The 57671-nt window shown below is 68.3% G+C and carries 49 protein-coding genes (2 of these 49 only partly in view); 17 read left to right on the top strand and 32 right to left on the bottom strand.

The window, feature by feature from the left end; translation table 11 throughout:
* From AB0B64_RS06880 to AB0B64_RS06860, 5 genes are all read right to left on the bottom strand, one after another.
* Window positions 1–503, bottom strand: partial view of a PEP/pyruvate-binding domain-containing protein gene (locus tag AB0B64_RS06880; protein ID WP_358175284.1) — the 5' end (the start) only. It extends 2170 nt beyond the left edge of the window; only the first 503 of its 2673 coding nucleotides appear in the window; its start codon is at window positions 501–503; its stop codon lies beyond the left edge, outside the window.
* Between the two features lie 86 nt (window positions 504–589).
* A complete protein-coding gene (locus tag AB0B64_RS06875) occupies window positions 590–1567 on the bottom strand; it encodes an alkaline phosphatase family protein (protein ID WP_358175281.1) in 978 nt (325 codons plus the stop codon).
* Window positions 1568–1609: 42 nt separating this feature from the next.
* Window positions 1610–2386, bottom strand: a complete 777-nt coding sequence (locus AB0B64_RS06870; protein ID WP_358175278.1) for a sugar phosphate isomerase/epimerase family protein — start codon at window positions 2384–2386, stop codon at window positions 1610–1612.
* Window positions 2387–2470: 84 nt separating this feature from the next.
* Entirely contained in the window at window positions 2471–3463 is a 993-nt protein-coding gene (locus AB0B64_RS06865; protein ID WP_357940964.1) for a LacI family DNA-binding transcriptional regulator, read from the bottom strand.
* A 104-nt stretch (window positions 3464–3567) separates the two neighbouring features.
* Window positions 3568–4743: a hypothetical protein gene (locus AB0B64_RS06860; protein WP_358175275.1), complete on the bottom strand. Its 1176-nt coding sequence runs from the start codon at window positions 4741–4743 to the stop codon at window positions 3568–3570.
* 349 nt (window positions 4744–5092) lie between these two features.
* Here AB0B64_RS06860 and AB0B64_RS06855 point away from each other — a divergent pair, with 349 nt between their 5' ends.
* The 4 genes from AB0B64_RS06855 (at window position 5093) to AB0B64_RS06840 (ending at window position 9143) form a co-directional block, all read left to right on the top strand.
* On the top strand, window positions 5093–5254 hold the full coding sequence (locus AB0B64_RS06855; protein WP_358175272.1) for a hypothetical protein: 162 nt from the start codon (window positions 5093–5095) through the stop codon (window positions 5252–5254).
* A gap of 116 nt (window positions 5255–5370) precedes the next feature.
* On the top strand, window positions 5371–6555 hold the full coding sequence (locus tag AB0B64_RS06850) for a thiolase family protein (protein WP_358175269.1): 1185 nt from the start codon (window positions 5371–5373) through the stop codon (window positions 6553–6555).
* Window positions 6552–8645: a 3-hydroxyacyl-CoA dehydrogenase NAD-binding domain-containing protein gene (locus AB0B64_RS06845; protein WP_358175266.1), complete on the top strand. Its 2094-nt coding sequence runs from the start codon at window positions 6552–6554 to the stop codon at window positions 8643–8645. Before AB0B64_RS06850 ends, AB0B64_RS06845 begins: the two co-directional genes overlap by 4 nt.
* Before the next feature lie 105 nt (window positions 8646–8750).
* Window positions 8751–9143, top strand: a complete 393-nt coding sequence (locus AB0B64_RS06840; RefSeq protein WP_358175263.1) for an SSI family serine proteinase inhibitor — start codon at window positions 8751–8753, stop codon at window positions 9141–9143.
* Between the two features lie 27 nt (window positions 9144–9170).
* On the opposite strand, the gene AB0B64_RS06835 is transcribed toward AB0B64_RS06840, so the two are convergent.
* Complete coding sequence (locus tag AB0B64_RS06835) at window positions 9171–10637, bottom strand: amino acid permease (protein ID WP_358175260.1); 1467 nt, start codon at window positions 10635–10637, stop codon at window positions 9171–9173.
* 59 nt (window positions 10638–10696) lie between these two features.
* Window positions 10697–12577 (bottom strand): 1-deoxy-D-xylulose-5-phosphate synthase, encoded by a 1881-nt coding sequence (gene dxs, locus AB0B64_RS06830; protein ID WP_358175966.1) that lies wholly within the window; start codon window positions 12575–12577, stop codon window positions 10697–10699.
* Window positions 12578–12734: 157 nt separating this feature from the next.
* Here dxs and AB0B64_RS06825 point away from each other — a divergent pair, with 157 nt between their 5' ends.
* Window positions 12735–13571, top strand: coding sequence for a neutral zinc metallopeptidase (locus tag AB0B64_RS06825; protein ID WP_358175257.1), 837 nt, complete (start codon window positions 12735–12737; stop codon window positions 13569–13571).
* A gap of 129 nt (window positions 13572–13700) precedes the next feature.
* Entirely contained in the window at window positions 13701–14480 is a 780-nt protein-coding gene (locus tag AB0B64_RS06820; RefSeq protein WP_358175254.1) for a neutral zinc metallopeptidase, read from the top strand.
* Here the strand turns inward: AB0B64_RS06820 and AB0B64_RS06815 are convergent.
* The 7 genes from AB0B64_RS06815 to AB0B64_RS06785 form a co-directional block, all read right to left on the bottom strand.
* On the bottom strand, window positions 14477–15682 hold the full coding sequence (locus tag AB0B64_RS06815; RefSeq protein WP_357940946.1) for an ROK family transcriptional regulator: 1206 nt from the start codon (window positions 15680–15682) through the stop codon (window positions 14477–14479). The two genes, AB0B64_RS06820 and AB0B64_RS06815, sit on opposite strands and share 4 nt — an antisense overlap.
* Before the next feature lie 35 nt (window positions 15683–15717).
* Window positions 15718–16980 carry an ABC transporter permease gene (locus AB0B64_RS06810; protein WP_358175251.1) on the bottom strand — a complete coding sequence of 421 codons (1263 nt, stop codon included), beginning with the start codon at window positions 16978–16980 and terminating at the stop codon, window positions 15718–15720.
* Window positions 16977–17729 (bottom strand): ATP-binding cassette domain-containing protein, encoded by a 753-nt coding sequence (locus AB0B64_RS06805; RefSeq protein ID WP_357940942.1) that lies wholly within the window; start codon window positions 17727–17729, stop codon window positions 16977–16979. The genes AB0B64_RS06810 and AB0B64_RS06805 overlap by 4 nt, the downstream gene beginning before the upstream one ends.
* A 73-nt stretch (window positions 17730–17802) precedes the next feature.
* Window positions 17803–18918: a substrate-binding domain-containing protein gene (locus AB0B64_RS06800; RefSeq protein ID WP_357642521.1), complete on the bottom strand. Its 1116-nt coding sequence runs from the start codon at window positions 18916–18918 to the stop codon at window positions 17803–17805.
* 250 nt (window positions 18919–19168) lie between these two features.
* The gene (locus AB0B64_RS06795) at window positions 19169–20284 is read right to left on the bottom strand and encodes a hypothetical protein (protein ID WP_358175248.1); all 1116 of its coding nucleotides are present in this window, start codon (window positions 20282–20284) and stop codon (window positions 19169–19171) included.
* Entirely contained in the window at window positions 20281–20799 is a 519-nt protein-coding gene (locus AB0B64_RS06790) for a SigE family RNA polymerase sigma factor (protein ID WP_358175245.1), read from the bottom strand. Before AB0B64_RS06790 ends, AB0B64_RS06795 begins: the two co-directional genes overlap by 4 nt.
* Window positions 20800–20978: 179 nt before the next feature.
* Window positions 20979–21668, bottom strand: a complete 690-nt coding sequence (locus AB0B64_RS06785; RefSeq protein WP_358175242.1) for a sulfite exporter TauE/SafE family protein — start codon at window positions 21666–21668, stop codon at window positions 20979–20981.
* A 136-nt stretch (window positions 21669–21804) separates the two neighbouring features.
* Here AB0B64_RS06785 and AB0B64_RS06780 point away from each other — a divergent pair, with 136 nt between their 5' ends.
* The gene (locus AB0B64_RS06780; protein WP_358175239.1) at window positions 21805–22125 is read left to right on the top strand and encodes a hypothetical protein; all 321 of its coding nucleotides are present in this window, start codon (window positions 21805–21807) and stop codon (window positions 22123–22125) included.
* Window positions 22106–22438 carry a type II toxin-antitoxin system PemK/MazF family toxin gene (locus tag AB0B64_RS06775; protein ID WP_358175236.1) on the top strand — a complete coding sequence of 111 codons (333 nt, stop codon included), beginning with the start codon at window positions 22106–22108 and terminating at the stop codon, window positions 22436–22438. The genes AB0B64_RS06780 and AB0B64_RS06775 overlap by 20 nt, the downstream gene beginning before the upstream one ends.
* A gap of 122 nt (window positions 22439–22560) precedes the next feature.
* On the opposite strand, the gene AB0B64_RS06770 is transcribed toward AB0B64_RS06775, so the two are convergent.
* On the bottom strand, window positions 22561–23196 hold the full coding sequence (locus AB0B64_RS06770) for a TetR/AcrR family transcriptional regulator C-terminal domain-containing protein (RefSeq protein ID WP_357940926.1): 636 nt from the start codon (window positions 23194–23196) through the stop codon (window positions 22561–22563).
* Window positions 23197–23266: 70 nt separating this feature from the next.
* On the opposite strand from AB0B64_RS06770, the gene AB0B64_RS06765 reads away from it, so the two are divergent.
* Together AB0B64_RS06765 and AB0B64_RS06760 are read left to right on the top strand one after the other, a co-directional pair.
* Window positions 23267–24190, top strand: a complete 924-nt coding sequence (locus tag AB0B64_RS06765; protein ID WP_358175233.1) for an ATP-binding cassette domain-containing protein — start codon at window positions 23267–23269, stop codon at window positions 24188–24190.
* Window positions 24191–24276: 86 nt separating this feature from the next.
* Window positions 24277–25113: an ABC transporter permease gene (locus AB0B64_RS06760; RefSeq protein WP_357940922.1), complete on the top strand. Its 837-nt coding sequence runs from the start codon at window positions 24277–24279 to the stop codon at window positions 25111–25113.
* Window positions 25114–25514: 401 nt separating this feature from the next.
* On the opposite strand, the gene acnA is transcribed toward AB0B64_RS06760, so the two are convergent.
* Both acnA and AB0B64_RS06750 read right to left on the bottom strand, forming a co-directional pair.
* Entirely contained in the window at window positions 25515–28262 is a 2748-nt protein-coding gene (acnA, locus tag AB0B64_RS06755) for an aconitate hydratase AcnA (RefSeq protein WP_358175230.1), read from the bottom strand.
* Window positions 28263–28408: 146 nt separating this feature from the next.
* Entirely contained in the window at window positions 28409–29137 is a 729-nt protein-coding gene (locus tag AB0B64_RS06750; RefSeq protein WP_357940918.1) for a metal-dependent hydrolase, read from the bottom strand.
* A gap of 353 nt (window positions 29138–29490) precedes the next feature.
* Here AB0B64_RS06750 and AB0B64_RS06745 point away from each other — a divergent pair, with 353 nt between their 5' ends.
* The 5 genes from AB0B64_RS06745 (at window position 29491) to AB0B64_RS06725 (ending at window position 34379) form a co-directional block, all read left to right on the top strand.
* Entirely contained in the window at window positions 29491–30219 is a 729-nt protein-coding gene (locus AB0B64_RS06745; RefSeq protein ID WP_358175227.1) for a PadR family transcriptional regulator, read from the top strand.
* A 3-nt stretch (window positions 30220–30222) separates the two neighbouring features.
* The gene (locus AB0B64_RS06740) at window positions 30223–30756 is read left to right on the top strand and encodes a DUF1707 domain-containing protein (RefSeq protein WP_357940914.1); all 534 of its coding nucleotides are present in this window, start codon (window positions 30223–30225) and stop codon (window positions 30754–30756) included.
* Between the two features lie 81 nt (window positions 30757–30837).
* Complete coding sequence (locus tag AB0B64_RS06735) at window positions 30838–31722, top strand: alpha/beta hydrolase (RefSeq protein WP_358175224.1); 885 nt, start codon at window positions 30838–30840, stop codon at window positions 31720–31722.
* Between the two features lie 58 nt (window positions 31723–31780).
* Entirely contained in the window at window positions 31781–33184 is a 1404-nt protein-coding gene (locus AB0B64_RS06730) for an MFS transporter (protein ID WP_358175221.1), read from the top strand.
* Window positions 33185–33248: 64 nt separating this feature from the next.
* The gene (locus tag AB0B64_RS06725; protein ID WP_358175218.1) at window positions 33249–34379 is read left to right on the top strand and encodes a hypothetical protein; all 1131 of its coding nucleotides are present in this window, start codon (window positions 33249–33251) and stop codon (window positions 34377–34379) included.
* A 213-nt stretch (window positions 34380–34592) separates the two neighbouring features.
* Here the strand turns inward: AB0B64_RS06725 and AB0B64_RS06720 are convergent, their stop codons facing one another.
* From AB0B64_RS06720 to AB0B64_RS06710, 3 genes are read right to left on the bottom strand one after another with little or no spacing between them, the layout of a single operon-like run.
* Entirely contained in the window at window positions 34593–35510 is a 918-nt protein-coding gene (locus tag AB0B64_RS06720; RefSeq protein ID WP_357940907.1) for a hypothetical protein, read from the bottom strand.
* Window positions 35507–35977 (bottom strand): heme-degrading domain-containing protein, encoded by a 471-nt coding sequence (locus AB0B64_RS06715; RefSeq protein WP_357940905.1) that lies wholly within the window; start codon window positions 35975–35977, stop codon window positions 35507–35509. The genes AB0B64_RS06720 and AB0B64_RS06715 overlap by 4 nt, the downstream gene beginning before the upstream one ends.
* A gap of 17 nt (window positions 35978–35994) precedes the next feature.
* Window positions 35995–37029, bottom strand: coding sequence for a Gfo/Idh/MocA family oxidoreductase (locus AB0B64_RS06710; RefSeq protein ID WP_357940903.1), 1035 nt, complete (start codon window positions 37027–37029; stop codon window positions 35995–35997).
* A 128-nt stretch (window positions 37030–37157) separates the two neighbouring features.
* On the opposite strand from AB0B64_RS06710, the gene AB0B64_RS06705 reads away from it, so the two are divergent.
* Window positions 37158–38420, top strand: coding sequence for an MFS transporter (locus AB0B64_RS06705; protein ID WP_358175215.1), 1263 nt, complete (start codon window positions 37158–37160; stop codon window positions 38418–38420).
* A gap of 45 nt (window positions 38421–38465) precedes the next feature.
* Here the strand turns inward: AB0B64_RS06705 and AB0B64_RS06700 are convergent, their stop codons facing one another.
* The 5 genes from AB0B64_RS06700 to AB0B64_RS06680 all read right to left on the bottom strand — a co-directional run bounded on the left by AB0B64_RS06700 (window position 38466) and on the right by AB0B64_RS06680 (window position 41752).
* Window positions 38466–39533, bottom strand: coding sequence for a LacI family DNA-binding transcriptional regulator (locus tag AB0B64_RS06700; RefSeq protein ID WP_357940899.1), 1068 nt, complete (start codon window positions 39531–39533; stop codon window positions 38466–38468).
* Between the two features lie 109 nt (window positions 39534–39642).
* Window positions 39643–39807: a hypothetical protein gene (locus tag AB0B64_RS06695; protein WP_358175213.1), complete on the bottom strand. Its 165-nt coding sequence runs from the start codon at window positions 39805–39807 to the stop codon at window positions 39643–39645.
* 308 nt (window positions 39808–40115) lie between these two features.
* Window positions 40116–40583 (bottom strand): hypothetical protein, encoded by a 468-nt coding sequence (locus tag AB0B64_RS06690; RefSeq protein ID WP_357940894.1) that lies wholly within the window; start codon window positions 40581–40583, stop codon window positions 40116–40118.
* Between the two features lie 401 nt (window positions 40584–40984).
* A complete protein-coding gene (locus AB0B64_RS06685) occupies window positions 40985–41173 on the bottom strand; it encodes a hypothetical protein (RefSeq protein ID WP_357940892.1) in 189 nt (62 codons plus the stop codon).
* A 144-nt stretch (window positions 41174–41317) separates the two neighbouring features.
* On the bottom strand, window positions 41318–41752 hold the full coding sequence (locus tag AB0B64_RS06680; RefSeq protein WP_357940890.1) for an ATP-binding protein: 435 nt from the start codon (window positions 41750–41752) through the stop codon (window positions 41318–41320).
* A gap of 222 nt (window positions 41753–41974) precedes the next feature.
* Between AB0B64_RS06680 and AB0B64_RS06675 the strand changes: the two genes are divergently transcribed.
* Window positions 41975–43318: a helix-turn-helix transcriptional regulator gene (locus tag AB0B64_RS06675; protein ID WP_358175210.1), complete on the top strand. Its 1344-nt coding sequence runs from the start codon at window positions 41975–41977 to the stop codon at window positions 43316–43318.
* Window positions 43319–44050: 732 nt separating this feature from the next.
* Here AB0B64_RS06675 and AB0B64_RS06670 read toward each other — a convergent pair.
* The 7 genes from AB0B64_RS06670 to AB0B64_RS06640 form a co-directional block, all read right to left on the bottom strand.
* Window positions 44051–44917, bottom strand: coding sequence for a hypothetical protein (locus tag AB0B64_RS06670; RefSeq protein WP_357940886.1), 867 nt, complete (start codon window positions 44915–44917; stop codon window positions 44051–44053).
* A gap of 72 nt (window positions 44918–44989) precedes the next feature.
* Complete coding sequence (locus AB0B64_RS06665) at window positions 44990–50584, bottom strand: LamG-like jellyroll fold domain-containing protein (RefSeq protein WP_358175207.1); 5595 nt, start codon at window positions 50582–50584, stop codon at window positions 44990–44992.
* Between the two features lie 216 nt (window positions 50585–50800).
* A complete protein-coding gene (locus tag AB0B64_RS06660) occupies window positions 50801–51229 on the bottom strand; it encodes a hypothetical protein (RefSeq protein ID WP_358175204.1) in 429 nt (142 codons plus the stop codon).
* 91 nt (window positions 51230–51320) lie between these two features.
* A complete protein-coding gene (locus AB0B64_RS06655) occupies window positions 51321–52163 on the bottom strand; it encodes a serine protease (RefSeq protein WP_357940878.1) in 843 nt (280 codons plus the stop codon).
* Window positions 52164–52387: 224 nt separating this feature from the next.
* The gene (locus tag AB0B64_RS06650) at window positions 52388–53197 is read right to left on the bottom strand and encodes an SAM-dependent methyltransferase (RefSeq protein WP_358175201.1); all 810 of its coding nucleotides are present in this window, start codon (window positions 53195–53197) and stop codon (window positions 52388–52390) included.
* Window positions 53198–53216: 19 nt separating this feature from the next.
* Window positions 53217–53660, bottom strand: coding sequence for an acyl-CoA thioesterase (locus AB0B64_RS06645; protein WP_357940874.1), 444 nt, complete (start codon window positions 53658–53660; stop codon window positions 53217–53219).
* On the bottom strand, window positions 53657–57671 hold the 3' portion of the coding sequence (locus tag AB0B64_RS06640; protein ID WP_358175198.1) for a type I polyketide synthase. 1769 nt of this gene lie beyond the right edge of the window; 4015 of the gene's 5784 nt are visible here — the last part of the coding sequence; the start codon falls outside the window, past its right edge; the stop codon is at window positions 53657–53659. The genes AB0B64_RS06645 and AB0B64_RS06640 overlap by 4 nt, the downstream gene beginning before the upstream one ends.

The raw sequence follows: 57671 nt of genomic DNA, 5'->3' as shown, positions 1-57671 counted from the left end.
CGTACGGAGGCGTGGTCGATGCCGTTGGAGTCGCGGTAGGCGACGGCGCGGTCGGTCCAGAGCGAGGCCCAGCAGCGGCGTACGGCGTCGAGCACGTCGTCGGCGCCGACGACGTTGAGGTAGGTGTCCTGCTGACCGGCGAAACTGGCGAACGGCAGGTCCTCCGCCGTGGCCGAGGAGCGCACCGCGACCGGCGCCGCGTCTTGGTGCACGGTCTGGCTCAGTGTGGTGTACGCCTCGCGGATCGACCGCGCGACGGCCTCGGGGATCGGGGCCCCCAGCAGCCGGGTCCTGGCGGCCTCCGCGAGGCCCGGGCCGCCGGTCGCGATGACGTCGTCCAGGCCCGCCGCCTGCGCCACCTCGTGGTACGCCTCGGTGGTGAGCGCCCAGCCGGGCGGGACGGGGAGCCCGGCCCGGGTCAGCTCACCGAGGTTGGCCGCCTTGCCACCGACTTCGGCCAGCATGCCGCCGTCGATGTCGGAAAAGTTTAGTGCCGTGTTCATCGGGCGCACCCCCACCGTTCAGCGTCTCGCTATGAGTGTCACGCTTAACGGCAAAGAATTCAACACTTGATGAACAGTGGCGTCGCTCACACCTCCAGCGGCACACCGTCGAGGCCCCAGGCGGGGTCGGGCTCGATGCCGAGCAGGGCCAGCGCGGTCGGGCCGACGTCCACCAGCCTCGGACCGCCGAGGCCGGAACCGCCCAGGTTCACGCCGCCGCCCAGGCGGGCGGCGATGACGAAGACCGTTCGCTCCTCGATGGAGGTGCCGCCGTGGCCGCCCTCGTCGACGTGACCGTGGTCGGTGGTGACCAGCACAGTCCAGCGCTCGCCGGCGAACGTCGGCCTGTCCCGGATCGCGTCGAGGAAGCGGCCGAGGTAGGCGTCCTGGGTGTGCAGCGCCTCGGTGTATTCGGGGCAGTGCGGGCCGAGGTCATGGGCCACCTCGTCGGTCTCGCCCAGGTAGACGAAGGTGAGGTCGGCGCCGGTGTTCGCGAGGTGGTTCTCGGCGGCCTCGGTCACCTGCTTGTCGGCGGTCGGCCAGGTGATCGCGTAGCCGTCCAGGGCGAGGCGGGTGCCGATGGCCGGGCCGAACGCGCCGTGGTCCGCGAGCGCCGCCCAGGAGAAGAACGCCGCGGTGGTCAGGTCGGGGCGGGCCGTGTTGGCGCGCGTCAAGAAGTCCGGATATTTCGCGAATTGGGGGTTGGTGAATGCGTTGTCCACGACGCCGTGCTTGTCGGGCCACACCCCGGTGGCGATGGACGACCACCCCGGCCCGGAATCGGTCCGCGACCTGATGACCCGGCTGGAGGAGACCTGGTCCGAAGCGGCACTGCTGGAGGAGATCTCCCCCGAAGTGGCGGCGCCCTCGCCCGAAGCGGCGGTGCCCTCTGGGACGATCTCGCCGGGGGACTCGGTCCGGGGGGCGGCGGCCTCGCCGTACGGGAGCAGGCTCGTCCCGTACGCGCCCGCCGACATCAGCCCGCTCAGCACCGGCGGCTCCAGCGCGACCAAGCGGTCGAAGCGCAGGCCGTCCATTCCGACCACCAGCACCTTGGCCCTCACTGAGCCCCTGGCTGGATCCCTCACCGGGTCGCTCGTCACTGGCTACTCCCTCCTAAAACGCCGCACCCACTCGGCGGCCCCAGGCAGTATCTCCTCCACCGGTGCGACCTGGGGATACCAGGTGCGCTCCCACTCCAGCGACACCCACCCGGAGTAGCCCCACGAGCGCAGCAGCTCACCGCACTCGTCCAGCGGCACCGTGCCGGTCCACATCGGCACCGGCGTGGTGTCCTGGGCGGAGACCGCGTCCTTGACCTGGACGTAGGCGAGGTGCGGGCCGAGAAGCGCCAATGTGTCGGCCGGGGACTCGCCGTGGCGCCAAGGGTGGAGGAGGTCCCAGAGCGCGCCGGTGGTCTCCGGGCAGGCCGCCTCGTCGAGCAGTCGCGCGACGGCCGCGCCGGTGGCCATCTGGTCGTGCGTCTCGACGAGCACCCGCAGACCGAGTCCGGCGGCCGTGGCGGAGACCGCTTTGAGCCTGCGCGCTCCGATGGAAGGGTCGTCGCCGCGCGGGAACACCCGGACGCCCGGGGCGCCCAAGTCGGCCGCGAGCGTCAGGTCCGCGACGAGCGCCTCGACGACGGGCTCGTCCGGGCCCGGCTCGCATACGCCGACATATCCGGCGAGCGCCGATATTTCCAGACCTGCGGCTTCGACCCGCTGCCGCACCGACGACCGCTCATCCGCCGACAGACCCCGGTGTACGCCAGTGTCGGGGTGCAACCGCAGTTCCAGACCCTGGCAACCCTGCGCGGTCGCCACCTCGATCACCCTGTCGAGCCCATCGCCCGGCATCCCGAGCGTGCTGACCGCCAGTTTCATCGCGTGCCCTCCCGAGCGACCGTCCCGCCTGTGCGGCGCCTCCCCTTCGGAAGCGCCCCCTATCCACGCCCTGTACGGCGAAGCTCAGCGCAGCGCCCGTACGCTCTCGCGCAAAACCACCTCACCCGGCACCTGCTCCACCGTCGGCTCCTCCTCCGCCGCCAAGGCCAGTTCGAGGGCGCGGGCGCCCATGTCCTGCAGCGGCAGCCGTACCGTGGTCAGCGCGGGCACCTGGTCGCGTAGCGTCGCGATGTCGTCGAAGCCTGCCACCGACACATCGTCCGGCACCCGGATCCCCCGCTCGCGGTAGGCGGCGAGCGCCCCCACGGCCATCACGTCGTTGACGGCGAACACGCACGTCGCGTCCCCCGTCTCCTGGGCCGCCCGGTAGCCGCCGTCGCGGTCGAAGGGTCCCTCGATGACGCGCGGCTCCGGCAGGCCAAGCTCGGCCAGCGCCGACACGAACCCGGCGCAGCGGTCGCGGGCGGTCATCAGGCGCGGCGGCCCGGCCAGTACGGCGAAGCGGGTGTGGCCCAGCCCGGCCAGCGAGCGGGCCAGGGCGGCGGCGCCCTCGTGGTTGGCGGGCGCGACCGTGTCGACGCCGAGCAGGTCCTGGCCCACGCACGCGGCCCGCCCGCCGCTGGCCCGGTAGCGGTCCAGCTCGGCGCGGAGCCGTTCGGTGACCTCAGGGTCGGCGACGCGGGAGCCGACCAGCAGCACGGCGCGTACGCGCTGGGCGTTGAGCGTCGCCACGTAGGCGATCTCCTGCTCGGGGTCGCGGTGCGTGGTGCCCACCATGACCAGCAGGCCCTCGCCGGCCGCGGCCCGCATCGCGCCGTCGGCCAGCGCCGCGAAGTAGGGGTCGGTCAGGTCGTGGACCACGATGCCGATGACGTTGCTCGCCCCGCGGGCCAGTGTCTGCGCCGCGATGTTGGCGCGGTAGCCCAGCTCGTACGCGGCTCGCTCGACGCGGGCCCGCAGGTCGGCGCCCACCTGGCGGGTGCTGCCGTTGAGCACCCGCGAGGCGGTGGCGAGTGAGACGCCCGCCTGCTTGGCGACGTCTTCCAGCGTGACCACGAGACCTCCCGGAAAGCGGTTTCCCAGTGTGCCAGACCGGCACCTGGGTCCGCATCCTTACACGTCTCGGGGCCGGCGCGACAGGAAGTCACCGCCGAAGGACTTCATCCCCACGGGAACAGGATGTCGAACAGGCCCTTCTTGGTCTCCGTCGGAGCCGGCACCGGAGCCTGCGTCTGGACCGCCTGCGTCGGCTGGCTGGTCTCCTGCTTGGCCGGGTCCTGCGTCGGCTGCTTCTGGGTGGTGCCGGTGTCCGTGTCCTTGATCGTGTCCTGCGTCGCCCTGGTGGCCCGGGTGCTCGGCTTGGCGGTCGGCTCGCCGATGCGCGTGCGGGTGGCCCGCGGAGAGGGGGTACGGGTGGGGCGCACCCGGGCGGCGGTCGGCGACGGGGCGGCGGTGGCCGACGCGGTCGGCTCCGGGGAGTCCGATTCCGTGGGGTCGGTGGCCTCCTCCTCGGTGTCAGTCGGCTCCGAGTCCGTGGGAGAGGCGGCCGGCGCGCTCACCTGCTCGGCGCTGGCGCACTTCCCGCTCTGGCACGGGTCGTCGGAGGACGTACCGGTCAGCATCCAGCCGGCCCCCGCGCCGAGCACGACGACCGCGACGGCCGCCATGAGCAGCACCTTGGTACGGCGGCGCACCTCCTTGTCGCCCTCGGCCTGGTGACCGCCCCCTTGGGAGCCGTCGGTCCAGCCGGAGCCGAGGAAGCCGCGCTTGGGCTCCGCGGACTCGTCATCGTCGTAGGAGGACCCGTAGCTCTTGTCGAGCGGGAGGTAGGCGTCACTCGGCTGGTCACCGGTGTAAAGCGGCCCACTCGGCGCGTCACCCGTGTAAAGCGGCCCACTCTGGGCGTCACCCGTGTAGAGCGGCTCGCCGGTGTCACCGGAGTAGAGCGGCTCCCTCTGCGCATCGCCCGTGTAAAGCGGCCCACTGGCCGAGTCACCGCTGTAGAGCGGCCCACTGGGCGCGTCACCGGCATACAGCTGGTCGCCACCCGTGTAAAGCGAATCCCCGTAAAGGGGACCGCTGGCCGGGTCACCCGTGTACAGCTCACCCTCGGCACCTGTCGCGCGGTGCTGCCCCTCGGACGGCGGGATGTACAACTCGGGCGCGCCGTTGTCCGGCGGGAGGATGTAGGTCTCATTGCCCGAGACCACAATGGCCGGCTGTTCGTCGGTGTCGTCCGTGCTCCAGCGCGGAGACAGAACGTCGCCGGTCAGCTCCGGGTTCGCCGACCTGCCCTGCCCATCCTCATATGGCCTGTCGTTCTCGTCGCGCGCCACGATGGAACCTCTCTAATACGAATCTGGACCGCGACCCTTCCTAACAGACTTCTCCACCACTTGTCCGGAAATTTCACAGGATGCTCATAAATAAGCTGGTGTCACAACTCTGATCCCCCGTTTCGGCGGACCCCCCGAGGGGTATGCCCGAAGGTTGCCTGCACATGACCACGCACCTGCTCCAGCCCTATACGCACGGTAACGGGACACGGCCCACCTAAAGCCAGCAAAGGCCGCGCATGACGGCGCTGATCTCGGTCAGGACCGGAGTTTCGGTCCAATCGAGGACTCCATCCAAAAGACCGAAATTCAGCGCGCAGTCACGCGCAGTGACGAGATCATGACCCCCATGACCGAGCTCGCGCCCCTCCCGGCGAGCCCGCCCAGGACGCCGCAGCCGGCGCTCAGCAGGCTCTCCGTCGGCCGCGGGTGGGCGGTGACGCCGCCGCTCGGCTGTACGGGCGCCACGCCCGCTCCGCGAGCACGGGCCTGTACGGCTTCGCCGACGTGATGAGCCGGGCCACCGAGGCGCCGGCGGGTTCGGCGGCGGGCACGGGCCTCGTCCGCAGCGTGGTTACTGACCAGTAGCATAGGCGCGGTAACTGCCGAGCAACGAGGAGCGAATCCGTGCCTTCCTCTCGTGACGTCGTGTTCGTCGACGGCGTACGCACACCTTTCGGCCGGTCCGGGCCCAAGGGCATGTACGCGGAGACCCGCGCGGACGACCTGGTCGTCCGCGTCATCCGCGAGCTGATCCGGCGCAACCCGGGGCTGCCCCCGGAGCGCGTGGACGAGGTCGCGATCGCCGCGACCACCCAGATCGGCGACCAGGGCCTGACCATCGGCCGCTCGGCGGCGGTGCTGGCCGGGCTGCCCAAGACCGTGCCCGGCTACGCGATCGACCGCATGTGCGCGGGCGCGATGACCGCGGTGACCACGGTCGCGGGCGGCATCGCGTTCGGCGCGTACGACGTGGCCATCGCGGGCGGTGTCGAGCACATGGGCCGTCACCCGATGGGCGAGGGCGTCGACCCGAACCCGAGGTTCCTGTCCGAGCGCCTCGTCGACCCGAGCGCCCTGGTCATGGGCATGACGGCCGAGAACCTGCACGACCGCTTCCCCACGATCACCAAGGACCGTGCCGACGCCTACGCGGTGCTGTCGCAGGAGAAGGTGGCCAAGGCGTACGCCGACGGCCGGATCCAGCCCGATCTGGTCCCCACGGCGATCAGGACGGCCGAGCGGGGCTGGGGCCTGGCGGTCGAGGACGAGGCGCCGCGCCCCGGCACCACGCTGGACGGGCTGGGCGCGCTCAAGACGCCGTTCCGCGCCCACGGCAACGTCACGGCGGGCAACTCCTCGGGCATCAACGACGGGGCCACCGGCTGCGTCGTGGCCGCCGCCGAGACGGCCTCCGAGCTGGGCCTGGCGCCGAAGATGCGGCTGGTCTCCTACGCCTTCGCCGGAGTGGACCCCGAGGTGATGGGCGTGGGCCCGATCCCGTCCACCGAGCGGGCGCTCCGCCTGGCAAATCTCGATATTTCCGATATCGGGCTGTTCGAGATCAACGAGGCTTTCGCCGTACAGGTGCTGGCCTTCCTGGAGCACTTCGGCATCGCCGACGACGACCCGCGGGTGAACCCCTACGGCGGCGCGATCGCCTTCGGCCACCCGCTGGCCTCCTCGGGCGTGCGACTGATGACGCAGCTCGCGCGGCAGTTCGGCGAGCGCCCCGACGTTCGCTACGGCATCACCACCATGTGCGTCGGCATGGGCATGGGCGGCACCGTGATCTGGGAGAACCTGGCATGAGCAACCTCGACACCTGGCGCTCGCTGCTGACCGAGCGCGACACCGGCGAAGTCGTCACCAAGGCCCTGGTCCGCGACGTCGAACTGCCCGGCGGGGCCGGCACGATGGCGCTCATCACCCTCGACAACGGCTTCGACCACACCAAGCCCAACACCTTCGGCCCGCACGGGCTGTTCGCGCTGAACGGCGCCCTGTCCGAGATCGCCGCCCGCACCGACCTGGCCGCCGTGGGCGTGACGGGCAAGCCGTTCATCTTCGCGGTCGGCGCCGACCTCAAGGGCGCGACGACCATGGCCTCGCGCGAGGAGGCGCGGGCCATCGGCGCGCTGGGGCACCACGTGTTCCGCCGCCTGGGCGAGCTGCCGATCCCGTCGTTCGCGTTCGTCAACGGCGCGGCGATGGGCGGCGGCCTGGAGGTGGCCCTCCACTGCACCTACCGGACGATCTCCTCGGGCGTCCCGGCCATCGCGCTGCCCGAGTGCTTCCTCGGGCTGGTACCGGGCTGGGGCGGTACGCAGCTGCTGCCGCACCTGATCGGCCCGGCCCGCGCGCTCAAGCTGATCATCGAGAACCCGCTGTCGCAGAACCGGATGCTCAAGGGTGCCCAGGCGTTCGAGCTGGGCGTCGCCGACGCGATGTTCGAGCCGGCCGACTTCCTGGAGGAGTCGCTGCGCTGGGCCGCCCGGGTGCTCACCGGCGACACCGTCGTGGCACGCGACTCGTACGCCGACGATGACTGGGACAAGGCGGTCGCCGACGCGCGTTTCCTGGTCGACATGAAGCTGCGCGGCGCCTCCCCCGCGCCCTATCGGGCGCTCGACCTGGTCGCCCTGGCCCGTACGGCCACGCGCGACGAGGGCTTCGCCGCCGAGGACGAGGCGCTGACCGACCTGCTGATGGGTGACGAGCTGCGGGCCGGGCTCTACGCCTTCGACCTGGTGCAGCGGCGGGCCAAGCGCCCGGCGGGCGCCCCCGACGCCGCGCTGGCCCGCAAGGTGACCAAGGTCGGCGTGGTGGGCGCGGGGCTGATGGCCTCGCAGATGGCGCTGCTGTTCGCCCGCCGCCTGGAGGTGCCGGTCGTACTGACCGACCTCGACGAGAGCAGGCTCGGCAAGGGCGTGGGGCACGTGCACGCCGAGGTCGACAAGCTGCTCGCCAAGGGCCGTGTCTCGGCCGACCAGGCCAACCGGCTCAAGGGGCTGGTGACCGGCTCGCTGACCAAGGACGCCTTCGCCGACGCCGACTTCGTCATCGAGGCGGTCTTCGAGGAGATGGCCGTCAAGCGGCAGGTGTTCGCGGAGGTGGAGGCGGTGGTCTCGGCCGACTGCGTGCTCGCGACCAACACCTCCTCGCTCTCGCTGGCCGAGATGGGCGCCGCGCTGGAGCGTCCGGAGCGGCTGGTCGGGTTCCACTTCTTCAACCCGGTCGCGGTGATGCCGCTGCTGGAGATCGTCAAGGCGCCCGCGACCGACGACGCGACGCTGGCCACCGCATTCGCCGTGGGCCGGTCGCTGAAGAAGTCGTCCGTGCTGGTGAAGGACGCTCCGGCGTTCGTGGTCAACCGGCTGCTCACCCGCTTCATGGGCGAGGTGATCGCCGCGGTCGACGAGGGCACGCCGCTGGAGGTCGCCGAACACTCGCTCGACGACCTCGGGCTGCCGATGACGCCGTTCGCGCTGCTCCAGCTCGTGGGGCCGGCCGTCGGCCTGCACGTGGCCGAGACCCTGCACGCGGCCTTCCCCGAGCGCTTCGGCGTCTCGGCGAACATGGCCAAGCTGGTCGCCTCCGGCAAGCCGGGCGTCTATCTGCCCGACTTCTCGCTCGACCCCGAGGCGGTGGCGCTGTTCGCGGGCGGCTCGGCGCCGTCCACCGCCGCCGACGTACGGCTGCGCGTGCTGCGGGCGCTGGCCGAGGAGATCCAGATCATGCTGGACGAAGGCGTGGTCGCGGCGGCGCAGGACATCGACCTGTGCATGATCCTCGGCGCGGGCTGGCCGTTCCATCTGGGCGGGATCACCCCGTACCTGGACAGGTCGGGTCTGGCCCGGCCGCGCTTCCTCCCGTCCGGGACCGCCTCCGTGCCCGCCTGAGACGGGCCGGCTTGACCGAATCTTGGGAGGCCCGTCCGGCGGGCCTCCCAAAGTCCGGCCGTCCGTCACGTAGCGTGTTCGCCGCGCTACGAACGGAGAAGATCCATGATGAGAGCAGTCGGCACGATCGCGTTGTGCGGAGTCGCGCTGGCGACGGCGACCCCCGCGCTCGCCGGAACGGCCCCCAAGTCGACGCTGAAGATCGTTGTCGTGGTGGACGACCTGCCGAAGGGGGCCACCCTCACCTGTGACCCCGACGGCGGCAGCCACCCCACCCCCGCCGCGGCCTGCGACCTGCTGCGGAAGGTCAAGGGCGACCCGAGCAAGCTGAACGTGGTGCCCAATCCGGTGTGCACCGACGAGTACCAGCCGCACACCGTCGTGGTGGTGGGCAAGTGGCGCGGGACGTCGCTGCGATGGACCTACATCTTCTCCAACTCCTGCCGGATGAAGGCGGCGGGCGGAGCGGTCTTCACCGTCAGACCGCCGGCCGCCTGACCGGCGAGGGGTGGGCGCCCCGGGCGCCTACCCCTTCGGGCCGGTCACCCGGACCCGGCTGTGGCGGTAGCCGTAGGCGAAGTAGAGCACGGCACCGATGATCAGCCACACCAGGAATCGCAGCCACGTCTCGACCGGCAGGTTGAGCATCAGGTAGAGGCAGGCCAGCACCGACAGGATCGGCAGCAGCGGCACCATCGGCGTACGGAAGGCCCGGTGCAGATCCGGCTGTGTCCGACGCAGCACGATCACACCTGCCGAGACCACCACGAACGCGAAGAGCGTCCCGATGTTCACCAGCTCGGCCAGCGCGCTGAGCGAGATGAACCCGGACAGCACCGTGGTGACCAGCCCGATGATGATCGTCAGCCGGGCCGGCGTGCCGAACCTGGGGTGGACCTTCGCCAGCGCGACCGGCAGCAGCCCGTCGCGGCACATGGCGAACAGCACCCGGCTCTGCCCCAGCATGAGGATCATCACCACGGTGGTCAGGCCGGCGATCGCGCCGATGCTGATCAGCGTGGCCGCCCAGGACTGCCCGACCGCGGTGAAGGCGTCGGCGAGCGGCGCCTTCTCACTCAGCTTGTCGTAGCGCTGCATGCCGACCACGACCAGCGACACCGCGACGTACAGGACGGTGCAGATGGCCAGGGAGCCGATGATGCCGCGCGGCAGGTCGCGCTGCGGCTTGATGGTCTCCTCGGCGGCGGTGGCGACGATGTCGAAGCCGATGAAGGCGAAGAACACGATCGCGGCGGCCGAGAAGATGCCGATCACGCCGAAGGCGACGGGCGTGATGCCGAACAGCACCTGGATCAGCGGCGCCTTCAGCCCCTCGACCCCCGGCGTGGACACCGGCGGCGGGATGAACGGCGAGTAGTTGGCGGTGTTGATGAAGAACAGCCCGGCCACGATGACGAGCAGGATCACCGCCACCTTGATGGTGACGATGACCAGGTTGACCCGCGACGACAGCTTGATCCCGGCGGTCAGAACGCCGGTGAGGATCAGCACGATGACCATCGCGGGCAGGTTGATCACGGGGTGCTCCCCCGCCATCCAGCCGGGCAGCTGGAGGCCCAGCGAGGACATCAGCGACGCGAAGTAGCCCGACCAGCCGACGGCGACCACCGCCCCGGCCAGCGCCATCTCCAGCATCAGGTCCCAGCCGATGACCCAGGCCGGGAACTCGCCCAGCGTGGCCAGCGAGAAGGTGTAGGCGGATCCGGCCACGGGGATCGACGAGGCGAACTCCGCGTAGCACAGCGCCGCCAGACCGCAGACGACGGCGGCCACGATGAAGGAGAGCGCCACCGCCGGACCGGCCGTCTCCTTGGCCACGCGGCCGGTGAGGACGAAGATGCCGGTGCCGACGATGACGCCGATGCCGAAGACGGTGAGGTCGACGGCGGTCAGTCGCTTTCGCAGCCGATGCTCGGGGGCTTCGGTGTCGAGGATCGACTGCTCGACGCTCTTGGTGCGAAAGATGTCCACACTCAGCGTCTTCCCAAACCCCCGGTTGATCATCCCTACACGGGCTGTGACCAGGGCGATCAGCGTGGCGCGGACTGGCTCTCGATGGGGCTGCTCCGCTTGGCGATCGCCTCGGTGATCTCGCGCGCCAGGTCCTGGCCGGTCAGCCCGATCTGGCCGAGGATCGCGGCCCGCTTGGCATGGTCGAGGAAGCGCTGCGGGATGCCGTAGCCGCGTACGGGCACATCCACGTCGGCGTCGCGCAGCAGGCGGGACACCGCGTCGCCGACGCCGCCCACGCGGCCGTTGTCCTCGACGACCGCGACCAGCTTGTGGGCGCTCGCGGCGGCCACGAGCGCCTCGTCGAGCGGCTTGACCCAGCGCGGGTCGACCACGGTCGCCGAGATGCCCTGCGCGTCGAGCAGGAGGGCGGCGTCCATGCAGATCCGCGCCATCGGGCCGACGCCCACCAGCAGCACGTCGGGCTCGCCCGCGCGCAGCACGTCCATCGTGCCCAGCTTGCCGACGGCCTCGATCGGCTCGGCGACCGGGCCCTTGGGGAAGCGCAGCACGGTCGGGCTGTCGGAGACCTCCACGGCCTCGCCGAGCAGCTCGGTCAGCCGCTCGCCGTCGCGCGGCACGGCGATCTTCAGGCCGGGGACGACCTGGAGGATCGACAGGTCCCACATGCCGTTGTGGCTGGCGCCGTCGTCGCCGGTGACGCCCGCCCGGTCGAGCACCACGGTGACGGGCAGCCGGTGCAGGGCCACGTCCATGAGCAGCTGGTCGAAGGCCCGGTTGAGGAAGGTCGCGTAGACGGCGACGACCGGGTGCATGCCGCCGAGCGCCAGCCCGGCCGCGCTGGTCAGGGCGTGCTGCTCGGCGATGCCGACGTCGTAGATGCGCTCGGGGTAGGCCTCGGCGAAGGCGGCCAGGCCGGTCGGGTGGAGCATCGCGGCGGTGATGGCGACCAGGTCCTCGCGGTCCTTGCCGAGCCTGACCAGCTCCTCGCTGAACACGTTGGTCCAGATGCGGCCCTTGGGCTTCTCCGCGCCGGTGGCCCGGTCGAAGGCGCCGGGCGAGTGGAACTGGTCCTCGTCGTGGTTCTCGGCCGGTGAGTAGCCGCGGCCCTTCTGGGTGAGGGCGTGCACGATGACCGGGCCGCGGAAGTCGCGGGCCTTGCGCAGCGCCGCCTCCATGGCCTGCTCGTCGTGGCCGTCGATCGGCCCGACGTATTTCAGGCCGAGGTCCTCGAACATGACCTGCGGGGCCAGGACGTCCTTGACGCCCTTCTTGATGCCGTGGAGCGCGTCGTAGAGCACGGGAACGTTCCCGATCTTGTCTTTGACGTACTCGAGCATGTCCTCGTAGCGGCGGTTGACCCGCAGCGAGGACAGGTGGGAGGCCAGGCCGCCGATCGTCGGCGAGTAGGAGCGGCCGTTGTCGTTGACGACGATGACCAGCCGCAGGTCCTTGCCCGCCGCGATGTTGTTGAGCGCCTCCCAGGCCATGCCGCCGGTCAGCGCGCCGTCACCGATCACCGCGATGGCCGTGCGGTCGTGCTCGCCGCGCAGCTTGAACGCCTTGGCCAGGCCGTCGGCGTAGGACAGCGCGGTGGAGGCGTGGGAGTTCTCGACGAAGTCGTGCTCGGACTCGGCCTGGCTCGGGTAGCCGGACAGGCCGCCCTCCTGCTTCAGCGCGCCGAAGCCCGCGGCCCGGCCGGTGAGCAATTTATGAACATACGACTGATGCCCGGTGTCCCAGACGATCGGGTCGTTCGGCGAGTCGAAGACGCGGTGCAGGGCGATGGTGAGCTCCACCACACCGAGGTTGGGGCCGAGATGGCCGCCGAAGCGGGCGCAGCAGTCGACGAGCAGGTCACGGATCTCCGCCGCTAGCTGCGGCAGCTCCTCTGCATCCAGGCGTTTGACGTCGTGTGGTCCCTTTACCGAGCCCAGCAACCCGCTCACGGATGCGATCCCCTCTGCTCCTGTGCGCTAACCCGATCGAGTCTAGTTCGTGCCTGCCTTGCTGACTCCATCGAGCTCCATAGAGTCAAATCCACCCACATATGTCCGATCTTGACCTAGTCTTTCCTTCACTATGAACACTCTCCCCATGAAGAAGCTGTCGTCCCTTGTGGCCACAGGCGCGGTTATCGCGCTGGCTGGCGCGGGAACGGCGACAGCCGATGTCCAGCCCGTTTCCGCAGGTCAGCAGGTCGTCCAGCCAGCCGCTCAGCAGGCGGCGCCCCCTCGCGGCAAGGCCGCCGCGACGGCCAGCCCGCTGTACCGGACGGGACGGCTCGCCAGCTCCAACTGTTCGCCCGGCAACCTGCCCAAGGGCAGCACGACGGCTTACAAGCGCTTCCTCTCGACCGTGACGAACTGCCTGAACCGCTCCTGGGCCACCCAGTTCCGCAAGGCCGGCCTCTCCTTCAGCAAGCCGCGGCTGCGCATCATCACCAAGAAGGTCCGCACGCCTTGCGGCCCGTGGAGCGCGGGTGCCGACGGCATCTACTGCTCGACCGACCGCACGATGTACATGCTGATCACCAAGACTCAGCTGCGCCAGCCGTTCGCGCTGGGCATCACCCGGCTGATGGCCCACGAGTACGGCCACCACGTGCAGAACATGTCGGGCATCTGGAACTACTACTGGGCCGCCAGGAACGCCAGCGGCAGGTCCGGCCAGCTCGCGCTCTCGCGCCGCTCGGAGCTGCAGGCGGAGTGCTTCTCCTCGGTCTTCATGCGCACGGTCGAGGGCACGCTGCCCGTCGACTCGGGTGAGTGGGACTACACCGTCAACTGGTTCCGCAAGAACGGCGCCAAGGGCTGGCCGCAGAACGACCACGGCCGGGGCCCGTCGCAGGCGTACTGGATGAACCGCGGCTACGGCTCGGCGTCCCCCGGCTCCTGCAACACCTGGGCCGCGTCGGCGCGTACCGTCGCCTAGTTCTTTCTCCCGTAGTTCTTTCTCCCGCTCTGATGCGGCCGCGCCCTACGGCGCGGCCGCATTGCGCTTTCCGGACAAAGCACAGGTCTCGCGAACAGGGCCCGACCTAGTGGTCTAGTATCCGCGATCGTGCGTATACCCCTTATCGCCGCATCTGTCGGCATGGTCGTGGGTTTGGCCCTATCTGGCACGGCCAACGCGGAGACCACGGCCCCGCAGGTCGCGCAGATCGCGCCGCCCGCCGTACTGGCCAAGAACAAGATCTATCGGTCCGGCACCCCGTCGCCGCAGTCGTGCGCGATCCCCGCGATCCGCAAGGGCAGCGCCGCCTCACTCAAGACCTTCCACCGGGCCATGGCCAGGTGCGCCAACACCTTCTGGGCCACCAGGTTCAAGGCCGCCGGGCTGCGTTACAGCCCTCCGAAGATCGCCATCACGACCGGCAGCGGGTCGGTCTGCGGCAAGATCACCAGCAACGGCGCCCAGTACTGCCCGGCGCAGCGGACGATCGCCATCCGGATCATGAAGCGGGACCTGCAGGACCCGTTCCGGATGAACATCGCGCACTCCGTCGCCCACGAGTGGGGCCACCACGTGCAGCAGCTCAGCGGCATGCTGGACGAGCAGAACAGGCTCTACTGGAGAGCCGGAGGGAGCGCGCGCACGATACTCAGCCACCGCCTGGAGATGCAGGCCGAGTGCTTCGCCGGCGTCTTCTACAGCTCCACCCTCGACTCCATCGACCCGGGCATCACCTGGGACGAGTGGACCGACGCCGTGAGCAGGGCCGGGGAGAGCAAGGTCCACGGCAAGCCGGCCAACCTCGCCTACTGGCAGGATCGCGGCTACAGCGGCGGATCGGCCCGGTACTGCAACACCTGGACCGCGCCGAAGAGCCGGGTCTCCTAGGCGTTGGCCCTGGCCAGCACTTCCAGTGGGTCCGCGAGCACGTGGGCGAAGGCCAGCTCGGCCGCGCCCACGAGCGTCGCGTCGTCGGCCAGGGCCGAGGTGCGCAGCCGCAGCTTCTCCCGCTGCGGCGCCATCGCGTGCAGCGTCAGCCTGGTGCGTACCTGAGCGGCCGCGCCGAGATAGATCTCCCGTAGCATCCCGCCGAAGATGACCATCTCCGGGTTGAAGATGTTGACCAGGTTGGCGACGCCCAGGCCGAGCCAGTCGCCGACCTTCTTGAGCGCCTCCTGGGCCACGATGTCGCCCCGGTCGGCGGCGTCGACCACGGCGCGCACCGCGTCCCTGCCGTGCTGCTCGCCGGCCAGCCGGCCGGCGGTCTCCAGCAGGGCCCGCTCCCCCACCTCGGCCTCCAGGCAGCCGTGCGAACCGCAGCCGCAGGCCCGCCCGCCGGGGTTGACGACCATGTGGCCGACCTCGCCGCCGTAGCCGTCGTGACCGCCCAGCAGGTGACCGCCCGCGATGATCCCGCCGCCGATGCCGACGTCTCCGTGCAGGTAGATCAGGTCCCGGACGGCGGCCCCGACGCCGCGGCTGTGCTCGGCCAGCGCGGCCAGGTTGGCGTCATTGCCCACGCTCACGGGCAGGCCCAGGCCCAGCCTGCGACCAAGTTCCTCACCGAACGGCACCTCCTCGGTGCCGAGGTTCGGGCCGAACCTGATCATGCCGTCGCCCTTGCGCACCCCGCCGGCGACCGCCGCGGCCGCGCCGACGCAGACCGTGTCGGCCCTGGTCTTGCGCCGCATCTGCCGGGCGAAGCCGGCCAGGATCCCGGCCAGCTCCTCCAGCTCGAACGGGCCGCGCAGGCGTACGGCCTCCCTGCGGTCGAGGATCACCCCGCCCAGCCCGACGCGCGCGACGGCCAGCCGGTCCGGGCCCACATCGAAGGCGAACACGTAGACCCGCGCCGACTCGGGACGCACCACGAGCGAGGGGCGGCCCGCGCGGCCGGTCTCGCGCGGCAGCTCCTCGCGTACCAGGCCGGCCGCCGTGAGGTCGGAGGTGAGCGCCATGATCGTGCTGCGGTTGAGGCCCATCTTCGACGTCAGCTCGGCGCGCGAGGTCGGCCCGCCCAGATGGACGTGCCGCAACAGGGCGCCGAGGTTGTGACGCCTGATGTCCTCCTGGGAGGGACCGGCACGCATCGTCTGGGCTTCCTTAAAGGGGTGAGAGTCGCTGATCACCTTAGACCAGCGGCTGCCGCCCGCTTGCGCGCCAGAGCGTCGACACCCGCGGCCAGGAGCAGAACGAACCCCGTGACCAGGTATTTCACACTCGCACCGTACCCCATCAGGCCCATGCCGTTCTCGATCACCGCGACCACGGCGCCGCCGAGTATCGCGTCGAGGACCCGCCCCTTCCCGCCGAACAGGCTGGTGCCGCCGATGACCGCGGCGCCGACCGCGTACAGCAGCACGGAGCTGCCGCCGGTGTTCGGGTCGACCGAGCTGGCCCGGGAGGCGGCGACGATGCCGCCGACGGCGGCCATCGCGGAGCAGATCACGAACGCGCTGATCCTGATCCGGTCGACGCCGATGCCGGCTCTGCGGGAGGCCTCCGCGTTCCCGCCGACCGCGTAGATATGCCGGCCGAACGCGGTACGGCGGAGCACGAACGTCCACGCGACCAGCAGCACGAGGATCACGGGCACCACGATCGGCACGCCCATGAGCGAGCTGATGGCCGGGTTGCGGGAGCGTTCGAGGTTGAGCACGTAGACGACGACGCCCCCGATGATCGCCAGCGCGCCCACGCGGGCGGCGATCAGCGAGAGTGGGTCGGCCACCAGCCCGCGCTTCGACCGCCGGCCGGCCCTGAAGAGCTGGAGGGCTGCGTACCCCGCCACGCAGGCCGCGAAGAGCGCCCAGCCCAGCCAGACCGGCAGGTTCTTGTTGGCGATGGCGACGATGACGGGATCCCGGATCGAGATGTTCGTCCCCTCGTCGACCAGCACCAGGACCAGCCCCTGGAAGGCGAGGAAGGCGGCCAGCGTCACCACGAAGGACGGTATGCCCACCTTGGCCACCAGCGTGCCGAGCACGGTGCCGATGACGATGCCGGTGAGTATCGCCGCCCCCACGCAGACGTACCAGGGCAGGCCCATGTTGGTGAGCGTCACCGCGAGCACCGCCGCGCAGACGCCGCTGGCGAAACCGGCCGACAGGTCGATCTCGCCGAGCAGCAGCACGAACACCAGGCCCATCGCGATCACCGTGACCGCGGCGCCCTGGGTGAACAGGTTCGCGATGTTGATCGCCGTGAGGAAGGCGGGACGTGCGATGGCGAAGACGGTGCAGAGCACCAGCAGGCCGAGTACGGCCGGCAGCGCGCCCATGTCGCCGCCGCGTACCCGCTCGATGTAGGCGGTGACGCTGTGCCCGATCGACGGCGACTGCTTCGCGGTGACGATCGCCTCGCCGGGGAGTTCCTTGACCTTGTTCATTGCGCGATCCCCAGGTCTCCGCTCCGGCCGGATGTGATCAGTTCGACGACCTGCGCGTGCGTCACGTCGGCGGTCCTGACCTGCGCGGCCATCCTGCCGAGATAGAGCGCCGCGATCTGGTCGGAGACGGCGAAGACGTCGTTCAGGTTGTGCGAGATGAGGACGACGGCCAGGCCGGTGTCGGCGAGCCGGCGGACCAGCTCCAGCACCTGCGCGGTCTGGGCGACGCCGAGGGCGGCCGTCGGCTCGTCGAGGATGACGACCTTGCTGTTCCACAGGACGGCCTTGGCGATGGCCACCGTCTGGCGCTGACCGCCGGACAGGCTGGACACCTGCTGCCTGATGGACTTCACCGTACGGACGGACAGTCCGTCGAGCGTCTGTGTGGCCAGTTCCTCCATCGACGCCTCGTCGAGCACGAGCCCGCTGCGGCGTTCCCTGCCGAGGAACATGTTCTGGACGATGTCGAGGTTGTCGCAGAGTGCGAGATCCTGGTAGACGATCTCGATGCCCAGCTCACCGGCGTCACGCGGGCCGTGCACCTGGACGGGGCGGCCGTCGAAGAGGATGTCGCCCCCGTCGATCGGGTAGATGCCGCCGATGCACTTGACCAGCGTCGACTTGCCCGCGCCGTTGTCGCCGACCAGGGCCGTCACCTCGCCGGGGTTGGCGGCGAAGGTGACGTCATGCAGGACCTGTACCGGGCCGAAGCTCTTGTCTATCCCGCGCACTTCGAGCAGGGGGGTCATGAGGCTCCCTTGGGGAGGGGTACGGCCGCCCTCTTAGGTCGCGGCCGTACCCGGTTCCGCTTTCTTCCTTTTCCTACTGAATTCCGGCCGAGGTGCACTTGGCGGCGAAGTCGCCGGTGCACAGCTCCTCCTTGGTCACGTAACCGTCCGCCACGACGTCCTTGACGTTGTCGAGGTAGATCGGCTGCGGGTCGAGCAGTTCGGACGGCACGTCCTGGTTGCTCTGCGGGTCCTTGACGCTGCCGCTCGCCGTGGGCTTCTCACCCTTGGCCAGCGCGACCGCGAGCTTGGCCGCCGCGTCGGCCTCCTTCTTGACGGCCTTGTAGACGGTCATGCACTGGTCGCCGACCAGGATGTTCTGCAGACCCTGGACCGTGGCGTCCTGGCCGGTCACCGGGACCTTGCCGTTGAGGTTGTTCTTCTTCAGCACCGTGATGGCGGCGTTGCCGAGACCGTCGTTGGCGGCCAGCACGCCGGCGATCTTCGGCGCGCTGGTCAGCATCTGCTCGAAGATGGTGCCGGCCTGGGCGTTGTCCCAGTCGGGCACGGACTGGTCGGGGCCCTTGACGTAGTCGCCCGAGTCGTACTTGGGCTTGAGCACGCCGTCATACCCGGCCTTGAAGAGGGTGGCGTTGTTGTCGGTCGGCGAGCCGTTGAGCTCGGCGATGATCGGCTTGCTGGCCTTCTTGTCGGTCAGGCACTTGACCAGGCCCTCGCCCTGCAGGGTGCCGACCTTGGTGTTGTCGAAGCTCACGTAGTAGGCGGCGCCGCCACCCAGCGTCAGCCGGTCGTAGTCGATGGTCGCCACGCCCTGGGACTTGGCCTTGTCGATGACCGTCTTGCCGGTGCCGCTGTCGAGGTTGACGATCATCAGCACGGTGGCGCCGTTGGTGATCATCTGGTCGGCGATGGTCTGGAAGGCCGTCTTGTCGTTCTGGGCGTTCTGGATGTCGTAGGCCACCCCGGCGGCCTTGAACGCCTCTTCCAGGTACTTGCGATCCGCCGTCTCCCAGCGGGCCGAGGACTTGCTGTCGGGCAGGATGACGCCGATCTTGCCGGCCTTCTGCGAGCTCTGCGTGCTCTGCGCGGAAGACGTGGACGAGGTCGGACCGCTGTTGCCCCCGCAGGCGGTGAGACCGAGGGCTAGAACGGCGGCCGCGGCGGTCAGGCTGAGGATCCCCTTGCGCATAGTGCAGGGTCCTTTCTTCCGGAGGGCCCGGATGAATGTTGTTTGCGGCAACGTATTCCGGGACGGCCTGCTTTGGAAGACCTACGAAGGGGGGAGTTTGTTGTTGCGGATAACAATCTAGAAACGCGGCTGACATCGGAGGTTCACCGGGCGCGTGCCTCCGGACAAGCGAAACGCCGCACCGGCCGGGGGGATCCGGCCGACGCGGCGTCTCTTGGGCAGCGTCTCTGCTGCGTCTCCTGTGCGGCGGTCAGCCGCTCGCGGCCCCGGGATAGCTCAGGTTCATGGTCCTGCCCGATTGACGGTCCAGGAGCCGAGCCCGCCCGGTGTTGACGTCGACCGCGTACGAACGCTCGCCTTCCTTGCCCCCGTACAGGAGCGTGACCTCGGATTCGCTCTGCCAGATCGTGGTGCCGGCGACGCCCCCGCGGTCGTCCGGCAGGCCGCTGATGGGCACCTTGCGCAGGAGCTTGCCGGTCTTGGCGTCGAGCAGGGTCAGTGTGCTCTTTTCGAGCATCAGGGGCTCGCCCTTGCCGACCTTCGGGAACTCGACGGCGGCCACCGTACGACCGTCGGGCGCTACTTCGCTGAACATGATGAACACGCCGTTGAAGCGCACCGGCTTGCCGCCCCCCGTGACGGGCATGAGCCACAGGTCGGTCTTGCGATAGCGGACCAGTTCGGCGACGCCGCCCTTGACGCTGACCGGCTCGTACTTGCCGTTGATGTGCGTCGTCCTGCCGGTGCGCACGTCGATCAGCATGCCGGGATACTTGCTGCCCTCGCGCGGGTCGAAGGCGATGTACCGGCCGTCGTCGGAGAGCACAAGCATGGAACCCACGCCGATCCGCTCCTCCTTGATGGTGACCGGCGACGTCGTCTCGGAGCCGCCCACCAGGTCGCGCACCACGTGCGCCTGAGCGTCGCGGCTGTAGTAGGCGAGCAGGCGGCCGTCCCGGCTGATCGCGACGGGCACCCGCTCGCCCTTGGCGGTCTTGGCGAGCGCCTGCGGCACGCGGTAGGTCTTGCCGGCGCGGGTGACCACCCGCCACTCGACCGCGGTGCAGTCGATCTCATGCTCGACGACCTTGCAGGATGTCATGTACGCGCGGCTGATCGCCCCCACCTTGCCCTGGGGCAGGTCGGGCACGGCCTCTTGGCCCTGCCGCGTGGCCGTCTGGGCACCACGCGGCCACGGCACCGCCACCACCACTGCCACCGCCGCCGTCACGCACAGCACCGCCACGGCGGATGCCGTCAGCACGGTCCGCCGCCTGTGCCGGTGGCCCGCGATGGCCACGTCGGCGAGGCTCACCAGCGGAGCCTCCTCGGCAATGTCCCCCAACGCCTCGCGCAGTCTCGTCATCGCGCCACCTCCACGATCTCGGGATCATCCAGCAGATGCACCAGTTCGGGCGCGACCTCGCGCAGGCGGGCCAGCGCGTGATGGGTCTGGCTCTTGACGGTGCCGACCGCACAGCCCAGCACCTCGGCCGTCTGCGCCTCGGTCAGGTCCTCCCAGAAACGCAGCACGATCACGGCCCGCTGCCTGCGCCCCAGCTTGGCCAGCGCCTGACGCAACACGATCCGGTCGAGCACGGCTCCGTCGGAGTACGCGCCCCGCTCGGGCGGATCACCGCTCGGCACCTCGGGACGTAATCTGCGCTTCCAGGAGATGTACTGGTTGACCATGGCCTTGCGCGTGTACGCCTCCGGGTTGCCGCCCTTGACCAGCTTGGACCAGTGGCCCACGACATTGATCAGGACGCTCTGCAGCAGGTCCTCGGCCAGGTGCGGGTCTCCCGTGAGCAGGTACGCGGTCCGCATCAGGGCTTGCTGGCGGGCGAGCACGAACTCACGGAAGCCGTCGTGACGGTCCAATGTGATCTCCTCTCCCCGGTTGCCAACGCGACTTGTGCGACAAAAGGTTGTATCGCCCGCCTCCTCAATCGCAGGAGTATGTTCGGGGGCTCTCAGGGACTCATGCGCCTGGAGCTCTGGAGCTCGGGCGCTCAGGGCTCGGGGATCAGCGGCAGACGGACTGAGTCAGGCGGCCCGGGTCAGGTGGCCAGGCTCTGGGCGATGAGGGCGGCGGCCGAGAGGGCGGCGACCACCAGCACCGCGGTCCGTACCTTCCCGCCGTCCAGGTAGCGCCGCAGCGGCCCCGACACCAGGAACCCGAGCACCATCGGCACGATCAGCACGGCCCCCGTGATGGCCGCCCGGCCGGAGAACTCCCCCACGAAGGCCAGGATCGCCAGCGACTGCGCGGCGCCGAGGAAGAAGATCATCGCCAGCGTCGCCCGGATCTGCGGCCCCTTGGCGTGCTGGTAGACCAGCGCGATCGGCGGCCCGCCGACGCCGGTCGCGGTGCCGGTGATGCCCGAGAAGAACCCGGCCCCCGCGATGGTCGCGGCGTTGCGCGGCACGCTGACCGCCCACGCCGTGAGTCCCACCGCGATGAGCACCATGACCCCCACGAAGACGCCTCGCGCGTAGACGGATATGTAGACCAGGACGACTCCACCGATGGCCGCACCGGGCAGCCGCCCCAGCACCGCGAAAACCACCCCGCGCCAGTCCACCTTCCGCCACTCCGCGGCCAGCGTGAACAGCGGCAACGTGACGTTGACCACCTGGATTGCGGTGGGCATCAGGGAGTGGTCGAGCATGGTGAGCACCGGCGCGGCCACCAATCCCAGCCCGAACCCCACGCTGCCCTGGACAACCGCCCCAACGAAGACCGCCAAACCGCCAACAATCAGCACTAATGCCATCTGAGTCACGGAGGAGAGTCAATCATCTTTACTCTAAGTTGCCATTCCAGCCCTTTGCGTAACCAAGGACATGTAGATTCCTCTCAGACGCCGACGTAGCCTCCGGAGTGTGCGCATGAAGCAGAAGGCCACGACGATGCGCGTCAGCGTCGAGACCAGAGATCGCATCGCCCGAATCGCCCGACAGGAGGGCCGGAGCATGACCGAAGTGCTGATCGACGCCATCCACGACTACGAGCAGAAGGTGTTCTGGGAAAGGGTCAACGAGCAGATCAAGCGAACCCAGAAGGAGGATCCCGCCGCCTGGGCCGACTACCTCGCCGAACGAGAGCTCGCCTTGGGGCCGCCCTCACGCTCTCGCCGGATCGCACCCGAGTGGGAGGGGCTGATCACGTTCCCCGAGGAGACCGATGAAGATAACCCAAGGTGAGATCTGGTTCACCAACTTCGGTGACCCAGCCGGCCGCGAACAGGGCTTTCCCCGGCCCGCTCTGATCATCAGCAACGACAGTCTCAACCAGTCGAGATTGGGACTGGTCTTCGCCGTCCCGCTGACGACGCGAAATCGCGGCTATCTCACGCATGTCCAAATCACCCCGAAGGGAACGGGCCTGGCCAAGACCAGTTGGGCGATGGTCGAGCAGCTTCGTGCCATCTCCCCGGAGCGCTTCGACTTCTACGTCGGCGCCGTCTCGGACGAGGTGCTCGCCAACACGGTCAACGTGCTCAAACGGATGCTGTGATCGACACCGTCAGGACGCTCATCCGGACGCCATGATCGGCGCCGCCCGGCGAAGTGGAGTTTCGCCGGGCGGTCGCCACTCACATGGTGCCAGATACCGCGATCCGCAGTCCGCCAAGCACCTCAATCGGCGGCGCTCCCGCTGGACAGTCGCAGCCGCATGCCGTCCAGGATGAGGGCCAGCCCCGCCTCGAACGAGCGGTCGCCCTGCGGGTCGCCCTCCTCCAGCAGGGCCGCCATGATCCGGGGGTAGCGTGCCTGAAACTCCGCCATGTCGGGCCCCGACTCGTCCGTGTCCGGCCGCGTCCGGTCGGCCTGCTCCTCCAGCACGAACCCGGCCACGTAGTTGCTCACCGCGAACAGTCCCCGCGCCGCGTCCGCCACCGTGAAGCCCGCCAGCTCCAGCGCCTCCACCGCCCGCTCCACCATCGCGAACATCTCGGGCGACGACCGCGTCCCGGCCGCCAGCCTGGCGCCGTCGCGGTGGGAGTTGAGTATCGACCGGCTGCCGCGGGCGTAGTCGGCCACCCACTCCCGCCACTGCGACGGGTCCGTGAACACCGGCCGCGTCACATGCGGCGCCTCCATGGCCACCGCCATCGCGTCGAGCAACTGCTGCTTGTTCTTGAAGTGCCAGTAGAGCGCCGGCGCCTGCACGCCGAGCTCCGCCGCCAGCCGCCGCAAGGTGAGGCCGTCGAGGCCCACCTCGTCGAGCAAGCGGAGCCCCGTCGCCACGATGGTGCCTTTTTCGAGTGCCACGGTTGACAGTTTAACAACGTTCAATGCATCCTTAACAGCGTTAGATTTAACGGCGTTAAGGAGGTTCGTCGTGATCCACGCGGAAGGGCTCCGGAAGAGTTACCGGTCCAAGGACGCGCTGGCGGGCATCGACCTGTCCGTGCCGGCGGGCACGGTCTGCGGGCTCCTCGGGCCCAACGGGGCGGGCAAGACCACCGCCGTACGCATCCTCACCACCCTCCTCCGCCCCGACTCCGGTCACGCGGAGGTGGCGGGGCTGGACGTGGTGCGGGACGCGGCGCGGCTGCGCTTCATGTTCGGGCTCGCCGGGCAGCACGCGGCGGTCGACGAGTTGCTCACCGGGCGGCGCAACCTGGAGATGTTCGGCAGCCTGTACCACCTGCCCAAGGCGGCGGCCCGGCGGCGGGCCGACGAACTGCTCGAGCGGTTCGACCTGACCGACGCCGCGAACCGGCGGGTCAAGACGTACTCAGGGGGCATGCGCCGCCGCCTCGACGTGGCCGCCAGCCTGATCGTCGCGCCGCCCGTGCTGTTCATGGACGAGCCCACGACCGGCCTCGACCCGCGCAGCCGCCTCGGGCTGTGGGAACTGCTGCGCGACCTGGTCACCGAAGGGACCACGCTGCTGCTCACCACTCAATACCTGGACGAGGCCGACCGTCTCGCCGACCAGATCGTCCTGCTCGACCAGGGGCGGGTCGCCGCCTCCGGCTCACCCGCGGAGCTGAAGCAGCGGATCGGCGGCGACCGGGTGCAGGTCGTCCTCCGCGCCGCCGCCGACGTCCCCCAAGCCCTCGACCTGGTACGGCGCGCGGCCGATGAACGGCAGGTGGAGGTGGTGGACGAGCGGCGGGTGACGGTGGCGGTCGAACAGGGGGCGCAGTCGCTCATCCGCATCGCCGGCGCGCTGGACACGGCCATGATCCCGGTCGAAGACCTGTCCCTCCGTCGCCCCACCCTGGACGAGGTCTTCCTCCACCTGACCACCACCTGACCACCCGACCACCAGCCCACAGCCGCTGACCGCCACCCGAACCGCCCTTCCGGCAGGTCCGGCCGATTCCCACGAGGTGACTCCACATGACCCTTGTCCACGTACCCGCTCCACCGACGACGCTCGGCGAGCGCCTCCGCTGGACGATCTCCGACTCCCTGACCATCGCGCGCCGCACCTACTTCAGGCTGATGGCGCAGCCAGGGGAAATAGCGGGATACCTGGTGTTCCCCGTTGTCATGACCATCCTGTTTGGCTATGTCTTCGGCAGCGCGATCACCCTCCCCGGTGGGGGCGACTACCGCAGTTACCTGATGCCCGGCATCTTCATGCAGGTCATGGCGATGACCGCGGCCGCCGCGGCCACGGCGGTCGGCGAGGACATGGAGCGCGGCATCATCGACCGGTTCCGCGCCCAGCCGATCGCCCGCGGCGCCGTGCTCATCGGCCGCAGCGTCGCCGACCTGTCCATGCACCTGCTGTCGCTGGCCTCGATGGTGGGGGCGGCGATGCTGCTGGCGGGGTGGCGGGCGCACGGCACCTTCGGGCAGACGGCGGCGGCGTTCGGCCTGCTGGCCCTGTTCGGCTTCGCGATGATCTGGGTGGGCACGTACATCGGGCTGTTCGTCAAGAGTGGCGCCCAGGCGGACGCGGCGACGTTCGGGTGGCTGTTCCCGATGACGTTCCTGGCCAACACGTTCGTCCCGACGGAGGGGCTTCCCGCCTGGATCAAGCCGCTCGCCGACTGGAACCCGATGAGCGCCGTGGTCGCCGCCGCCCGCCTGCTCTTCGGCAACCCGACGTCGCACTCCACCGCCTGGCCGCTCCAGCACCCGATCGCGGCGAGCCTGCTGTGGTCCGGGGCGCTCATCGTCGTCTTCATGCCGTTGGCCGTCCGCGCCTACCGCCGTATATCCCGCTGATCCGCCGGGTGACGTAGGCCGAAGCAGGCGGCCAAGAACGCGCACGTCACGGCGCCCAGCCCCGTGAACCGCAGGAGCGTGCCCCTGGACGGGGCCCGGCCATGGACGGCGGGTGGGGCTCACCGTGCCTGCCGTAAAAGGGAAGTGCCCGTAAAGCGGGTACGGAGGAGGGCGCCCCTGAACGGGGTCCGGCCACGGACGGCGGGTGGCTCGAAAGCAGATGTCTGCGGGAAGGCAGCAAAGCGCCGCCCGGCGGTGTGGTGCCGGGCGGCTCTTCGTGGTCGGGTGGTTCACCCCCGATGTGGGCGCGTGAGGTCGCGCCCGCCCGGCCGCGGGAAGTGCGGCGCGGGATCCCGGCGGCCTCCGCTCAGCTGGTGACCGAGGCGGAGACGCCGGAGAACTTAGGAGGACTTGGCGAGGAGGGAGCGCAGGACATACTGCATGATGCCCCCGTGCCGGTAGTAGTCGGCCTCGCCGGGCGTGTCGATGCGGACCACCGCGTCGAACTCCACCTCGCCCGCCTTGACGTGCACGGTCGCCGGGATGCCGCCCTTGTTGAGCTCCTCCACCCCGGTGATGTCGAACGTCTCCTCGCCGGTCAGCCCCAGCGAGGCGGCCGAGACGCCCTCCGGGTACTGCAGCGGCAGCACGCCCATCCCGATCAGGTTGGAGCGGTGGATGCGCTCGTACGACTCCGCGATCACGGCGCGGACGCCCAGGAGCGCCGTGCCCTTGGCCGCCCAGTCGCGCGACGAGCCCGAGCCGTACTCCTTGCCCGCGAGCACCACCAGCGGCGTCCCGGCCGAGGCGTAGTTGACCGAGGCGTCGTAGATGAACGACACCGGCCCCTCGGGCTGGGTGAAGTCGCGGGTGTAGCCGCCCTCGGTGCCCGGCGCGATCTGGTTGCGCAGGCGGATGTTGGCGAACGTACCCCTGATCATGACTTCGTGGTTGCCGCGCCGCGAGCCGTAGGAGTTGAAGTCCTTGACCGCGACCTCGTGCGACTGCAGGTACTGGGCGGCGGGCGTGCCGACCTTGATGGAGCCGGCCGGCGAGATGTGGTCGGTGGTGACCGAGTCGCCGACCTTCACCAGCACCCGGGCACCGGAAATGTCGGTAACGGGGTCAGGAGTCGAGGGCATGCCCTCGAAGTAGGGAGCCTTGCGCACGTACGTGGAGGAAGGGTCCCACTCGAAGGTGTTGCCCGTGGGGATCGGCAGCGATGTCCAGTGCTCGTCGCCCTTGAACACGTCGGCGTAGTCCCGCTCGAACATGTCGCGCCCGATCGAGGAGTTGACCACGGCCGCGATCTCCTCGGGCGACGGCCAGATGTCGCGCAGGAAGACCGGCGTGCCGTCGGCGCCGACGCCCAGCGGCTCGGTGTCGAGGTCGAGATCCATGGTCCCGGCCAGCGCGTACGCCACCACGAGCGGCGGCGAGGCCAGGTAGTTCATCTTGACGTCGGGGTTGATCCGGCCCTCGAAGTTGCGGTTGCCCGACAGCACGGCGGTGACGGCGAGGTCGTTGGCCTGGATCGCGTCGGAGATCTCCGGGAGCAGCGGCCCGGAGTTGCCGATGCAGGTGGTGCAGCCGTAGCCGACGAGGTTGAAGCCGATCTTGTCGAGGTACGGCTGGAGCCCCGAACGCTCGAAGTAGCCGGTGACGACCTGCGAGCCGGGAGCCAGAGAGGTCTTGACCCACGGCTTGCGGGTCAGGCCCTTCTCGACGGCGTTGCGGGCCAGCAGGGCCGCGCCGAGCATGACGTACGGGTTGGAGGTGTTGGTGCAGGAGGTGATCGCGGCGATGGAGACGATGCCGTGGTCGATCTCGAACGAGGTGCCGTCCTCGAGCGTCACCGAGACCGTCTTGTGCGGGCGGCTGCCGTTGGCGCGGGCGTTGGAGGCGGGCGCGTCGGAGGCGGGGAAGCTCTCTTCCACGGCCTCGTCGATGCCGTCGCCGTCGAAGTCGGTGACGTAGTTGCGCACGTCGCGGCGCCAGGTGTCCTTGGCGGCCGACAGGGCGATGCGGTCCTGCGGGCGCTTCGGGCCGGCGATGGACGGGACGACGGTGCCGAGGTCGAGCTCGATGTACTCGGAGAAGACCGGCTCGGCCGCCGACGGGTCGAGCCAGAGGCCCTGGGCCTTGGCGTAGGCCTCGACGAGCGCGATCTGCTCCTCGGAGCGGCCGGTCAGGCGCAGGTATTCGACCGTCTGGCCGTCGATCGGGAAGATCGCGCAGGTGGAGCCGAACTCGGGGCTCATGTTGCCGATCGTGGCCCGGTCGGCCAGCGGCACGGACGAGACGCCGTCGCCGTAGAACTCGACGAACTTGCCGACCACTCCGTGCTTGCGCAGGATCTCGGTCACCGTCAGCACCAGGTCGGTGGCCGTGGCGCCGGCGGGCAGCTTGCCGTTGAGCTTGAAGCCGACCACGCGCGGGATCAGCATGGAGATCGGCTGGCCGAGCATCGCGGCCTCGGCCTCGATGCCGCCGACGCCCCAGCCGAGGACGCCGATGCCGTTCTCCATCGTGGTGTGCGAGTCGGTGCCCACGCAGGTGTCGGGGTAGGCCTTGCCGTCGCGGATCATGACCACGCGGGCCAGGTGCTCGATGTTGACCTGGTGGACGATGCCGGTGCCGGGCGGGACGACCTTGAACTCGTCGAAGGCCGTCTGGCCCCAGCGCAGGAACTGGTAGCGCTCGTGGTTGCGCTCGTATTCGCGCTCGACGTTGCGCTGGAAGGCGTCGGGGTGACCGAAGTAGTCGACGATGACCGAGTGGTCGATGACCATCTCGGCGGGGGCCAGCGGGTTGATCCGGGCCGGGTCGCCGCCCAGGTCGCGTACGGCCTCACGCATGGTGGCCAGGTCGACCACGCACGGCACGCCGGTGAAGTCCTGCATGATGACGCGGGCCGGGGTGAACTGGATCTCCACGCTCGGCGCCGCCTTGGGATCCCAGCCGCCCAGCGCGCGGATGTGGTCGGCGGTGATGTTCGCGCCGTCCTCGGTGCGGAGGAGGTTCTCCAGCAGGATCTTCAGGCTGAACGGGAGGCGGGCTGCGCCTTCGACGGCGTCCAGCCGGAAAATCTCGTAAGACGCGTCGCCTACGCGTAGCGTGTCACGGCTGCCGAAGCTGTTCGCGGACACGATGATTCGCCTCCTCCATAGACATTTGCTCAGTTGAATCCTGCCGCACCCCGGGAGCAGTAAGAACGTTAGGTGAACCTAACCCGCGGGGCCGCGCGGCGGATGTCTTGATGTCAAGATATCTCTAAAAGTATCTCGACATCAAGTTAAACCGGCGCCAGCCGCCAGAACAGCAGGCCGATGATGGCGATGGACAGCACGGGAGCCAGGATCTTCTGCTCGAACGTCTTCCCGGTCTTGATCCCGATCTTCCACGGCAGCACGAACCGGACCGACACCGGCCACAGCACCGGACAGCCCCGCTCGGTCATGCAGTCGCCGACGACGTGCACGAGGCAGCCGATGGCCACGGCCATGCCCAGCCACGCGTAGCCGACCCCCTGCGACAGGAAGACGGCGTAGAGCCCGGCGGTCAGGCCGACGTTGATCATCGCCGAACCGAGCTTGTTGCCCGGGATGCCGATGCCGATCGCGCGCAGCGCCAGGCCGATGAGCAGCACGACCATGATGTCGCGGCCGATCGGATAGGTGTTGGCCAGCCAGTGCGCCGCGAACCCGAGCACCACCGCGAACGCCAGCGAATGCGTCGCCCCCCGATGTCCGCCGCTCAGCCAGTTGACGGCCTTGCTCAGCACCCAGGTGACCGGCCCGAACGTCTGCGCGATCGTCGCGCTCGGATGGTCGAGGTCGGGCAGCATGGCCGCCCCGGCGCAGATGATGGCGCCGGCGATGAACTCGGCCGGGGTGAGGGCGTTCGCCATGATCCCGGTCTCGATGAACCTGGACGAGTCGGTCAGCATCGGGAGCGCGGCGAGCCCGGGTGCGAGTCCTAGCCAAGCGATGGCCCCGGTCATCGCATGCGAATGCCCCATCATGATCGAAACTGTACGGCAAAGCCGTTCTTTACGCGCGGAGACCCGCCTGGGGCGCCATCACCCTCACCACGGCGCTACGGACTTTGCCGACCGCAGACCAACGCCGGTCGTACCGGAAATGTCCGGAAACGCAGACGAGGTCGTCTCCGCGGCGACAGCACCCCCCAGCCCTGCCGACGCGGAACGACCTCGTCTGCTCTGAACAACGACACCCTCCCGTCTCCTGTTCCCGTAATCCGCAACTTTTTCGTGATCTGTCTCACTCTGCCCACCCGCTTGCGAACGACATATTGGCGATATATCTTTGAAGCATCGAGAACATTCACAAGCATTCACAAGAAGGAGCGTTTGACATGACTTCCGCACAAGCAGCAGGTCGGCCGTGGCCCGAGCCCCGCGAGTTCAAGCGTGCCGCCCGTGAAGCGCTCAAGGCCGTGGCCGAGGCGTGGGAACAGGGCGGGCACCACCACCATCACCACCACCGCGGCGGCGGCCCGCACGAGGAGCGGCAACGCGGCCGGCGTGGATTCCCGCCCGAGTTCGGGCGCGGCCCCTGGGGATGGGGTCCCGGCGGACCGGGCCCGTTCGGGCATCGGGGCGGCTGGGGAGGCCGGGGTGGCCGGAAGGCCAAGCGGGGCGACGTACGTGCCGCGATCCTGGCGCTCCTGTCCGAGGAGCCGCGCAACGGCTACCAGATCATCCAGGAGATCGCCGAGCGCAGCGAAGGCGGCTGGAAGCCCAGCCCCGGCGCCGTCTACCCGGCGCTCCAGCAGCTCACCGACGAGGGGCTGGTCGTCGCCGAGGAGAACGAGGGCCGCAAGACCTTCCGCCTCACCGAGACCGGACTCGCCTACATCGAGGCGCACGCCGACGAGATCCGCGCCCCGTGGGACGAGATGCGGCCCGACATCGACGACAACACCGCGGACCTGTGGGACATCGCGCGCCAGTCGGCATTCGCGATGATGCAGGTTTTGCAGACCGGGAGCGACGCACAAATCCGCGAAGCGCGTAAGACTCTTGTAGAGACCCGGCGCAAGCTCTACCAGATTCTGGCCGACGGCGACCCGGGTGAGGAGTAACGCATGACCGGCGCCACCCTGGAAGGCCGGTACGGGGAGAGCGAGGAACCAGCCATGGACCCCAACGATCTCCGCATCGGCGACGCCGAGCGCGAACAGACGATGGCCGACCTGCGCGAGCACTTCGCGCAGGGCCGCCTCGACCGCGAGGAGCTGGACCAGCGCCTCGATCGGACGCTCGGCGCACGCACCGCGCGAGACCTCGCGCAGATCACCGCTGACCTTCCGGGACAGCGGCGGCAGTACGACTACCGCGACCCGCATGGCCTGCCTCCCCAGGCGTTCGACAAGGACGCCTGGCGGGCGGCGATGAAGGCGCACCGGCACCAGATGCAGTCGATGCGTCACGAGCGGCGCGACATGCGACATGGCTGGGGACGGCGGCACCATGGGCCGGGGCCGTTCCTGCCGATCCTGTTCGTGTTGCTGATGGTGGGGCTCGTGTTCGGGGGGTTCGGCATCGCGAAGGTGCTGTTCTTCGTGTTCATCGGAGCCATGGTCTTCAAGATGATCCACCGGCACTCCCACCGCCGCTGACCCCCTTATCCCCTTTTAAAGGCATATATAGGTCCGATCGCCGCCGTCACCCGGCGGGCGGCGATCGGCACAATTCGCGGCATGTTCCAGCATCCGAACGGCCGCCACCACGAGATCCGCGGCCACCGCCTCTGGGTAGAGCAGGACGGCGCGGGCTCCCCGGTCGTCCTGCTGGCCGGGCTCGGCCCGGCCGGTTCGCACGTGGTCTTCCACCCGCACTTCGACGCGCTGGCCGCCGACCATCGGGTGATCTACGTCGACCTCCACGGCCGCGGCCGCTCCGACCGCCCGGCCGACCTGGGCGAGATCACCTTCGCGAACGACGTGGCCGACGTCACGGCCCTGCTCGGCGAGCTCGGCCCCGCGCACCTGTACGGCTTCTCCTACGGCGGCCTGATCGCCCAGGCCGTCGCCCTGGATCACCCGCACCTCGTCACGACCCTCACTCTGGCCAATTCCCTGCACAGCCCGGAGATGTGGCAGCTCAACCACGCCAACATCAACCGCGAACTCGCCTCCCAGCTCCCGGAGACCTGGGAGCGCATCCAGGCGCTGCGGCGCTCCGGCCTGCGGTCCACGTCCGCGCCCATGCGCGCGGAGTTCGCCGCGGCGGCACCGCTGATCAGGTTCTACGATCCCGCCAACGCCGCCCTGCTGGCCACCGAACCGGGCGCCCGCAACGAGGAGCTTTATCCGCTCTTCTGCGGTGACGACGTCGATTTCATGATCGGTGGTCAGGTGGCGGCGATTCCGGATTTCCGGCCGCGACTCAAGGAGCTCGCCGTCCCGCTGATGGTGCTGGCCGGGCGGTACGACCGGGCGTTGTATCCGGCGGCGCAGCTGGACTTCCAGCGGTTCGCCCCGCGGGCGCGCTTCGAGATGCTGGAGCGCAGCGGCTCCTTCGGCCACGTCGAAGAGCCTGAAACCGTGCTGGGCCTGCTGCATGAGTTCTGGCGGTCCGCATGAGGGCGCGGGTTCCGGCGGTCGGCTTGAGGGCGCGGATCCGTGAGTTCTGGCGGTCCGCATGACGAAGCGGTCCGGCTCCGCGACCACTGACCGGTCGCGTGACGAGTCGCCTCTGGGGCGCGCGACGCGCCGGACGGCAGATCGTGACTTCGGCCTGCTCTGGGCCGGGCAGTCGTTGTCGCTGTTCGGAGACCAGTTCATGACGCTGGCACTGCCGCTGCTGGCCGTGACCGTCCTGGGCGCTTCCCCGGCGCAGGCCGCGTTGCTGCCGTTCGCGCTGTTCGTCCCCTTCCTCCCGCTCGGCCTGCCGGCCGGGGCCATCGTGGACCGGCTGCCCCGCCGTACCGTCATGCTGGTCTGCGACGGCGTGCAGGTGCTGGCGTTCGGCGCGATCTGGGTGCTGGCCGTTCTGGGCGGGCTGACGTTTCCGGTGCTGTTCGCGCTGATCCTGGTGAGCGGGTGCGCGGTGGTGTTCTTTCAGGTCGCGTACACCTCCTACCTGCCCAGCCTGTACGGCGAGGCGGAGGCGCTGCATCGCGGCAACACGCGGCTGGCCCTGTCGGAGTCGGCGGCCAAGGCGCTGGGCCCGATGGCGGCCGGGCCGGTCATCGCGGCGCTCGGCCTGGTCGGGGCGATTGCCGCCAACATGGTCAGCTTCACGGCGTCACTCACCTCGCTGGCGCTGATCCGCCACCGCGAGAAGGTCGCCACTGAGCTGAGTACCACCGCGCCGGGGACCGCACCTGGATCGGGCACCACGACCCCAGGCCACGGACGTGAGCCCGGCTGGATGCGGCGCGACATCGCCGAGGGGCTGCGGTTCGCGCTCCGGCACCCGATCCTCCGGCCCGTCCTGGCGTGCGGCACGGTCTATGTCCTGGCACTGTCCATGGTCGAGACGAGCCTGGTGCTCTACTGCCGCAACGTCCTCGGCCTGTCCCCCGGCTGGATCGGCGTGGTGATCGGCGCCGCCGCGGCGGGCTACCCGATCGGGAACCTGCTGTCGACCCGGCTGATCCGCCGTCTCGGCTCGCCGCGCACCCTCGTACTGGCCGCGTCGGTGTCCGTGCTGGGCATCGTCGCCATGCCCGCGCTCGGCTCCCTGGGCGGGGCACCCGGCGCGATCGGGCTGGTCGCGGGGAGCATCGTGCACTGCGTCGGCGAGGGCGCCTTCAGCCCCACGTCGATCACGATGCGCCAGGTGCTCACCCCGGCATCCCTGTTGGGCCGGGTCGGTTCGGTGCAGCGATTCCTCCTCTGGGGAGCCATCGCGCTGGGCAGTCTGCTGGCCGCGGCGGCGACCGCGCTGGGCGGGCTCGCCGCCGCGGTGTGGATCGGCGCGCTGGGCACCATACTGTGCCTGCCCGCCCTGCTCCAGCGCGGCATCCGGGCGGCGATGACATCGGCTCCGGCCTCTGGCGTTCAACAAGACGCCACAAGAGAGTCAAACAATAGTCAGTAAAGTTCCCGCGTGTCCGTTTATGGTGTCGGTCAGAACTGATCCACTGAAAGGTACGCGGAAGAACATGCGGGTCGCTCAACTACTGCTCGCGACGTTGACAGCGTCGGCCCTGCTCGCCCTCCCCGCCCAGGCGGCCGACCGGCCGTCGCGACTTCCGGCGGAGGTGAACGGCGGGGCCTGGCCGTCGGGCCACGTCCAGGGGATCGCGATCGACCAGAAGAAGGGGTTCATGTACTTCTCCTTCACCAACCTCCTGGTCAAGACCGACCTCGCCGGCAAGCCGGTCGGCTCCGTCACCGGCTTCACCGGCCACCTGGGCGACCTGGACTTCAACAGCCGCGACGGCCGCGTGTACGGCTCCCTGGAGTACAAGGCCGCCAAGTCCTTCTACATCGCCATCTTCGACGTGGACCGCATCACCAGCCTCGACATGAACGCCGAGACCTCCGACGTGGTCACGGCCGTCTACCTCAAGGACGTGGTGGACGACTACAGCGCCGACATGAACGGCGACGGCGTCTTCGACGGCGACACGGCCAAGACCCCGGACCACCGCTACGGCTGCAGCGGCATCGACGGCGTCGCCTTCGGCCCCGCGTTCGGCAAGCGCGGCGGCGGCGACAAGCTGACGGTCGCGTACGGCATCTACGCCAACGCCGACCGCCAGGACAACGACTACCAGGTCATCCTGCAGTACGACATCAAGCAGTGGCGCCAGTACGAACGCCCGCTCACCCAGAGCGAGCCGCACACCTCAGGACCATCCCGCTCGGACGGCAAGTACTTCGTCCGCACCGGCAACACCACCTACGGCGTACAGAACCTGGAGTACGACGGCCACACCGGCAACTGGTTCATGGCGGCGTACAAGGGCATCAAGCCGCAGTTCCCGAACTACTCCTTCTTCATGATCGACGGCGCCAAGCCCGCCGTGATCAAGCCCATCGAAGGCCAGCCGCAGCCCGAGCGCGGCAAGACGCTCTCTTTGGTCGAGCGGGGTCTCCATGACCAGGCGACAGGCATCTGGGGCTGGGAATTCGGCGGCCAGTACGGCCTGGCCTCGCTGGACGACGGCCGCTACTACGTCGCCCAGCAGGGCACGGTCGTGGAAGACGGGGTGACCAAGCAGACCGGCCTCGCCCAGCTCCACCGCTGGACCGGCAAGGCCCCGGCGCCCTTCGAACGGGTCCAGTAGCGGTCGCCTGGCTGGACCGTCTCCTGACAGTGGTCCAGCGGATGCGCGGGTGGCGATCATCCCGATGATCACCACCCGCGGCGGTCAGACGTCGCCTCCATCTGGCGTGGTGAAGTACGGGTGCTGCCGCAGGAACGCCGACGACGCGGCGCTGCTAGCCGCTGTCGCCGAGGATCCACGGCAGCGGGTTGATCGCGGTGCGGCGCACCAGGGTCATGGGAGTCTCCTCACAGGCTGGTCGAAGGGGTAGTCCACGAAGGCGAACGCCGATCCGTCCGGCGCCCAGCTGGGCACGTTGATCGTGCCCTGCCCGCCGTCGAGGGCGACCAGCGTGGTCGGCTCCTGCCAGGCGCCGACCGATACCAGCCGCAGCTCGACGGGCAGGTCGGCGGGGTGCCCGGTGGTGCCCGGCGGGTAGCTGAGGTAGACCGCGACATCGCCGGTCGGAGCGACATGCGGGAACCAGTTCACGCGCTCGTCGAAGGTCAGCTGCGCCAACTCGGTCCCGTCCGGCCGTACGCGGGCGAGTTGGGCGTGTCCGGGCGTGGTGGAGAACTGCTCGGTGTTGAACACGATCCACTCGCCGTCCGGCGTCCACTCGCATCCGTCCGCGGGGCCCGGGTCGGTCGTGACGGCGATATCTCCCCGCCCGTCGACGCCGACGGTGTGGATGGTCGCCGACGCCCACCAGTTGTCCCCTTCCGGGGTCAAACGGACGTAGCCGAGCCGTTGCCCGTCGGGGCTGACGCCGTGCAGGAAATGCATCCCGCCGTCATCGGCGGTGACGCGACGCGCCGTACCTCCGGTGAGGGGGACCTGCCAGATGTGCCAGTCGTTCGCCGACGCGAACACGGTCGCCCCGTCGGGGGCGAGAACGTGGTCGTTGTTGACGTCCGGCAGCCCTTCCGCGGGGATCTCCCGGGGCGGCTCGGAACCGTCGACGGGCAGGAGCCAGAGTTTCCCGTCGCCGTTGATCAGCAGCCGGCCGTCGGGCGTCCAGTTCGGCGCCTCGTAGAGGCGATCACGCGACTCGCACACCGTACGCACGGCTCCGGTGCGGCGATCCCAGACGCGGATCCGGGCGCGCTGCCCGGGCCGCAACCGCCGTTGCGGCACTTTTTGCTCACTCACTTACCGTCTCCTTCGGCCAGGTAAGCGCGAATGCCTTCGACAATGAGGTCATGGTCCTCCTGCGAGGACAGCCCGGAGGCGGTCGCCGCCGCGACGACCCCGGCTCCTCGTACCCGGATGGGGAAGGATCCGCCGGTCACCGCGTACTCGGCACCCAGCCATCCGGCCGCGACCGGATTCACCCCCATGGCGGACAGGCGGGCGTCCACCAGCGCGCTGCTGGCCTCCATGCGCAGGACGACGGCGGCCTTGCGGGCGATCCAGGTGTCCTGGTCGGGGGTGATCCCCGGCAGGGCGGCGCGGAAGAGGATCAGGCCGGGTCGGCGGATGTCGATACCCACCTTGTGGCCGGCTTCCTGCGCGATCGCGGTGATGCGGGTGCCGAGTCGCCAGGCGTGCGCGTGGTCGAACGCGTCGAAGACCAGCTCCTGCTCCTGACGTTCCAGCGTGGTGACGAGATCGGTCATGACGGCTCTCCTTCAAGTCAGGAGGCGGCGAGCTGGGCTCGCGCCTGGTCGATGGTGTCGAGGATCGAGACGGTCTCGTCCAGCGTGTGCACGGGCGATTCGGTACGGCCTTCGCCGACGAACCGGGCCAGCGCCGTGGCCTCCCACGAGAGCCCGGCGAAGAGCTTCAGGTCCGTCGGGTCGCTCCAGGTGAGCACGGGGGCGAACGGGTTGCTGTCCGCGAGCGTGAAGGAGGTGGGGGTGTAGAAGCTGCCGTCGACACTGATCGTCGCCGCCGATCCGGCGATCACGGCGGTCATCGACGTTCGAGCCAGGATCGACGAGTACAGCGTGGACTGCGCGTCTCCCTCATGAGTGAGCACGAGCGTCGAGTAGGCGTCCACGCCCGTCTTCGTCATGCCGCCGACAGCGACGACCCGGGTCGGGGCGCCGAGCACCATCGAGGAGAACTGCACCGGGTAGATGCCCAGATCCAGCAGCGCGCCGCCGCCGAGCTCAGGCCGGTAGAGGCGATGCTGCGGATCCGCGGTGATCGCCTGCCCGTGATCGGCGAGTACGACACGAACCTCCCCGAGTACGCCATCGGCGAGCAGCTTGCGGATGACCGACGTCTGGGGCAGGTAGCGGCTCCACATCGCCTCCATCACCAGCACCCCCGCGGCACGTGCCGCGTCCGCCAGCGTCCGCGCCTCGGCCGCGCTCACCGTGATCGGCTTCTCGATCAGTACGTGCTTGCCCGCGGCGATCGCCGCCAGCCCGATCGAAAGGTGCTCGCTCTGCGGCGTCGCGATGTAGACGACATCCACCTCCGGATGCGTCACCAGCTGCTCCGTGGAGCCGAGCGCGACCTCGATGCCGTGTTCGGCGGCGAACGCAGCCGCCCGATCGGCCGAGCGGGACGAGACCGCCACGACGCGCTGCGCGGTGTGGGCGCGCAGCGCCTTGGCGAACTCACCCGCGATCCATCCCGGTCCTACGATGCCCCACCGCAGGGACGGCTCCCCCGTGCCTGGCAGGTAGAGGTCGGGGTCGGGGAGATGAGAAGGCAGCATGTTCACTCCATGTCATCGACGTTCTAGAAAACTGACTTGGCACGAGCTAAAGTTACGCGCAGGTTAGCACGAGCCAAATTGTGTTGGCCGAGTTTCTGGCGTTCGGCTACGAACTAAAGGAGGCGTCGATGTCGACAGAACTGCCGGCGCGCTCGCACACACCCCCCCTCCCCACCCAGCCAGTCCGCAACTGGTACCTCGCCGCCCTCGGGGTAGCGCAGTTCGGAATCTTCGTGGCGATCCTCTCGCCAGTGATCGTCAGCATGCAGCTCAAGGCGCAGGAGCTGAATCCGGACAATCCCGCATCCATCATCGGCACCGTGCTGCCCATCGGCGCGCTCGGAGCCCTGGTCGGGAACCCACTCTTCGGAGCACTGAGCGATGCGACGAAGACGAGGTGGGGGCGTCGCCGGCCCTGGCTCCTCGGCGGCATCGTGGCACTGCTGGCCGGCCTCGCCTGGGTCTCCCTGAGCACGAACGTACTCACGCTGACCATCGCCTGGCTGGTCTGCCAGCTCGCGTCGAACGCGGCATCCGCGGCGCTGGTCGCGAGCTTCGCCGACAACGTCCCCGAAACCCAGCGCGGCCGCGCCTCCAGCGTCCTCGCCCTCGCGCAGAACGTGTCGATCCTCGCCGGCAGCTACGGCGCCGTCCTGCTCGTGAAGAACCTGCCCATCCTGTTCGTCGCGCCCGGCGTCATCGGCGTCGCCTGCATCATCGTGTACGTCCTCGTCACCCCCGATCGCCTCCCGGACACGCCGGTCCAGCCGTTCTCCGTCGCCCGGATCCTCGGCACCTTCTGGACGAACCCCATCAAGTACCCCGACTTCGGCCTGGCCTGGTGGTCGCGGTTCTGCATGGTCCTCGGGGCCTTCGTCTTCACCACCTATCGGCTGCTTTACATGCAGAGGCACCTGGGCCTCAGCGCGGCCGACGCGGTCGTGGCGGTCGCCAACGGCGTGCTCCTCTACACGATCACCCTGTTCATCGGCACCAGCGTCGCCGGCTGGCTGTCCGACAAGCTCCGTCGCCGAAAGATCTTCGTCGCCGGCTCTTCACTCGTGTTCGGCATCGGGCTGGTCATCCTCGCCTTCGCCGACAGCGTGGCCGTGTTCTACCTCGCCGAGATCATCATGGGACTCGCGTTCGGCATCTACGCGGCCGTCGACACGGCCCTGGTCATCGATGTCCTGCCGGACCCCGACAAGCCGGGCAAGGACCTCGGCGTCATGAACATCGCCAACTCCCTGCCACAGTCCCTCGCCCCCGCGCTCGGGCTCCTGCTGCTGGGCATGGGCGGTGGTGACAACTACCCGGCGCTGCTCTGGGGCGCGGGCATCATCACCGCCATCGGCGCCGCGCTCATCATCCCCATACGCGGCGTCCGCTGACCCCAGCCCATCGCCGCAGTCGGGTCGTGGCGTGCCACCCGCACATCACGACCCGGTTTGGGCGGGCCCTGTCCGGGCGGGGCCTGTCGACTCACGAACCACAAGCTCCGTCCGCGTCGCACTCACTCGGCGCGGCTTGTCACCGCACTCGAGCCGCTCCAGCACCGACGTCAAGGTCGCCTCGACGGTGGCCTCGACATCCTGCCGAACCGACGTCAGCCGGTGGTACGACAGCGACGCCAGGTAGCTGTCGTCGAACCCGACCACGGAGATCTCGTCGGGCACCCGCACGTTCGCCTGCGCGAACACCGCCAGCACACCCACCGCGCACTGATCGCCACAGCACACCACAGCGGTCGGACGCCGGTCGCGCCCCAGGATCTCGCGCGCCGCGCTCGCCCCGTTCTCCTCGGAGAAGCCGCTGGAGAGCACCTCGATCCGGTCCTCCAGCCCGAACGCGGCCATCGCCCCGCGGTAGGCATCGGCACGATCCCGGCCTACGTTCCCCCCGAGCCCGCCGACGTAGACGATGTCACGATGCCCGAGCCCGACGAGGTGCTCGATCGCGAGACGAAGTCCCTCGACCTCGTCCACATGAACGTTGTCGACGTCGGACTTATGCGCCCATTCCCCGAGCCACACCACGGGCAGGAGTTCGCAAGCCTCCGCCAGAGCGCTCGACGCCGGATCCGGATTGAACGCGACCAGCGCCTCCACCCGTTGCTCCATCAGCTCAGCGACGACGACATCCGTCGACCGCTCAACTGTCCTCGGCCCCAGCGCCAACCCGAACCCCTCTTCGGCCGCCCGGACGAACAACCGCTCCACGAAGCGCACCTGAAACGGATGGCGAATCTCGAACACCGCTCCGATCAGGCGCGTGCGATTCTGACGAAGCAGCCGCGCCGAGGCATTCGGCCGATACCCGAGCTCACTCGCCGCGGCGAGGATCCGCTCCTTCGACTCCGCACTCGGGCCGGGAACATCCCGCATCACCAGCGAGACCAGCTGACGCGACACACCCACATGGTCAGCGATGTCCTGCATCGTCGGCAGCCGGCCGGAACCCTTGTATTTCCGCGGCGTCCGCGCACCATCCACGCCGGTCGTCATGCGTACCAGTCTCGCACGTGCTAATCGGGTCGCGGGTCGCAAGCGAACCGGCCGGCGCGCAGCCGAACCCACCTATCTTTCGTCCTCAGTGATGACGGGGGTCAGCGACCTACCACGCCCGCGTCTCCACACACCAGGCGGCCAGCTCGGCGAGTTGGGCGACGGTCCGCAGCCGCGCGCTCGCCGGTGCGCACTGCTGGAGATCGATGTGGCAGGGGGCGCCGAGAAGCTCGCCGGATGGCACCGTCCTCTGGACGTCTGGAGCCCCCGACATCTGGGGCATCCTGCGCGCCCTGGAACAGCCAGGCATCGTATTCCTGGCGGAACAAGGCGTATCAAGAGGCCGAAGGCCCGGTTCCCACTCCGCACGACAAGCCCGAGTCCCAGAAGCAGGCCAGCCGTTCCTACGCCAAGCTTCGCGGACCTGGCGAACACGCGAATGCCCAGTTGAAGAGCTGGAAAATCCTCCGAAATCTACGCTGCAGCCCGTCCAAGGCCAATCACCTCCGCCAAACCGCCGCGCCGCACAAGCCGCGCGAGGCCGAAATAGGTTCGTTAAATGGTAATCGACCTGCTGGCGTACTATCCGAGCCCTCCGAAACTAATGATTTTCCAGGGGTCAGCGCCCGACTGCCTTCCCACCATAAAAGTGTAGGGATAATGGGGGTCGTCATCCGGCGGCTCTTCGTCGCAGCGGCGAACCTCGATATCAACGTCAACCACCTGCACTTGACGGTAGTCGTCACGTTCAGATGTATCCGGCTTTGGTTTGCCCACATCGGCGACCTGCACGTTGGCCCACGTGTCAACCGGATCGTTCGGCCACCTATGGATACTCTCGTAAAATTCCGGCGCCGACAAAGCTATGACCGCCTTGTCGTCACGGGCAGAAATTGCGGCAAGATATGCACGCACTACCACGTCGGCGGCCGCATTGGCTTTTGGCAGGACAACTGCCGGCCCGTGCGAAACGTCACACGCCGAGCAACCACTTATAACATTGATGGAAAACAGTAGACCCAATACTAATACCGCTTGATTGACCTTCATTAGCCTTCCCATTGTACGACTATTTAGCGGGGAGTGAGTGCTCCACACCGAGCCGGTCGTGCGCGGCAGAGCCCAGGGGTCGATGGTGGACCGGCCCTCCGGTGTGGTGGCGGGCTGGTTACTCCAGAAGGTATTGTCCGCCGCCCACGGCGTGGTGATGCGTTGTGCGACTGTGTTTCCAAGGCGTCCGCGCATCATCCACGCCGGTCGTCATGCGTACCAGTCTTGCACGTGCTAAACGGATCGCGCGTCGCAAGCGAACCGGCCGGTGCGGCCGGACCCACCTGTCTTTCTTAACGCTGTCGATCAGAGTGATGATCGGTGTCAGCGATAGTGGTGATGCGGGGCCACCACGAACCCGCAGTCCCTCGAGATGCGACCAATCCAGCCGCCTCGTCTCCTCAGAGGAGAAGGTCGAGGAGTAAGGCGTTCCACTGCGCGTTCGCCTGCCGGGCATTCCATCGGTCGCTTTCGTCGACGATCCGCATGTTCGGCTCGTTTCGGGTGCGTCTGATGAATCGCTGGCCGCCCGCCTGGCACAGTTCGTAGAAGGGGCTGCCGCACCCGCAGGTCCACGCGACGACGCGCACGTCTCGGCCGTGGTCACGCGGCGCGTTCCACGTCAGTCGCTCGGCATGCGATTGGGCGGGGGACGGGTGCGGGCTGATGCAGTGAGGAGGAAACCACGCTTGATCAATAGTCCAGGACACTCCGGTGCACCTCATTTCACGCCCTCACGTTCTCGCCGCACCGGCGGACGTGCCGCTCTTCGTGGACATCTCCACCCACACCACCTGCCGTCGGCAGCCCCCATCGCGCACGCCCCAACCGACCGCAACCGCCTCTACCAGCCACAACCCCCGCCCGCCACACTCGCCGGCGTCGGCGTTACGTACCTCGGGAACGGTCACCGCCGCCCCTTCGTCGATGACCTCGATGTAGGCCGTCGCAGCATCCAGGGAGGTGACCTCCACCGTGACGAACCCGCCAGGCTCGCCGGATGCGGTGTGCGACACGGCGTTCGTGAGCAGCTCACTCACCACCAGTTGGACATCGTCCACGTCCTCATGCCCGGCGACCATCAGCACCTCCCCCACACACCGGCGAGCCACCGACACCGAACGCGTCACCCCTGGCAATACGATCTCGGCCAGGAACAGCCCACTCATTGGGCAACCTCCACGATTCGATCGGGCGCGTTCACGTCCCATAGGAAACTGCCGACCAGCCTGCTGTGGAAGACCGCTCAGCGTGGACACCCGGCCGTGTCAAGTCCCCTCCGGTCCCCTGCTGCTCCCTGAAGGTCGCCGCCATGGTGACGATCTGCTGACCACTGCCTAACCGAGCGTTATCATGGCGCCAGGGCCCGGCCAGGTCTTCCAGGAGGCGCTGTGGACGTCGCACATCACCGCCTGACGCAGGCTCGGCAGCTACGCGGCTGGTCGCAAAAGGACCTCGCCGAACAGGTACTCGATGCAGGCGGTCGCGAGCACGTGAATGTGGCGACCAGCAAGAAAACTGTCTCGCGCTGGGAGCACGGCCAAGTCCCCGACGTCGTCACGCAGGAACTCCTCGTCAAGGTATTCAATCTCCCCGAAGGCGAACACCTGCTGGCTCCGTGGCCGCTGTGGCTACCCGCTCCCGACATTCCCGAGCTGTACTATCCCTGGACCCCCAGAGGTACGGTGGAGGTCCTAGCTGATTCGCTGAGGAGCGGACGTATGGACCGTCGCGGCTTCGTCATCTTGTCCGGCGTCACCTTGACCACGCTTCTCCACGACTGGCTGATCACCGAACCCGAGATCGTCCACGCCGTTACCGGGTCCGGCCGCCGCGTCAGCACCGCGATGATCGGCCGCATTGATGAACGCATCGCCGACCTGCAACGCGCCGATGACACTCTGGGCGGCGGCGACCTGATCGGTGAAGCCGAGGCCCACCTGTCGCTGGTCACCCGCTTGCTGAGCGAGAGCTCCTACACCGAGGCCCAAGGCATCCGCCTCAACACCCAAGCAGCCGACTTGGCACGAATGGCCGGCTGGATGCGCTTCGACGCCGGCCAGCACGCCGCCGCGCAACGCTACTTCCACGCCGCCCTGCGCTCCGCTCACACCAGCGGTGACCGTCTGCTGGGCGCGAACATCCTCGCCTTCGCCGCCATCCAGCAGTACTCCGTGGGCAACCCTCACGACGCCGACAGCATGGTCCGCACGGCTCAAGCCGCAGCACGTGGACGCAGCACCCCGACCGTCGATGCTATGCTGCACGCCCGCCAAGCCAGAGCGCTAGCCAAGACGGGCGATGCCCGCCGCTGTTACCACGCTCTGAACCAGGCCGCTGACTGCCTGAACGAAGGCACCAGCGACGACGACCCACCTTGGGCATACTGGGTCAATCGGGCTGAAGTGGACATGCTGACGGGGTCGTGCATGCTCGACCTAGGCGACCCTGCCAGAGCACAGCAGAAATTCACCGAAGCTGACACCGGATACGGCCCCGGCTACGTACGCACCCACGCTCTCTACCTCACCCGGATGGCCACAGCCCAACTGCAGCAGAAAGACCTCGACCGGGCCTGCGACTCCGCTGGTCAGGCCCTGAGCTTGACGGAGCACATCAGCTCCACGCGCAGTACCGACCACATCCGCGACTTCGTTGAACTGCTGGCCCCTTACCGGACTGAGCCGACAGCTCGCAGCTTCCTGGACCGCGCCCGCACCTTGCTCAGCGTTTGACCATTCTCTGCGATTGAACAGTTGCTAAAGCAAGCAACTGTCCGGCTGCGCAGCCGGACCCGTAGGAGGGATGCGCACCCAGGGGAGCACGGCGATTAGTTGCTTCACTCCATGGTCTTCTGGGCGCGCGAATTATTTAGGCTAGACAATCACAGGGATTCGGCTCACCATCCTTTCGCTTGCGTACACGAGCAGAGTTGCGTTCTCTTCACCCAGGACGCCGGCGAGACAGATGCCTAGAGGCGAGATCCGGCTCGGCTCGCGACAATTCGGTCTGGCAAACTATTGACCTACTCAGGTTGCGGCTGTTCAACTTCAGCTGCGGTTACCGTGAGCGACTGTTGCATATCGGCAAGCATTTTCTTTGCATATTGCAACGTGCGCACAGCCGCGTCTCGATGACGCGGCACCGAGCGAGGTGAACCCTCGCCGAACGCTACGGTGAACTTCGTGTCGCGGTTGCGATGACGAACCGTAGGACCTCGGCCTGGTCTCCCAGTTCAATGAAGCAGGTTGCGGGCCCGCGCCACCTAGGCTCCGCTCGGAGGCGCTGTTACCCCCATGAACACGGACGGCCCGGGTGGCGTGCTCGATGAAGATCGGAGCGATGGACCCGCCTCCGGCGGCGACAGACCTCGACCAGTCGCTTGGCGCCCCTCAGCCCGGCGCCCTCCGGATATGGCTCCGCGCTGAAGTGTTTCGAGTTTTTGAGAGCCCACCGAGTTGTTTTGTTCAGCGTGGAACGATGTCCAAGAACTTCGCCCATGCCACATCCGTGTTCGCGAACAGCGGTGGCAGCAGGTTGGCCGGCGCCGTGACAATGGCGCCATAGATTTTGCCTCCAGCGGCAACGGACCGCAGTTTCGCAAGGCTCAGATCATACTGCTCAAGGAGTGCATCGTCCTCCGGTTCGAGCATTGCAACCCATTCAGAGAACTGACTGACCGTCGCATGAGGATTCATGCACTCTTTGCCCATCCCTCGCTGGACGCAGCTCTGCCGGTCCCAAACAATAGGTTGATCGCCCATGTTCGCAGGTGCTATCAATATTGTCTGAGGAGGGAATTCTTCCGGGGCAACGCCGGCCAGGCCACGGTCCGTGATAGGCGACCTGAACTTCACAAGGACGTCTACATTGACGCTTGGCGCTGACTTGCTCAGAGCATTTATGAGTGCATGCGCGGCCTCGGTGGTCTGAGTGCCCATGCCGTCAGCTGCCGCCAGCAGTGAAGACAATCTATGCTCATCCACGCTGGGCATCGAGATCTTTCCTGAGGCGTTCAACCGGATCTCCGTCCGCAGCCAATCACCGCGTTCTAGTCCGACTGGCCTTCGAGGCCCGATTATGATCGGCATGATCGTCTTGTCCGACATATCCGCTTCACGGTTCAGCATGTTCGCGGTCTGCATCGCGGAAAAGTTAACGTGGTAATCAAAAGAGGTGACGGCGAAGGCGTTCAGAACGACCAATCGCAACCTATTCCTCTCAATATATTCCGCCCAAGGCGATCGTGGGATCGCCGAGTTCACCCAGATCGCAATGACCAAAAGGGCAATGACCGCCGTCAATAAGTAAGCTTTTTTGGGCACCGAGTTCATGCCGGAAATTTTAACAGATGCACAAGCTCCCGGGAAGCAGGTTTCGCTTCCCGAGAGCTCAAACTACGGTGCCTACAGAGGCTGTACTTCGAGCGAGGAGCGGCGCGCTCTCGCGTTGCACTTCGTCACCTCAGGATTGATGTTGCCATAATCGAAGGATCTGCTCGCCTCCACGTACAGGGTGTGCGTGATGGGGAACGACTGGAAGCGCTTCTTTTTGAGCTTTCCGTTGTCAAGCCGGTCCCACGCCCTGGAATCCCACGCCACACGGCTGGTAAGCGTGTGCCGGTATGCGACGATCTTGCAGTCGTTCAATTTGCCTTGAGGGCAACGTCCGACAATGAGCGGGTAGTCGTCCTGTAGTTTATGGTTCCCGATTTTTCCTTTCGCCATAGGGCTGTAGTTCTGACAGTCTTCGCCAGCCGCGGTGGCCAGGGTTATGCCACCAGAAAGGGCGACGTCTCCGATATTCCCGGGGCTGACCTCGAGGTTAGCGCTCTGCGAGTAATCTTTGCGCTGCCAGCCGAAGCAGGCGCTGCTGAGGGCGTACAACTCAGCCCCTTCATCCAGAGCCTTAGCGAATTCCGATCCCCATCCCCACGTCTTGTTGCTGCTCTGAGGATACAGTTGCACTCTATTCTGGAACTTTTTGATCTTCCAGATCTGATCCTTCTTCCAGGACCCTTCATCCTCCGCGTCAGGCCATTCAGAGTAGAGGGTCGTCTTGAAGTACCAACCTTTCTTTCCCAGGGATTGGTTGATTTCGCACGTGAGATTATTGTCAGGATAACTGAAGTACGGAAGGCCGTCTTTCACGATGCAAGAGCCGCCAGAGACGTTCTGGTCGATCGGGCAGGCGGCGGCCAGTGTGGCCGTAGATCCATCGACCATAGAGGAGCAGGCACTGTCATTGAAATCCGTCGAATCCTGGCCAGCGGGAATCGGCGCTTCTATGATGGTCAGGCCCCCGCACCTGTCGTACACGAAGATCGAGATCGTCGCTTCGTCTGGTTCTACTTGGCCTGATGGCCCTGATTCCGTCGAGGACGTCTTCTGCGCAGTAGTCGCATCCGCAGAAGTCTCCTTCCATTTGCGGTGTACTCTGGCGGTCACCCGGGCACCGCCGTCCACCGTCGGTTGCACGACTACATTGTCGACGGTGGTCGTGGAATCAGCTCGTGTGATCCGCCCCTGTTCCAACAACTGGCGCTGACCCACAAGCATTTCATTGAGCAATGAGAGTTGCGCGGTGGAAGGCGATGATGCCACTACTCCAGGCGCATTCCAGACCGTGTCCGCTCGCCCCTCTAAAACAGCATCCTGCGTCGCGAAGTAGTCTTCTATCCGGTCCTTGTACGCTGGTACCGCAGAATCGTCCGCAGCAGTGGCCTTCTGCTGATTGTTCTCCAACACACAGTCATGCGTGTTCGCTGGCGGCGGTGGGGCGGCCTTGGGAGTGGCGGTGGCGGCCTCCCAACCGCTAACGCCGACGGCCGTTCGTGATCGAACTCGGAGCGTATAGGCTGTTTTGTTGGTCAGGCCGCCGATCGCTACGGTGGGGATCGCTACACTGATGGCCTGAACTGTTGCGCCGCCAGCATCGATTACTTCGACGTCGTACCCGTCCAGCAGTAGAGGACCTCCGTTCTCCTCATGTAGGCCCCAACTGGCGATGATGCCGCTGTCGCCTGATTGAACGGCCAGATTTATGATCTTGCTGGGCGGGCGAGCAAGGGAATAAGTGATCGCGAGCGAGATCTGCTCGGCAGCGGATGGCCCACCGAAAGTGACGGCTTCCTCGCGATTGGAGGTCAGCATGTACCAGGTGTAATCGCCGTCGGCTATGTCAGCCTCAGGGGCGGTCACCGGAAGCGTGTAGTTCTTTGCTGCCGTGTCGACGTTTCCGATGAGTTCAGACCCCTTGGTACTCCCGGTGACCTCTTTCTTAAGCGGTGCCGCCGTTATGACCGTGTCCGGGGGACACGTTCCCGAGGAACAGGACGCGCTGCCCAGCTTAAGCATGGCCGTGGTGAATGTTGATCCGTTCGGGACCTCATCCAACTTGAGACCGACGACGGACGCCAGTTTGTCGGTACCACTGCCGCCGACCTGAATTTTGTCGCCATCGGCAAGTGAGCATGGGTTACCCTCACACGCGGTGGGGTCCGTCCTGCCCGTCTTGATGACGAAGCCGTCCTTGCCCAGCGTCAAGTGTCGGACATCCTCGTCCGGCTCTGGCGTAGGGGTTCCAGGAGTGGTGAAGTTGACGGCATTGGTCTTGGACGTACAGACCTCACTGCCTGATCCGTCCGACGTCGTGGCCGCCGCTGTCGATGGCGGCTGAGCCCTGTCGGCCAAGGTAGTCGTGCCGCCCAGTGGGGTGTTCATGTCGGTGGTGATTTCGGTGGCGGCTTGGGCGCGGTTGTAGACGCGTACTTCGTCGATCGCGCCCTTGAAATACTCTCCGTATATCGAGTTGCCGCCGATGTGGAAGGCGCCGCCGTCGTCGAGCAGATTGCCCGTGACGGGGTTCTGGCCTACCTGGCTGCCGTTGACGTACAGCCGGGCGGTGGTGCCGTCGTAGGTGACGGCGAGGTGGCTCCAGGTGTTGACCGGCAGCGATCCACTTCCTGGGACCGTTTCGAGATCGCCGTCGGTGGCCAGCAGACCCATGGGTTTGGAGCCGTTGGACGCGTACAGGCCGTAGCCGAGATCGTCCAGCGTCGCGTTGTCCTTGCCCATGACGGTGCGATAGCCATCGGCGGCGCTGGGCTTGACCCAGGCCGACAGCGTCAGGGCGTTGTTCATCTTCAGCGAGGGTGAGTGGTTGACGGTGACCCAGCTGGAAGTGCCGTTGAAGGACAGGGCTTTGCCGTACTTGCCGGCCACCCAGGAGGTGCTGCTGGAGGTGCCATTGTTGGTGCCGGTCTTGTCGGCGACGGCGGTTCCGGTGCCCGCGTCCATGCCATAGGCGGCAACCAAGCCGCTTGGCGTCGGATTCGGAGTCGGCGTTGGGGTGGGCGTCGGTGTCGGCGTCGGCGTCGGGTTGGGTGTTGGATCAGGGCCGGGGTCAGACGAGCCAGGCCCTGTAGCACAGGCGACCATCTGCCACTTGTACGTACGCCCAGGCTGCACGGTATTCGCGGGCACCTGGAACGAGGCTCGCTCGCCCCCGTTGACCGTACGGGTGCCAAGCGGCGCCGAACCGACCGGTGCGCCCGTGTTGTCATACAGGTAGTACTTGGCCAAAACCGCGCCGCCGGACGGCCGGTTGACCATGCCGGACAAGATCGGCTGGGTCGGGTCGGCCATGCCGGTTTCGGTGTCGCTCGGCAGCATCGGCGCGTCCGAGGTGATCCGGTAGGCCGGGCTCTCGTTGCACGACGGCGGGACGACGCCGCTGCGGCACGCCTTGACCACGAACTTGAAGCTGGCCGGGTTGTCCAGCGTGAACACCTTGTCCAGCGTCTGCCCGGAAGGGATGTTGTTGTGGGTGGTGGTGCTGGGCACGCCGACCAGGGAGCGGATCTCGTCGGCGGTCAGCACGCGCTGGTAGGTGTGTACGTCGTCGATGGCGCCGTCGAAGGTCGCGCCATCTACCAAAACGACACCGCGGCCGATCTCGAAGGCACCGCGGGCATTCCAGTCGACGGTGTGGTCGCGTTCGGCAGCCAGTTCGCCGTCGATGTACAGGCGCATCTTGTGCGCGGATGCGTCGTATTGCGCAGCGAGATGCTGCCACTGGCCGGTCTTGGCCAGGTTCTTGGATAAGACGGGCACCGGCTTGATGCTGGTCTGACTGTCGTCCTCCATCAGCGTGAACATCCACCGCTGGTCCATGTCGGCGGCACCGGAGGCGCTGTAGCCGATGGTGAAGGCCGGCAGCTGGGTGCCCTGCTGTGCGAGGACGGCCTGGTCGGTGGCGGTGGCGTCGAGTCGAGCCCAGGCTGTCACCGTGTAGCTCTGGTTGGTGTTGAGGACCGGTTTGCCGGTGCTGATCAGGCCACCGGGAGACAGTTTGACCGCCTGTCCGAGCTGACCGGGGGTGCGGCTGTAGGTTCCGCTGAGGCTGGCGTTGAAGCCCTTGCCGGTCGAGTCGGCTGCGGTGGTGCCGGAGGTCTCATCAAGCTTCCACAAGGCTGCTTCCCCGGTGGGGAGTTGGGCGGCCGGAGGAGGCATGGTGGAGTCGTTGACCGTCACGGTGTAGTCCAGGTTCGCCGTTTCCGGGACGCTGGACTTGTAGGTGACCTTGACGTTGGTGCTGCGTGCGATGGCGTCGTTGCCGCTGATGGAGTCGATTGATTCGGCGGAGACGGTGGGGATCTCCGGCGGGAGCACCCAGTCCACGCTTAGCTTGGGCACGTTCTGGTTGAACATCAACGGCCAGAACAGGAAGTCCTCGATGAAGTTCTTGGGGACAGGGCTTTCCGAGGTCAGGCTCAGCATCAGGCCGTTGTTGGCGGCGCCCGAGGCCCACTGCTGGGTCATGTTGGTGAGGTCCCAGCTCCACACGGCGCCGGCCGTGCGCGGCAGCGCACAGGGGTCGATGGTGGAGCGGCCCTCCGGTGTGGTGGAGGGCTGGTTACCCCAGAAGGTATTGTCGGCCACCCACGGCGCGGTGATGCGCTGTGCGACGATCCCTTGAAAAGCACTGCAGTTGACGGCGTCCTCACGCAGCATCAACTGCATGGTGGATTTGACCACGTGGCGCCCTGAGATCGGGGCGGTGTCGAAGGCCATCAGCGCGCGGGTGATCCGATCGCTTGCGTTCACTTGCGTTCGGCGGACGAACCCCGGTGACGACTGGAGGCTAGGAGAACTGATCCCGACCTCCTGGCTCACCCCGAGCGTGGTCGTGGGGTCCACGGTGACGGGATACTGTGTGGCCGGGTTGGCCAGCCACTCCGCGTCCGGCTTGAGCACAAGTACGGTCGATGCGTCCTTGCCCTCGACCGTCGTCTTGATCTTCGCCTGGCGGCCAGGGTGCTCAGCGCTCGGCTTGTCGGTCGCCGCGTCCCACATCAGCGGCGTCGGAGCGGACGCCACCTGCTTGCCCTTGGCGGCCGTCAGCGAGAGGCCACCCGACTTGGTCGTCTTGAGGTCCAGCCCGCGTGCCTGGACCGGGATGCGGAACTCGACCGCTCCGGTCGGCCGTTCGCGTAACACGATGTCGTGCCGGAATCCGGTAGCTAAAGCCGTCACCACCAAGTCCGCCGATGGGCCGGCGGCTCCTACGTACGTGGCTACGTTGCCCTTGATCTGAGGGCGTGGCAGCGTCGTCGGCCAGGACAGCCCTAACGAACGGTCCCTGCCCAGCTTCATGGTCGCGAAAGGTTGCGTGCCGCCGGTCGACAGGCGCACGCCGCCCTTGGCGCGCTTGGGCCGTAGCACCCCGTTCTGCTCGACGAGGGAGGTGTCGATCCACTGCCACGAGCCGTCGCCCTGCTTGAGCTGGGCCGGGCCGGAATACGACTCAGTAACCAGATGGCGGTCCGGGTAAGCCCAGGTACGTGACGTCTCCGTGAAGGCCGCCTCTACGGGAACCGCCTCGTTGCGCCTCACGGCCTCCTCCACGGCCGCGCGTAAAGCCGCGTCCGGGTCCTCGGGACGCGGGAAGAAGGTCTTCGTCGAGCCGGGAGCGCTCCCAGCGGGCACCGGGTCGGCCATGGCCGACGAACACATTATCTGTAACATCTGGAGCCCCAGGACGATGGAGTGCGTCCGATAAGAGCAAGATCCAGTCTGACGAGCGGCAACACGGCCCGCCTCAATGCCCCCGGAACGCCGACAGGGTGGTTTCGGGCACACACATCGAGCGACATCTCCAGGGCCGGATCTTTATAACCGCTTTACAACGCTAGCGACCAACCGGGGCCCCGCGCCTCATGTCACGACCCGGAGAGGGCGACGCTGAAGGTCACGCGTGGCCAGGAAGAGGAGCACGGCCCAGACCGCGCAATAGCCGCCGAAGACCGCGCCACCGCGGTCGGTGAGCAGCGCGCCGCCCAGCATCCCGACAGCCCCCGCCGCCGCCATGGCGGTGCACAGCCACAGCAGTACGAGCAGGACCACACGCGGCCAGCACCTGTCGAAACGCACCTGGGCGGCCAGCAGGAACACGATGATCAGCAGCCCGCTCCCGGCGTTGGCCCACTGAGCCGACGCCACCTCGCCCGGCCCGTAGCCCTGATAGCTCTCGGGCGAGACGTGCGGGCCGCCCGTGACCCCCAGCCGCCCCTCCAAGGCGAAGAAGACCTTCGACACCACGTAAAGCCCGGTCCAGCCCATGGCCGCGTAACCCATCGTCCTCATAGGCGATGACTGTGCCAGCGACGAGAGCCGTCCGGGCTCCCCCGCTCGGGGGAGCCCGCCCCCCATAGAGGGGGATCACCGTCCTAGTGGGTCACGCCTCTATGGTGCGAGTGATCCAGGAGCGGTAGTGGGTCACGTCCGTCCAGACGCCGACCCCCGGCCCGCCATCGGGGTTGGTGGAGCAGCCGGCGCCGCCGCCCATCCGCTCGTCCACGTCGTCACCGTCGCGCGAGGTGGCTCCGATCAGCTCCCATCGGCCGGCGATCTTGCGGATCTGCGGGCCGCCGGAGTCACCGTGGCAGGCGCTGGCCGCGCGCCCGGCGCTGTCGCTGGTGCACAGCTCGGTGCCGCTGTTGAGGTCGACGCAACGGTTGTCGGATACGCGTACGGTGTCGAGTTCCTGCAGCTTCTCGGAACCGTTCTCGCATCTCGCCATGCTCTCGCAGGTCATGCCCCAGCCGATGACCCGGCTCGGGTCGCCCACTCGGCCGGGGCTGTCGGCGATGCGGATGGGCGCGAGGTTCACTCGCCGGTCCAGCTGGATCAGCTCCAGGTCGCCCTTGCGCTCCCCGCTCGAGTCGCGGCCGCTCCAGTCGGGATGGGTGACGATCCGCTTCACGCGGGCGACGACTCCGCCCTTGTCCCGGTCGAGGGAGCCGATGCGTACCCGGGTCTCGCCGGGTTTCATGAGTCCCTTGCAGTGGGCGGCGGTGACGACCCAGTCGGCGGCGATGAGGGCACCGCCGCAGTGGTGGTTGGGCACTTCGCTCAGCCGGAAGGACGCCATGAACGAGTAGGGCTCCGTCGCGTCCCTACCTCCGATGATGGCGGCGTGGTTCACGCCCGCAGCGGCCGTGGCGGTGGTGATCAGTGCGAGCCCTAGAGCCATGAGGGTGGCCAGCGCCATTGATCGCCTGCTGATTGCCTTGAACACAAGTCTCCTATCAGTTGGGGCGGCTGAGGAGACACTTTGAACGCTGCGAACTCAACGTGATGGCAGCCGCACCGGCCCGTGATCTGAGGGGGGAATGGTGCTTCGTGGCTGGTCAGAGGCACCCGCCACAGGCCAAGGGTACCTACGGGCGCAAATGGTCGGCACCGAACGTGATCACACGATCACGAAACGATCACTCAGCGACCATCGCGCGACCATGCTGGTCAGCGGTCCGCGATGAACAGGAAGTTCCGGGGGAAGCCCATGACGTCCCGGGGCAGCGGCGGATCCCACGGCCACCGGCCGTACGAGGCGCCCTCCTCCCCGGGGGTCTTCAGCTCCGTGACCCGCCAGCCGCACCCCGACAGGAACTCCTCCGGCTCGTCCGTGCCGAACAGCCACGGGCAGCCGTCCTCCGTCAGCCTGCGCAACCCTTCCGCCGAGAACGCACTGATCATCGACTGGTGGCTGAGCAGATCCCCGGCGAGCACGCTCCCCGGAGCTGTGATCTCCGCGACAAGCTCCACCAACCGGCGAGCGTCAGGCTCCGGCATGTAGAACAGCAGCCCCTCCACCACCCACAGAGTCGGCGCAGCCGGATCCCAGCCGGCCTCCCGAAGCGCCTGCGGCCAGGCGCCGGTCAGGTCGGCGCCGACGGCCCGGCGAGCGCAGCGGTGCTGGGCGCCGAGTTCGGCGAGCCGTTTGTCCTTCTCCTCCAGCAGGTCGGCCTGGTCGATCTCGTACAGCATGGTCTCGGGAGGCCACGGCAGCCGTACGGAGCGCGTGTCCAGGCCGGCCGCCAGCAGCACGACCTGTCCGAGGCCGGAGCGCTCGGAGATCACGTCGTCCAGATAGCGGGTCCGGATGGCGATGAACTCGCCGACGCCCGGGTTGTCGTAGCGGGCGAAGAGGGTCGCGCCCTCCTCTCCGGCGAGTTCCTCGGCCAGGTAGTCGGTGAAGAGCGCGTCTTCGCGTCCCGACTCCTTCGCCCTGGCGGCCGCGGTCCAGCGGGCGGTGGCGGAAACAGCGTGCATGGTCATTCCCTTCGAAGGATCAGCGGCGCGGGCTGCGTACCTGTTCGAGCAGGCGCCGCATCTGCTCCGGAATCCGGGCCGGAACCAGGTGGCCGTTCTCGTCGGGACGTACGCAGGCGATCCGCTGCTCCCCGGTGGCGACCAGTTCCTCGCCTCCGTCCGGGAGCTGACGCCAGTACTCGTAGGTCATCACCGACTGGGTCTGGCCCAGCTCTCCCTGCCGCATTCTGATGACCACCTCGTCGAAGACCGCCAGTTCCCGCAGGTAGTCGCAGTGGCAGCTCACGGTCAGAAGGCGCACCCCGTCGGCGAACCCGGCCACCACGTCGGGGACGAAGTCCCGCAGGAACATCTCCCGGGCGCGGCCCTGCCAGCGGATGTAGTTGACGTAGTTGACGTTGCCGAGCAGGTCGGTGTCCTCGATGCCCACGACGTGCCGGTATTCGTACGCGTCCCCGGTCATCGCAGCTCTCCCGCCTTGCCGGCGTTCGGGTCGGTCGCGGCCAGGATCGCGAGTACGACGGGGGCCGACACACCGCGCAGCCTGGTGGACATCGTCAGGATCCGGTCATCGCCGGCGACCAGCCCCACCCAGCCGCCTTCCCGCGCCGAGTCGAACGTCACCGCGGCGTCCACCGGCCGGCCCGCCTTCACCAGGCACTCGGCGGCCGTCCAGATCCGCGTGGCCGCGGTGTCGAAGTCCTCCCCGGTCTCGTCCGCGACGGCCTCGGCCAGCGCGAGCCGGTCGGCGCCGAGCAGCGTCGACCAGGTCTGCCTGCTCCGGGGCGTGACCGTCTCCAGATCGCACCCCGGAGTGGTCGTCGCCATGGTGACGCCCGCCGAGTGCGCGATCGACACGGTCTCTCCGCCCAGTACCTCCGGCTTGCCGTCCGGGCGCCAGACGACCTCGGCCTCGGCACCGAACAGCCTCTGGATGGCCAACCGGCTGGCCTGCCGCCGCTCCAGTCCGTCGCCGTCGGTGTCGAACAGGACGCGGCCGGCCAGGTTCTGCTCGATGAGCACGTGCTCCAGGTACGAGCCCAGCAGCATGGGGACCCACTCGCGGGGCACCTCGTACTTGCTGACCAGCTGCGTCCGGAAGCCCTGCCAGGTCTCGATGACGTCGCCGTCGCGGTCGGTGACCTCGATGTCCCAGCACTTGTCGTCGAAGCGGTGCCGGATGTAGACGTCGGTCGGCTGCGCGCCGGTCGACGGGCCCGGCACGATGCGCTCCACTCCCGCGGGGATGGCCAGTACGGTCGGCCCGCAGGTCTGCATCGGCTGCATGTAGGCGTCCCGGGCGGCCGGGTCGCCGAGCAGCAGCCGGTCGGGGAGATACCGTCCGAACCAGGAGGAGCCGGTGCCCGCGAGGAGCCGGCCCGTGACGTGCTGGGCGCCGGTGCGGTGGACGCTCTCGACGAGCTTGAAGCGCGGGCCGTGGAAGAGCATCGGCCCGTAGAGGTCCGTCGCGGGGTCGAAGGCCAGCGGCGGCAGCGTCACATCACCGGGCCGAGTGAGCCCAAGGGCCTCCGGCTGGGCGCCGGAGTAGTCGCAGACCGCCCGGAAGTGGTCGATCTGGAATTTGGTCGTACTCGTACGAACCGCCGTGACGACCCGGCCCGGCCCGGTACGCAGCGCCGCCACCCGTACCGTCACCGGAGCGTCCTCGGTCACGACGATGGCCCGGAGGAATTCGACGTCCTCCAGAACCGGCACGGTATCCGTGCCGAGCAGGCCGGCCGCGGCCTGAGCCATGATCTCCATGCCCACCGTGCCCGGCACGACCGCCCCTTCTCCGCCGCCGAAGACGTGCTCGGCGAGGTAGGGATCGCTGGCCCAGCCGACCTCGGAGTCGGCCACCAGCTCGATGCCGGGGTAGTAGACGCGCGGCTGCTCCAGGAAGCGCAGCAGTGGCAGATCGTCACCCCTCTCAGAGCCGGCGCTGAAGGTCACCGTCGGCATTTCGCCGAACCGGCCCGTAACCACGGTGACGACGGGCGCGCCGGGGTCGGCGATCAGCTCCCGGAGCATGGCCACCCCCTGGTCGGGCGTGATGGTGGTGACGCCCACCCGGGCGAGGTTCTCCACCGAGCCGAGCCGCTCCCCCATCCCGACACCCGACCACAAGGACCACTCCACGGCCCGGCACCGGCAGTGCGGCAGCTCGCGCGCCAGCCGTTCGACGAGGTCGCTCTGCCACTCGTTGGCTATGGCGTAGTGGGCCTCACCCCGCAGCCCGGCCCGCCCGGTGATGCTGCCGAACGTGACCAGCAGCTTCAGCGCGTCCGTGCCGACGGCCGCGAGTACCGCTTCGAGCCCTCCGACCTTGGGGTCGATCGTGGCCGCGTAGTCGGCGTCGGTGAGTTCCCCGAGCAGTTTGGGCACGTTGCCACCGGCTCCATGGAGGATGCCGGTGACCTTGCCGAGGTGTCGTTCGATCGCGGCGACCGCTTCGGCCACCTGCGCCGCGTCGGTGACGTCGGCGCGCACGTAGCGGGCGGTCACTCCGGTCGCCGCCATCCGCTCCAGGTTGGCGGCGAGTTCGCCGTCCTCCTCCGGATCGGATCGGCCGAGCAGGGCCAGCCGGGTGCCGGTCTCCTTGGCCAGGCTCAGCGCGCATTCGGCGGTGATGCCCTTGCCGCCGCCGGTGACGAGCAGCACGTCGTCGGGGCCGAGTGGGAGCTCGGTGCCGGCGAGCTCCACCGGCGTCAGGACGGGCTCTGTACCGATGCCGTCGGCGTCGTAGAAGACCTCCTTGAAGTGGTCGGTCGCGGTGACCTCCGCGGTGATCCACGCGGGCGCCTCGGCCGCGTCGAGCGGGAGCGTCACGACGGTGGTGGCGACCCAGGGCGCCTCCAGGTGCAGGCTCTTGGCGAAGCCGGCCCCGCCGGGCTCCTCCTGGACGATCGCGCAGCGGGTCACCTCCTTGCCCGCGAGCACCGCCTCGGCGGCGGCGCGCAGCACCGCCAGCCGTTCGGCACGCGGGCCCGAGGGGAGGATGACCAGGACGCCGGTGCCGGTGGCCGCCGCTTCGAGCGCGGTCCGGACGGCGTCGGCGGCGAGATGCTCACCGATGACCTGCCAGGTGCCCTGGGTGCGCGGCGCCGTACGCCCCGACGGGGTGCTGTCGCGTCTCCCGACGGCGAAGCTGTGCACCCAGGGCGCGATGCCGGGCGGCACGATGCGGGCCGCCGCCGTCTCGGCGTCCTCGGCCGGGGCCGCGCCCGTCGCGACCAGCTGCTCCAGCGTCTCGGCGACCTGGCCCAGGGTCGCGGTGGCGTACCCGGTGGGCGCGGCGGGCTCGGACAGCCCGAGCCGGCGCATGGCCTCGCCGACGAGCTCGCCCACCACGATCGAGCTGAGGTGCAGGTCGTCCAGGAACTTGCTGTCCGCCTGCACCGACTCCAGCGGGAACTCGGCGTGCTCGGCGACCAGCCGGCGCAGCAGGAGGAGCGGGTCTCCGGTGGGCTCGTCCAAGGAAGAGGAGGCCGACGCGGGAGCGGCGGCGCTGACCAGCAGGGCGGAGTCGATCTCCGGGACGACCTCGCACAGGTTGGTGATGAAGGTCGGGGTGGCGGCCGGGTCGAAGGCGCGGGTGAAGCGGTCCTCGAACAGCTCCCCGACCTTCACCCCGGCGCCGACGGCGAACGCCGCGCCCAGCGTCTGCAGGATGCCGGCCAGGGAGTCGTCGTCCGTACGCGTGGCGACGGCGGGAACGTCGACGATGTCGCGGGCCAGCTGGGTCAGTACGAGCCCGGGTCCCACCTCGATGAGCAGGTCCGCGTCCTTGGCCGCCACCGTGAGCGCCTCGATGAAGCGGACCGGCGCGGTGATCTGCTCGCGCAGCAGTTCGAGGGGCTCGCCGACGACCGGCGCTCCGGTCACGGTCGAGATGACGTGCCGGCCGACGGGCTCCGGCCGCTCTTCGGCCAGCCGGCCCGCGAAGACGTCGGCGGCCGGAGCGACCAGCCGCGAGTGGAAGGCGTGCGAGACGGGGAGCCTGACCGCCGGCAGGCCCTGGCGGGTGGCCCGCTCGACGACCCGGGTCACCGCCTCGGCGGGGCCCGACACCACGGTCTGGCGCGGGGAGTTCAGGCCGGCGACGACCACGGGATCGTCGCCGAGCAGCGCGGCCACGGTGTCGTGGTCCGCGGTGACGCTGGCCATCGCGCCGCCGCTCTCCGACAGTTCGCTCATCGCCCGTCCCCGGGCGGCGGCGATCCGCAGCGCCGCGGCCTCGTCGAACGAGCCGGCCCAGTGCAGCGCGACGAGCTCGCCGAGGCTGTGGCCGACCGCGGTCCCGGCTTCGACGCCCAGCTCGGACAGCACCCGCAGCCCGGCCACCGAGGCGGTCACGATGCGCGGCTGGGCGACGGCCGTCTCGACCTGGTCGCCGCCGGTGGGCAGGGCCGCCATCTCGTACAGTTCGTCGACCGAGTCGAAGCGGCGGCGCAGCGCGCCCCCGTCGGCGCGG

Origin of the sequence: Nonomuraea sp. NPDC049129 (genome assembly GCF_040648495.1) — a bacterium.
Lineage (GTDB): Bacteria > Actinomycetota > Actinomycetes > Streptosporangiales > Streptosporangiaceae > Nonomuraea.
Note: the sequence above shows the minus strand (reverse complement) of the source record. Positions and strands in the feature narration are given on the sequence as shown.

Excerpts from the sequence above, each read along its gene's own strand:
- AB0B64_RS06870 (WP_358175278.1), bottom strand. The coding sequence starts at position 2,386 with ATGAAACTGGCGGTCAGCACGCTCGGGATGCCGGGCGATGGGCTCGAC.
- AB0B64_RS06855 (WP_358175272.1), top strand. The coding sequence starts at position 5,093 with ATGACCGAGCTCGCGCCCCTCCCGGCGAGCCCGCCCAGGACGCCGCAG.
- AB0B64_RS06845 (WP_358175266.1), top strand. The coding sequence starts at position 6,552 with ATGAGCAACCTCGACACCTGGCGCTCGCTGCTGACCGAGCGCGACACC.
- AB0B64_RS06840 (WP_358175263.1), top strand. The coding sequence starts at position 8,751 with ATGATGAGAGCAGTCGGCACGATCGCGTTGTGCGGAGTCGCGCTGGCG.
- AB0B64_RS06825 (WP_358175257.1), top strand. The coding sequence starts at position 12,735 with ATGAAGAAGCTGTCGTCCCTTGTGGCCACAGGCGCGGTTATCGCGCTG.
- AB0B64_RS06815 (WP_357940946.1), bottom strand. The coding sequence starts at position 15,682 with ATGCGTGCCGGTCCCTCCCAGGAGGACATCAGGCGTCACAACCTCGGC.
- AB0B64_RS06810 (WP_358175251.1), bottom strand. The coding sequence starts at position 16,980 with ATGAACAAGGTCAAGGAACTCCCCGGCGAGGCGATCGTCACCGCGAAG.
- AB0B64_RS06805 (WP_357940942.1), bottom strand. The coding sequence starts at position 17,729 with ATGACCCCCCTGCTCGAAGTGCGCGGGATAGACAAGAGCTTCGGCCCG.
- AB0B64_RS06800 (WP_357642521.1), bottom strand. The coding sequence starts at position 18,918 with ATGCGCAAGGGGATCCTCAGCCTGACCGCCGCGGCCGCCGTTCTAGCC.
- AB0B64_RS06795 (WP_358175248.1), bottom strand. The coding sequence starts at position 20,284 with ATGACGAGACTGCGCGAGGCGTTGGGGGACATTGCCGAGGAGGCTCCG.
- AB0B64_RS06775 (WP_358175236.1), top strand. The coding sequence starts at position 22,106 with ATGAAGATAACCCAAGGTGAGATCTGGTTCACCAACTTCGGTGACCCA.
- AB0B64_RS06760 (WP_357940922.1), top strand. The coding sequence starts at position 24,277 with ATGACCCTTGTCCACGTACCCGCTCCACCGACGACGCTCGGCGAGCGC.
- AB0B64_RS06750 (WP_357940918.1), bottom strand. The coding sequence starts at position 29,137 with ATGATGGGGCATTCGCATGCGATGACCGGGGCCATCGCTTGGCTAGGA.
- AB0B64_RS06745 (WP_358175227.1), top strand. The coding sequence starts at position 29,491 with ATGACTTCCGCACAAGCAGCAGGTCGGCCGTGGCCCGAGCCCCGCGAG.
- AB0B64_RS06740 (WP_357940914.1), top strand. The coding sequence starts at position 30,223 with ATGACCGGCGCCACCCTGGAAGGCCGGTACGGGGAGAGCGAGGAACCA.
- AB0B64_RS06735 (WP_358175224.1), top strand. The coding sequence starts at position 30,838 with ATGTTCCAGCATCCGAACGGCCGCCACCACGAGATCCGCGGCCACCGC.
- AB0B64_RS06730 (WP_358175221.1), top strand. The coding sequence starts at position 31,781 with ATGACGAAGCGGTCCGGCTCCGCGACCACTGACCGGTCGCGTGACGAG.
- AB0B64_RS06725 (WP_358175218.1), top strand. The coding sequence starts at position 33,249 with ATGCGGGTCGCTCAACTACTGCTCGCGACGTTGACAGCGTCGGCCCTG.
- AB0B64_RS06715 (WP_357940905.1), bottom strand. The coding sequence starts at position 35,977 with ATGACCGATCTCGTCACCACGCTGGAACGTCAGGAGCAGGAGCTGGTC.
- AB0B64_RS06710 (WP_357940903.1), bottom strand. The coding sequence starts at position 37,029 with ATGCTGCCTTCTCATCTCCCCGACCCCGACCTCTACCTGCCAGGCACG.
- AB0B64_RS06705 (WP_358175215.1), top strand. The coding sequence starts at position 37,158 with ATGTCGACAGAACTGCCGGCGCGCTCGCACACACCCCCCCTCCCCACC.
- AB0B64_RS06700 (WP_357940899.1), bottom strand. The coding sequence starts at position 39,533 with ATGACGACCGGCGTGGATGGTGCGCGGACGCCGCGGAAATACAAGGGT.
- AB0B64_RS06695 (WP_358175213.1), bottom strand. The coding sequence starts at position 39,807 with ATGTCGGGGGCTCCAGACGTCCAGAGGACGGTGCCATCCGGCGAGCTT.
- AB0B64_RS06690 (WP_357940894.1), bottom strand. The coding sequence starts at position 40,583 with ATGAAGGTCAATCAAGCGGTATTAGTATTGGGTCTACTGTTTTCCATC.
- AB0B64_RS06680 (WP_357940890.1), bottom strand. The coding sequence starts at position 41,752 with ATGAGTGGGCTGTTCCTGGCCGAGATCGTATTGCCAGGGGTGACGCGT.
- AB0B64_RS06670 (WP_357940886.1), bottom strand. The coding sequence starts at position 44,917 with ATGAACTCGGTGCCCAAAAAAGCTTACTTATTGACGGCGGTCATTGCC.
- AB0B64_RS06665 (WP_358175207.1), bottom strand. The coding sequence starts at position 50,584 with ATGGCCGACCCGGTGCCCGCTGGGAGCGCTCCCGGCTCGACGAAGACC.
- AB0B64_RS06660 (WP_358175204.1), bottom strand. The coding sequence starts at position 51,229 with ATGAGGACGATGGGTTACGCGGCCATGGGCTGGACCGGGCTTTACGTG.
- AB0B64_RS06650 (WP_358175201.1), bottom strand. The coding sequence starts at position 53,197 with ATGCACGCTGTTTCCGCCACCGCCCGCTGGACCGCGGCCGCCAGGGCG.
- AB0B64_RS06645 (WP_357940874.1), bottom strand. The coding sequence starts at position 53,660 with ATGACCGGGGACGCGTACGAATACCGGCACGTCGTGGGCATCGAGGAC.